The 41,050-nt window shown below is 55.9% G+C and carries 33 protein-coding genes and 1 pseudogene; 11 read left to right on the plus strand and 23 right to left on the minus strand.

What is annotated here, in order from left to right; all coding sequences use genetic code 11:
• The 15 genes from cpsG to GKAS_RS09405 form a co-directional block, all read right to left on the minus strand.
• A partial coding sequence (gene cpsG / locus GKAS_RS09335) for a phosphomannomutase CpsG (protein WP_035893729.1) occupies positions 1-1,205 on the minus strand: 1,205 nt, incomplete at its 3' end.
• 103 nt (positions 1,206-1,308) lie between these two features.
• Positions 1,309-2,745, minus strand: a complete 1,437-nt coding sequence (cpsB, locus tag GKAS_RS09340; RefSeq protein WP_035893730.1) for a mannose-1-phosphate guanyltransferase — start codon at positions 2,743-2,745, stop codon at positions 1,309-1,311.
• A 3-nt stretch (positions 2,746-2,748) separates the two neighbouring features.
• Complete coding sequence (gene wcaI / locus GKAS_RS09345; protein WP_035893732.1) at positions 2,749-3,972, minus strand: colanic acid biosynthesis fucosyltransferase WcaI; 1,224 nt, start codon at positions 3,970-3,972, stop codon at positions 2,749-2,751.
• Positions 3,969-4,448: a GDP-mannose mannosyl hydrolase gene (locus GKAS_RS09350; RefSeq protein ID WP_035893734.1), complete on the minus strand. Its 480-nt coding sequence runs from the start codon at positions 4,446-4,448 to the stop codon at positions 3,969-3,971. The genes wcaI and GKAS_RS09350 overlap by 4 nt, the downstream gene beginning before the upstream one ends.
• A gap of 3 nt (positions 4,449-4,451) precedes the next feature.
• Complete coding sequence (fcl, locus tag GKAS_RS09355) at positions 4,452-5,417, minus strand: GDP-L-fucose synthase (RefSeq protein ID WP_035893736.1); 966 nt, start codon at positions 5,415-5,417, stop codon at positions 4,452-4,454.
• Positions 5,418-5,419: 2 nt separating this feature from the next.
• Entirely contained in the window at positions 5,420-6,541 is a 1,122-nt protein-coding gene (gmd, locus tag GKAS_RS09360) for a GDP-mannose 4,6-dehydratase (protein WP_035893738.1), read from the minus strand.
• Positions 6,542-6,565: 24 nt separating this feature from the next.
• Positions 6,566-7,120, minus strand: coding sequence for a colanic acid biosynthesis acetyltransferase WcaF (gene wcaF / locus GKAS_RS09365; RefSeq protein ID WP_035893740.1), 555 nt, complete (start codon positions 7,118-7,120; stop codon positions 6,566-6,568).
• A 9-nt stretch (positions 7,121-7,129) separates the two neighbouring features.
• Positions 7,130-7,876 carry a colanic acid biosynthesis glycosyltransferase WcaE gene (gene wcaE, locus GKAS_RS09370; protein WP_035893742.1) on the minus strand — a complete coding sequence of 249 codons (747 nt, stop codon included), beginning with the start codon at positions 7,874-7,876 and terminating at the stop codon, positions 7,130-7,132.
• Between the two features lie 8 nt (positions 7,877-7,884).
• Positions 7,885-9,108 carry a colanic acid polymerase WcaD gene (gene wcaD, locus GKAS_RS09375; RefSeq protein WP_035893744.1) on the minus strand — a complete coding sequence of 408 codons (1,224 nt, stop codon included), beginning with the start codon at positions 9,106-9,108 and terminating at the stop codon, positions 7,885-7,887.
• The gene (wcaC, locus tag GKAS_RS09380; RefSeq protein WP_035893746.1) at positions 9,083-10,300 is read right to left on the minus strand and encodes a colanic acid biosynthesis glycosyltransferase WcaC; all 1,218 of its coding nucleotides are present in this window, start codon (positions 10,298-10,300) and stop codon (positions 9,083-9,085) included. Before wcaC ends, wcaD begins: the two co-directional genes overlap by 26 nt.
• On the minus strand, positions 10,297-10,788 hold the full coding sequence (gene wcaB, locus GKAS_RS09385; protein WP_035893749.1) for a colanic acid biosynthesis acetyltransferase WcaB: 492 nt from the start codon (positions 10,786-10,788) through the stop codon (positions 10,297-10,299). The genes wcaC and wcaB overlap by 4 nt, the downstream gene beginning before the upstream one ends.
• The gene (wcaA, locus tag GKAS_RS09390; RefSeq protein ID WP_035893751.1) at positions 10,788-11,630 is read right to left on the minus strand and encodes a colanic acid biosynthesis glycosyltransferase WcaA; all 843 of its coding nucleotides are present in this window, start codon (positions 11,628-11,630) and stop codon (positions 10,788-10,790) included. Before wcaA ends, wcaB begins: the two co-directional genes overlap by 1 nt.
• A gap of 103 nt (positions 11,631-11,733) precedes the next feature.
• Entirely contained in the window at positions 11,734-13,896 is a 2,163-nt protein-coding gene (wzc, locus tag GKAS_RS09395; RefSeq protein ID WP_035893753.1) for a tyrosine-protein kinase Wzc, read from the minus strand.
• A 2-nt stretch (positions 13,897-13,898) separates the two neighbouring features.
• On the minus strand, positions 13,899-14,342 hold the full coding sequence (wzb, locus tag GKAS_RS09400) for a low molecular weight protein-tyrosine-phosphatase Wzb (RefSeq protein ID WP_035893755.1): 444 nt from the start codon (positions 14,340-14,342) through the stop codon (positions 13,899-13,901).
• A 5-nt stretch (positions 14,343-14,347) separates the two neighbouring features.
• Entirely contained in the window at positions 14,348-15,481 is a 1,134-nt protein-coding gene (locus GKAS_RS09405; RefSeq protein WP_035893757.1) for a polysaccharide export protein, read from the minus strand.
• Positions 15,482-16,137: 656 nt separating this feature from the next.
• Here GKAS_RS09405 and GKAS_RS09410 point away from each other — a divergent pair.
• Positions 16,138-17,721 (plus strand): TerC family protein, encoded by a 1,584-nt coding sequence (locus GKAS_RS09410; RefSeq protein WP_035893760.1) that lies wholly within the window; start codon positions 16,138-16,140, stop codon positions 17,719-17,721.
• 129 nt (positions 17,722-17,850) lie between these two features.
• Here GKAS_RS09410 and asmA read toward each other — a convergent pair whose 3' ends face one another.
• The 3 genes from asmA to udk all read right to left on the minus strand — a co-directional run bounded on the left by asmA (position 17,851) and on the right by udk (position 21,029).
• Complete coding sequence (gene asmA / locus GKAS_RS09415) at positions 17,851-19,701, minus strand: outer membrane assembly protein AsmA (RefSeq protein WP_035893762.1); 1,851 nt, start codon at positions 19,699-19,701, stop codon at positions 17,851-17,853.
• A 26-nt stretch (positions 19,702-19,727) separates the two neighbouring features.
• Entirely contained in the window at positions 19,728-20,309 is a 582-nt protein-coding gene (dcd, locus tag GKAS_RS09420) for a dCTP deaminase (protein ID WP_035893765.1), read from the minus strand.
• A 78-nt stretch (positions 20,310-20,387) separates the two neighbouring features.
• Positions 20,388-21,029 carry a uridine kinase gene (gene udk / locus GKAS_RS09425; RefSeq protein WP_035893767.1) on the minus strand — a complete coding sequence of 214 codons (642 nt, stop codon included), beginning with the start codon at positions 21,027-21,029 and terminating at the stop codon, positions 20,388-20,390.
• A 352-nt stretch (positions 21,030-21,381) separates the two neighbouring features.
• Here udk and GKAS_RS09430 point away from each other — a divergent pair, with 352 nt between their 5' ends.
• The gene (locus GKAS_RS09430; protein WP_051910746.1) at positions 21,382-23,652 is read left to right on the plus strand and encodes a PAS domain S-box protein; all 2,271 of its coding nucleotides are present in this window, start codon (positions 21,382-21,384) and stop codon (positions 23,650-23,652) included.
• On the opposite strand, the gene alkA is transcribed toward GKAS_RS09430, so the two are convergent.
• The gene (gene alkA, locus GKAS_RS09435; RefSeq protein ID WP_035893769.1) at positions 23,604-24,446 is read right to left on the minus strand and encodes a DNA-3-methyladenine glycosylase 2; all 843 of its coding nucleotides are present in this window, start codon (positions 24,444-24,446) and stop codon (positions 23,604-23,606) included. The genes GKAS_RS09430 and alkA overlap by 49 nt on opposite strands.
• 149 nt (positions 24,447-24,595) lie before the next feature.
• Between alkA and yegD the strand changes: the two genes are divergently transcribed.
• On the plus strand, positions 24,596-25,948 hold the full coding sequence (gene yegD / locus GKAS_RS09440; RefSeq protein WP_035893794.1) for a molecular chaperone: 1,353 nt from the start codon (positions 24,596-24,598) through the stop codon (positions 25,946-25,948).
• An 83-nt stretch (positions 25,949-26,031) separates the two neighbouring features.
• Here yegD and GKAS_RS25540 read toward each other — a convergent pair whose 3' ends face one another.
• Positions 26,032-26,091: a type I toxin-antitoxin system Ibs family toxin gene (locus GKAS_RS25540; protein WP_115074421.1), complete on the minus strand. Its 60-nt coding sequence runs from the start codon at positions 26,089-26,091 to the stop codon at positions 26,032-26,034.
• A 253-nt stretch (positions 26,092-26,344) separates the two neighbouring features.
• Here GKAS_RS25540 and GKAS_RS09445 point away from each other — a divergent pair, with 253 nt between their 5' ends.
• The 7 genes from GKAS_RS09445 (at position 26,345) to trhP (ending at position 38,936) form a co-directional block, all read left to right on the plus strand.
• A complete protein-coding gene (locus GKAS_RS09445) occupies positions 26,345-27,607 on the plus strand; it encodes an MdtA/MuxA family multidrug efflux RND transporter periplasmic adaptor subunit (protein ID WP_035893770.1) in 1,263 nt (420 codons plus the stop codon).
• Complete coding sequence (locus GKAS_RS09450) at positions 27,607-30,729, plus strand: MdtB/MuxB family multidrug efflux RND transporter permease subunit (RefSeq protein ID WP_035893772.1); 3,123 nt, start codon at positions 27,607-27,609, stop codon at positions 30,727-30,729. The genes GKAS_RS09445 and GKAS_RS09450 overlap by 1 nt, the downstream gene beginning before the upstream one ends.
• Positions 30,730-33,807 (plus strand): multidrug efflux RND transporter permease subunit MdtC, encoded by a 3,078-nt coding sequence (gene mdtC / locus GKAS_RS09455; RefSeq protein WP_035893775.1) that lies wholly within the window; start codon positions 30,730-30,732, stop codon positions 33,805-33,807.
• Between the two features lie 2 nt (positions 33,808-33,809).
• On the plus strand, positions 33,810-35,222 hold the full coding sequence (gene mdtD / locus GKAS_RS09460; RefSeq protein WP_035893777.1) for an MFS transporter: 1,413 nt from the start codon (positions 33,810-33,812) through the stop codon (positions 35,220-35,222).
• Positions 35,223-35,225: 3 nt separating this feature from the next.
• A complete protein-coding gene (baeS, locus tag GKAS_RS09465) occupies positions 35,226-36,692 on the plus strand; it encodes an envelope stress sensor histidine kinase BaeS (protein WP_035893779.1) in 1,467 nt (488 codons plus the stop codon).
• Positions 36,689-37,411: an envelope stress response regulator BaeR gene (gene baeR, locus GKAS_RS09470; RefSeq protein ID WP_035893781.1), complete on the plus strand. Its 723-nt coding sequence runs from the start codon at positions 36,689-36,691 to the stop codon at positions 37,409-37,411. The genes baeS and baeR overlap by 4 nt, the downstream gene beginning before the upstream one ends.
• A gap of 163 nt (positions 37,412-37,574) precedes the next feature.
• A complete protein-coding gene (trhP, locus tag GKAS_RS09475; RefSeq protein WP_035893783.1) occupies positions 37,575-38,936 on the plus strand; it encodes a prephenate-dependent tRNA uridine(34) hydroxylase TrhP in 1,362 nt (453 codons plus the stop codon).
• A gap of 187 nt (positions 38,937-39,123) precedes the next feature.
• On the opposite strand, the gene GKAS_RS09480 is transcribed toward trhP, so the two are convergent.
• Together GKAS_RS09480 and GKAS_RS09485 are read right to left on the minus strand one after the other, a co-directional pair.
• Complete coding sequence (locus tag GKAS_RS09480; protein ID WP_035893785.1) at positions 39,124-39,465, minus strand: helix-turn-helix domain-containing transcriptional regulator; 342 nt, start codon at positions 39,463-39,465, stop codon at positions 39,124-39,126.
• The gene (locus GKAS_RS09485) at positions 39,462-39,791 is read right to left on the minus strand and encodes a type II toxin-antitoxin system RelE/ParE family toxin (RefSeq protein ID WP_035893787.1); all 330 of its coding nucleotides are present in this window, start codon (positions 39,789-39,791) and stop codon (positions 39,462-39,464) included. Before GKAS_RS09485 ends, GKAS_RS09480 begins: the two co-directional genes overlap by 4 nt.
• A gap of 145 nt (positions 39,792-39,936) precedes the next feature.
• Between GKAS_RS09485 and yegS the strand changes: the two genes are divergently transcribed.
• Positions 39,937-40,836: a lipid kinase YegS gene (gene yegS / locus GKAS_RS09490; RefSeq protein ID WP_035893789.1), complete on the plus strand. Its 900-nt coding sequence runs from the start codon at positions 39,937-39,939 to the stop codon at positions 40,834-40,836.
• On the opposite strand, the pseudogene GKAS_RS25090 reads toward yegS, so the two are convergent.
• Positions 40,833-41,050: pseudogene (locus GKAS_RS25090) on the minus strand (ABC transporter substrate-binding protein); the annotation flags it as partial. The gene yegS and the pseudogene GKAS_RS25090 overlap by 4 nt on opposite strands.

Raw genomic sequence — 41,050 nt, forward strand, 5'->3', positions numbered from 1 at the left:
AGCGCGCTGCTGGCGAAATGTGCTTCCACGCGGGCAATCGCTTCCGATGGCGCTTTCAACTGGCTGTTGATTTCGCCGCTAGCCGGGAACGCCGCCATGCGGTCGTGCACCAGTTGCCCCAGCGTTTTGCCCTTCAGGCACAGCAGCTCGCTCACCAGCAGCCACGGGATCATGCCGCTGTCGCAGTAGGCAAAATCGCGGAAGTAGTGGTGGGCGCTCATCTCGCCGCCGTATACCGCGTCGTCCTTACGCATGCGCTCTTTGATAAACGCGTGGCCGGTTTTCGACATCACCGGCGTGCCGCCTGCGGCAGTCACCACGTCAACGGTGTTCCAGGACAGACGCGGGTCGTGAATAATGCGCGCGCCCGGGTTTTTCTCGAGGAAGGCTTCCGCCAGCAGGCCGACGATGTAGTAGCCTTCGATAAACTGCCCTTGCTCGTCGAACAGGAAGCAGCGGTCGAAGTCGCCGTCAAAGGCGATGCCCATATCTGCACCGTACTTCAGCACCGCATCGCGGGTGTCATCGCGACACTCCGGCAGCAGCGGGTTAGGAATACCGTGCGGGAAGTTACCGTCCGGGTCGTTGTGTACCTTAATCAGGCTGACCGGCACGTTCAGTGCTTTAAAGCGGGCTTCCAGTGCGTCAACCACCGGGCCTGCCGCACCGTTACCGGAGTTGATAACCAGCTTAAGCGGCGTGAGATTTTTTACGTCGATATAGCCAAGCAGATGGTCAACGTAGGCATCGCGCAGGTTAATCTGCTGATAGCTACCGCGTTTAGCCTCATCAACCGGCGGGAAGAAGTTCTCTTCCGCCAGGCGCTGAATATCGCGAAGCCCGGTGTCACCGCTGATAGGGCGCGCGCCTTCGCGTACCAGCTTCATGCCGTTGTAGTCCATCGGGTTGTGGCTGGCGGTCACTTCAATCCCGCCGTCCACGCCTAAATGGAAGGTGGCAAAATAGATCTCTTCGGTACCGGCAAGGCCGATATCCAGCACGTCCACGCCCGCATCGCGCAGACCGCGCGCCAGCGCTAATTTCAGCGCTTCGCTGGTCAGGCGAACATCCCCGCCCAGCACCACGGTTTTGGGTTTCAGGTACTCGCCATAGGCGCGGCCAATGCGGCAGGCAATCTCTTCGTTGAGCTCTTCGCCCAGCTTGCCGCGGATGTCGTAGGCTTTAAAACAGGTCAGTTTTTTCATGTTTTTACCTTTCTTCAGGCAGCAGTTAGCCCTGACCGGTGAGGGTCATTATTTTCGTATCGTGAATTGCCGGATGGCGCCTCGCTCACCCGGCCTACAAGAGTTAGACGCGCCCGTAGCGGTCGGCGAATCGCACCACGTCGTCCTCTTCGAGATAGGCGCCAGAGCGCACTTCAATCAGGTCGAGCGGAATTTTCCCCGGGTTTTCCAGGCAGTGGGTGACGCCCAGCGGGATATAAATTGACTCGTTTTCACCCAGCAAGGTGATTTCATCATTGAGGGTTACTTTGGCGGTGCCAGCTACCACAATCCAGTGTTCAGCCCGGTGGTGATGCATCTGCAGAGAGAGTCCCTCGCCCGGCTTCACGGTGATGCGCTTCACCTGGTAGCGGTCGCCAGAGTCGATAGAGTCGTATTTGCCCCATGGGCGATAGACTTCGCGATGGATATGGTGTTCGTGACGGCCATCGGCCTTAATTTTCTCGACCACCTTTTTCACGTCCTGCACCGCGTTGCGATCGGCGATAAGCACCGCGTCTTTGGTCTGCACCACCACCAAATCCTTTACCCCGACGGTCGTCACCAGGCCAGATTCCGCGTACACATAGCTGTTTTCGGTTTTATGGCTTATCACATCACCGTGGTGCACGTTGCCTTCCGGCGTATGGTTGCTGATTTCCCACAGCGATGACCAGGAGCCCACGTCGCTCCAGCCTGCGTCCATCGGCACCACCACCGCGTCGTTGGTCCGCTCCATGACGGCATAGTCAATGGATTCGTCAGGGCAGCTCAGGAACGCCTCTTCATCAACGCGAATAAAATCGAGGTCCGGGTCGGTCACATCCATGGCTTTTTCACAGGCGCTGAGAATATCCGGGCGGTATTTGCCGAGCTCTTCCAGGTAACGCCCGGCACGGAACAGGAACATGCCGCTGTTCCAGTAATATTCACCGCAGGCAACGTAGGCCTGAGCGGTTTCAAGATTCGGTTTTTCGACAAACTGCGCGACTTCAAACGCCAGCGCGTCACCCTCGCCTGGGGTGACGTCACCGCGACGAATGTAGCCATAGCCGGTTTCCGGCACATTAGGGACAATACCGAAGGTCACCAGCTTGCCGCTTTCAGCATAAGGCGTGGCTTCACGTACTGCGGCACGAAAAGCGTCTTCATTCTGGATAACGTGGTCTGCCGCCAGCACCAGCATCAGCGGATCGTTTTCCGGTTCACGGCGCCTGGCTGCCAGCGCCGCCAGGGCAATGGCCGGCGCGGTATTACGCCCGGCCGGCTCGAGAATGATGTTCTCAGTCAGCTTGTTCAGTTGGCGCAGTTGTTCAGCCACAATAAAACGGTGCTGCTCGTTGCAGATAACCACCGGACTTGCGCACTTGACCCCATCCAGACGATTCACCGTGGCCTGCAGCATCGTCATGTCCCCTTTCAGGCACAGGAACTGCTTGGGATATAGCACTCGGGACAATGGCCACAGGCGGCTGCCCGAGCCACCGGCCATCACGACCGGGAAAAGCGTAGATTGACTCATCGTTTAACCCCGAATATCAGCAATAAATTGGTTAAGAACGTGCTCTTTTTCGAGCGAGCGTTCTGCCCAGGCGCGGGCAATCGCATTGCGTTTTGGCATGCTCAGCGCCTGTTGAATCCCTTCCACCAGCGACGGAACCGATTCAGGCATAACGCACACTGCGATGCCTGGATTGTCGAGACACAGCTGTCCGAGCTCGGTGTCCGCTTCTGCGGTAATCACCGCGTTGCCGCCCACCGCCAGAATATTGGTCAGTTTGGACGGCAGCACCGCATCCGCCGCGCCACGCTTCTGAATGACCAGATGGCAGTCGCCCATCGCCAGCAGGGCGGGTAAATCTTCATAGGATTGCAGCGGCAGGAACTTCACGTTGTCCAGCCCGCGTTCAGCGGCCATTTTTTCCAGCCGCGCTTTGCCGCCGCCCTGGCCGACAATCACAAACAGCAGCGGCTGTTCGCGAAGCTGAACAGCTGCGCTAATCACGCTTTCCAGCCCCTGTTTTTCGCCAATGTTGCCGGAATAAAGCACTATTTTGCGGTCATCGGGCAGCCCCAGGCGCTGACGCAGCGCGATAATCAGCGTCTCAGGTACCTCGCGAAAACGCGATACTTCTGACCAGTTAGGGAAGAAGATCACCTTCTCCGCCGGAACGCCCTTCTCGCAGGCTTTATTCATCATCGAACGCGAGATAGTCGACACGTTGTCGACGTTGTGCAGCCCGCTGCGTTCAAAGGCGCTGGCAAGCCTGGCCACTTTTCCGGATTTGCCGTTACCGGCCATGCCCAGCCCTAACATCGCGTCGACTTCGTAATCCTGAATATGCAGCAGCGTGCGCGCCCCGGAGAGTTTTGCCAGCAGGCGCATGCCCGGCGTACAGAACAGGGTCGGCACCACGCCGATAATGCGGTCCGGCTTCCAGCGACGCTGGGCCATCAGCGGGAAGAAGCTGCTGAGCGCGAAGCTGCCAAGATGCAGCAGGCGCTTGAGCGTCGAGGGCTGCTTTGGTACGTACAGCGGGCAGCGCCACACCGTGGCCTCACCCTCTTCCCGGCGGTAGCGCCAGCTTGAGTAGTTCACTCCAACCTGCCATTGCGGGTAGTACGGCGGTGCGGTAATCACCCGCACTTCGTGGCCCTGTCGCGCCATCCATTCCACCATTTCGCCGGTATATTTGCCGATGCCGGTCAATTCAGGCGAGTAGTTGATGCCATACACCAGAATCTTCATAAGCCCGGTACCTCGGCCATTTTGTCGACCCGGAAATAGGCACGGCTGTTTTCGTGGACGTTATCCGCCGCCAGTAGGGCCTTAGGGCTCATCCAGCGATAGTCGTTATGCTGAGCTTCTGGCAGCGTGAGCGCATCAGCGTCCACCTGCAGGCGGAACCCCAGCACGATGTAATGGGTGGAAAAATCCGTACCCGAAAAGTTGTCATCGTAGAAATGCTGCCAGACGCCGTAGAAGCGGCCTGCCGTCATCGGCAGGCTCAGTCCCAGTTCCGCCAGGGTGAGGCGGGCAAAGGCCTCGGCCAGCGGTTCATCTTTCTGTACCCGGCCGCCAGGGACAAACCAGAATCCCTGCGCTGGACGGTTGGTGCGTTTACCCAGCAGAAACTCGCCCTGCGCGTTCTCGACGATCAAATCGATAGAAATGAGCGGCGTAGACTGCACCACGGTGGCAAACGCCTCCTCGTTCAGAAACATGCGTTACCCCCGGAAGCGGTGCTGGTTTTCAAGGAACCACTGGTAGGTACTGGCAAGACCAGCCTCCAGCGAAATCTCGTGATACCAACCCAGTTGATGCAGACGCGATACGTCGAGCAGCTTGCGCGGCGTCCCATCCGGCTTGGTGGCGTCAAACACCACGCGGCCTTTAAAGCCCACCACTTTCGCCAGCGTCTGCGCCAGCTCGCGGATGGTACAGTCAACGCCGGTACCGACGTTGATGTGCGACAGCATTGGCTGCGTGTTTTCAAGCCACACGCTGCGGTCCAGCTCCATCACGTGAATGCTGGCAGCCGCCATATCATCGACATGAAGGAACTCGCGCATAGGGGTGCCGCTGCCCCACACCACCACGTCGGCATCGTTCTTCTGCACCGCCTCGTGGAAGCGGCGCAGCAGCGCCGGGATCACGTGGGAGTTGCTCGGGTGGAAGTTGTCGTTCGGCCCGTACAGGTTGGTCGGCATCACCGAGCGGTAGTCGCGGTTATGCTGACGGTTGTAGGATTCGCACAGCTTGATACCGGCGATTTTGGCAATCGCGTACGGTTCGTTAGTCGCTTCAAGCGTGCCCTGCAGCAGTTCGCTTTCGTGCATCGGCTGGTTGGCCATCTTCGGATAAATACAGGATGAACCGAGGAACAACAGCTTGTTCACGTTGTGCGTATGCGCTGCGTGAATGATGTTGCTTTCAATCATCATATTTTCGTAGATGAAGTCCGCCGGGAAGGTGTTGTTGGCGACAATACCGCCCACCTTCGCCGCCGCCAGATACACCTGAGTGATATTTTCGCGGGCGAAGAAATCGTTCACCTCGCGGCTATCCAGCAGATTGAGTTCGTCGCGGCTGCGCAGAACCAGATCCACGTCGCCGCGCTGCTCAAGCTGTCGGACGATGGCAGAGCCCACCATTCCCCGGTGGCCCGCCACAAAAATACGTTGTCTGGTCATACTCAAGACTCCAGCGCGATCGCCACTTCGTAACCGTGGGATTTGAGCAGGGAGTGTTTTTTCGCCGCTTCGAGGTCTTTGGCGACCATTTCAGAGACCATCTCCTGCAGGGTGATTTCTGGTTTCCAGCCCAGTTTTTCGTGCGCTTTGGTTGGGTCGCCGAGCAGGGTTTCCACTTCAGCAGGACGGAAGTAACGTGGGTCAACGGCTACCATCACATCGCCCGGCTTCACACCCGGCGCATCATGACCGGTCACGGAGACCACAATCCCCTTCTCTTCCACGCCTTTGCCTTCAAAGCGCAGTTTAATACCGAGCTGTGCTGCGGCCATTTCGACGAACTGACGCACGGAGTACTGCACGCCGGTGGCGATAACGAAATCGTCCGGCTGTTCCTGCTGCAGCATCATCCACTGCATTTTGACGTAGTCTTTGGCATGGCCCCAGTCACGCAGGGAGTCCATGTTGCCGAGGTACAGGCACTTCTCCAGACCCTGGGCAATGTTGGCAATCGCGCGGGTGATTTTGCGGGTCACGAAGGTTTCGCCGCGGCGCGGGGATTCGTGGTTGAACAGGATGCCGTTACAGGCGTACATACCATAGGACTCACGGTAGTTAACGGTGATCCAGTAGGCATACAGTTTGGCGACGGCATACGGCGAGCGCGGATAGAACGGGGTGGTTTCTTTCTGCGGGATCTCTTGTACCAGGCCGTACAGTTCAGAGGTAGACGCCTGATAGAAACGGGTTTTCTTCTCCAGGCCCAGGAAGCGAATGGCTTCCAGCAGGCGCAGCGTGCCCATCGCATCCACGTCAGCGGTATATTCCGGGGATTCAAAGGATACGGCCACGTGGCTCATCGCCCCCAGGTTATATACTTCATCCGGCTGCACTTCTTGCAGGATGCGCGTCAGGTTGGAGCTGTCGGTCAAATCGCCGTAGTGCAGGTGAAATTTCGGGTTGCTGCTGTGTGGATCCTGATAGATGTGATCGACACGTTCGGTGTTAAAAGAGGAAGCACGACGCTTGATCCCGTGAACTTCATACCCTTTTTCCAGCAGCAGTTCCGCCAGATAAGAACCATCCTGCCCGGTTACGCCGGTAATAAGTGCGACTTTCGACATTATATTTTCCTCAAATAGTCCCGTTTAGGGAGTAACTTTCTCAACGCGTTGACGCGTGACCACTGCGGGATTGCCACGGCAAATCACATTTGCCGGTAACGATTTAAAAACGCTGCTTCGCGCACCAACGATGGTGCCGTCGCCAATCGTTACACCGGGTGCAACAAACACATCCGTTGCCAGCCAGCATTTCTCACCGACCACAATAGGCGCGGCGTTAATATCAAAATACGCGCTCTGATAATCGTGGCTGCCGGTGCACAAATAACATTTCTGTGAAACGACTGAATTTGCCCCAAGGGTAATATCACCAAGGGTATATAACACTGCGTCATCGCCAACCCACGCATAATCACCGATGGTTAATTTCCACGGATAGGTGATTTTCACCGAGGGGCGAATCACTACGTTTTTTCCTATTTTCGCGCCAAACAAACGCAATAAAAACGCACGCCAGCGGTAGAGTATCTGTGGAGACCAGGCAAATAATGTTGCCTGCACCGCCCACCAAATTTGAACTTTAATGCCTCCGGCGCCGCGAAAACCTTTGGGTACCGTAAAGCCAGATAAATCCTGCATTCTGCTTCCTTATGCTTTGTGATATAAGGCTTTCGTTTTTCCGGTCGTCCGCAGGCGTAATAAATAAGATAATTCCGTCAGCACAGCTGGCATGCGTAATATTTCACGCTGAACTTTTTTAGCATCCTGACACAGTTGCAGATTATTAGTGGTTGACACACCGCCCATCGAAAATTCCGACACCAGTCCTTTAATTCGCTTAAAGGCATAGCCTGACTTATACATTCTGGCGGCAAGCGCATAATCTGACGAAACACGATACTGCACATCGTAAGGATAATTTTTCAGCCCACGCAGCGGGAAGAAAATAGCCTGATGGCTGGCCGGTAGACTGTGGTAAATATACCAGCCCTGCTTCGCACTGCGGCGAACCTGGGTGCCGTCACCGAAGTCGAGCATGGCATCGCCGAGGTACATGGCATCATCAGGCTTACCGCGCAACTGACGGACAAACTGCGAGACGTCAGGGTGAAAGCTGTCACCAGAATTGAGGAACAGAACAAACTTCCCCTGCGCCATGCGGATGCCTTTATTCATCGCGTCATACAGCCCTTTATCCGGCTCGCTGACATAGCGTAACTTGTACTGTCCATTACGTTTTTCGAGAAATTCCGCGGTGCCATCTTCAGAGCCGCCATCGACCACAATCCACTCAAAATCGAGGCTGGGATCGTTAGCCAGATGCGCCAGCGAGCGCCAGGTTTTCATCACACCATCGTAGTTGCGAAACGCCACGGTAATCACACTTAACAACATGTTTCACCTCATCTGCTGTCGGCAATATTCAGCGCTTTACGCAGAATAAAAGGACACACAATTAAAAATGCATATTCCGGGCTAAATATCGAACCGGTAAAAAATAATGACACCGGCGTAAAAAGATACAACTGCACGGCGAAATTGCGATTATTCCCAAAAGCGTTAATGAACATTTTGAAAACATAATACAGATAGCCAGCCGTTAATATTACGGCAAACCATGAAAAATAAATCATTAACAGGTACAGACCATTGTCTATTGTTTTTCCGACATCCGCACCGTTAAATATTCCGAATGATGCAACATATTCGTAAAGAGAACCGAATCGCACCACTCCATCAATGCTGGTCAATGAATAACCAACCATCACCAGCGGGCCGATAATACGATAATATGAGGATGACCCTTCCGTTCCCAGGTCGCCAAGACGTTCCGCAATATACGGACCGGCAAATATCAACCCGACAAAGAATGCGCCTAATGAAATAATTGCCAAGGGCAATTTCTTCTTGATCGCCTCTTTATTCAGATACTGAAATGCCCACTCCAGCAGGTAAAACAAGATAAATGTCATTACCCCGGAGAACGACCCTGAAAGAATTATCCCTGCGAGAATCATAGCATCAGATTTTGGGGTTTTGATACCAAACTGTTTGATGCAGAGCCAAATTGAGATTAATGCCAGAGCGAAGAATGCCGGTTCAAAATAGAGGGCCGTGGTACGCTTACCGCCGAACTTGATAAAGTTCAGAACATAGCTATTGCTGTATATAAGATATTTCGAAATCATCTCAATCAGGCTACTGCTGCCCGAGAGGATAATTTGCATCATTTCCAGCGCGGCAATCATCACCACGATGCCGATGACCACGTAAAAGAAGCGCAGGATCTTACGATGGTTATGCGGAGAAATCGTTTTAAAACGAATGCTCCACACCATGCCAATGATGATAACGATGTAAACAAACAGCATCGTCGAGGTGACGTATTTACTCGGGTCCAACGACTGGCCGAACACGTAGTTAAACAGCGTCAGCCCTACGCCCACCCCAAGGGCGATCATCAGCTTTTTCAGGTTAATGCGTTCAACGAACAGCAGCAGCAGGAGCGGGAGAAAGGTCACGATGGTGATGGGAAAACTCTCGCCAAGCTGCGCCAGTTTGACGTTTACCAGCAGGTAGATTAACGGTAGCAGCAAATAGCTACAGACTCTGATAGAACGAGACATATTCCTCCAGCATCTGTTGTCCGCTATAGGCCTTGCGGCTGCGGGCGCTAAATTCACCAAGCGTGGTGCCAAACACCGCCTGGGCTATCTCCGCTTTCGTTCGCTGCACCAGCGAAATGACCGCACTTTCATCCACCGTATGGCCGCCGGATTTTTCCAGCACCTCTTTTGCCGCATCGCTATGGGTAGCAATGACCGGGACACCAATCGACAGCGCTTCACAGAGAATGAGCGGATAGTTATCAACGCGGGAGCTAAACAGCAGCGCGTCAAGCTGGTTTAGCTCGCTCATCAGTTGGCGCTTATCGGTCAGAAAACCGTGGTTCACCACGTTGGTGCCTTCAAACGGAGAAAACTTACCGAAGGTATGAATTTCCACGTTATCGCCAAGCGCCATCATCTCGCGCACCAGGCGCTGGTTGGTTTTGCCGTCGTAGCGCAGGTCGTGCGCAACCACGGCAATTTTTGGTCGAGGCGTAGTCACCGTCATCGGCTTCAGATCCGCCAGAATTGCCTCCGTCGCCACATCAATACCGTTATTGATAATCAGGCAGCGCCCCGGGCCATAAAGGCTATTAAAGGCGTCTGCCACGTGCTGGCTGGGGGAGATAAACTGGCAGCCAAGTGCCAGCATGCGACGGAAGAGTTGGCGCTTTTCTTCCACCTGCTGATGCGCGCGGTCTACCTTTACCGGCGGATAGTTCTCCAGCGTCGGGCACTTCTGGCAGCCGCTTTTCCAGCCATCGCAGCCGTCGAGAAACGCACAGCGTCCGGTCACGCTCCAGTGGTCGTGCAGCGTCCAGACCAACGTGACGTCCGCTTTGTGCGCTTTGACGCGCTCGCAAAAATCAATCACCTCGGTGAGATTCAACCAGTAGCTGTGCATCACATGAAAATGCAGTACCACCGGACCCTCAGTGCGAGTCACCTGACGGTAGAGGTTATTCAGATTGCCAAACAGGTCGCGGTTAAACAGACGGAACAGCGCAAGATTCGCCATCGAGGTCAGGCGTGTGGTCTGCTTCATCACCTGCGGGTAGCTGTCGTGGCTGACGCTTTTTTTGCCACCTTTACCGTAGCCATAGACAAACTGCGATGACAATCCCTGACGCAGCGCACGCTGATGCAAGTCCAGCGCAACGCCCGCCGCGCCGCCTTCGGCCAGGCGCACGTTAAATTGCATAATATTCATTTAATGACCTTCACTCTCGCCTTCTCCCCCACGACAAGCGCGTGGTCGGGAATATCGTCCAGCACCACGCTGCCCGCGCCGATAGTCACATGGTTGCCGATGGTGATGCCGCCAATAATCACCACGTTCGCACCCAGTTCCACGCCGTTGCCAAGCGTTGGGCACGCCAGGCTATTCGGGCCGCGGTTGCCGAGCGTAATCCCGTGGCGGATGGTTAAATCATCCCCCGCGACGACGTTTTTATTGATGACCACCGCATAACCGTGGTGAATGGTGAAGCGTCGGCCAATGGTTGCCGCCGCCTGAATTTCATAGCCAAAGAAGCATTCGGTGATAATGCGATAGAGCACCAGCACCGGCGCGGCCCACAGATTATTGAGGACGTTTTTTTTGCGCCACACCGAGCAGAAATGAGCAATACGATAGGCCGTCACCATGCAGCACGGACGCAGGCTCCAGCTATTGGCACGTAAATCTTCCAGTAGCATTATTTGCTCCGTAATCCATCAACCCAACGCTTGCCGTTGCGCACTGACAGCAGGGTCAGAAACGTCTTCCAGGTCATGCGCTTATTGCGGATCTGGTACAGAGTGAACAGCTGGTACTTCTTGCTGGCACGGTCAAACTTCTCTTTATGCTTGCGATAGAAGCTGAAATAGCCGGAGAATTTTTTCGGCGAGGAGGTTATCTGCATTTCCCCGTGGTTGATGTGCAGGATTTGCGTCGCCGCCTCAATTTTCCACGGTTCACCGTAGGCCATCACCATACGCAGGAAGATGTCGTAGTCCTGCGCCGCCTTTAGTTCGGTATCAAACAGGCTCTCTTTAAAACGCCACGCCCAGCTAAAGACCTGGTTGCCAATGATGTTGCGTTTGTAGAACAGCTCGCGAGAGAACGGTGATTTCGGGTACAGCGGCAGGCTCGCTGGCTGCGAATACACCTCCCCTTCACAGACGTAGTCGTTGGCGTAGAGAAACGCGTGGCTAGTGAGCTGCTGTTTATCCGCCAAAAAGGTCGAGAGCCGCGTTGGCGTCCACTCGTCGTCGTCGTCGATGCCGGTAATAAACTCGCCTTTGGCCTGTAAAATCGCCTGATTGCGCACTGCACAGGCGCCGGAATTAAAATCGTTGCGGGTATACTGCACGCGGCTATCGTTCAGTTCGTCGATGTACTGCTGGAGCTGCTCGAAGCTGCTGGAACAATCATCGACGATAATCATTTCCCAATGGGGATAGTCCTGGCGCAGAACCGACTTGATGGCGCGAATCGCCAACTGCTGTCGGTTCCAGGTCGGCATATAGATGGAGATCAACGGGTAGTCTGTTGTCATACGATATCCCTTATGGAGTAGCCCGGCCGAGTGAAGCGACGCCGGGAATGCCCCGGAGTCGGCGCTCGCGCGCCTCGTCCGGGCTACAGGTGAGGTGTAAAAATTATTTTGAGTCCGACTGATACTCGTATTCGTAGTAGCCGTAATCCTGATAACCGGTAGCACGACGGAAGATAGAGTTGAGGATCACCCCTTTCACCGCGATGCCGTTCTGTTCGAAGCGGCTCAAGCTGGTCTCTACTTCTTTGAGCGTGTTCACCGCATAGCGTGTGACCATCAGCGTGGTACCGGCATGGCGTCCCACAATCGCGGCATCGGTCACCGCAAGAATTGGCGGCGTATCGATCAACACCAGGTCGTAGTTCGCACTCCCCCACTTCAGCAGTTCGCTAAAGCGCTCCCCCATCAGCAGTTCAGACGGGTTCGGCGGGATTTGTCCGCGAGGAACGAGGTCAAAGTTGGCAACCGACGTTTTCTTCGCACACTGTTCAATCGGCGTTTTGCCCACCAGCACATCCGACAGGCCGTTATCGTTGGTGGTGCCGAGCAGTTCGTGGGAGTAGCCCTTACGCATATCGCAGTCAATCATCAGCACGCGCTTGTTGGTCTGGCTAATCACCGCCGCGAGGTTGGCGCAGACGAAGGTTTTACCGATGGAAGGACTCACGCCGGTCATCATCAGCACGTTGTTTTGCGCCTGCATCATGGCGAAGTGCAGACTGGTGCGCAGGCTACGAATCGCCTCTATTGCGAGGTCAGTAGGGTTACCAACCGCCAGCAGCTGACTTTGCTTATAGCGCTTCACGCCGTTAACGCTCTTCACGCTATCGCGGGATTTCTGCCATTCAGAAAGTGGAATGCTGGCGTAAACGTTAATACCATGTTCTTCCAGCACCTGCGGGCTTTCGATACCGCGATTAAACAGCGAGCGCAGCAGTACGCCGACAATCGACAACATCAGGCCAAGAATAATGCTGCCAAGCACAATTAGCGCTTTCTTCGGTTTTACCACGCCCGGCTGGGTAATCGCCGGGTCAACGATACGCACGTCGCCCACGGTGCTCGCCTTGGTGATTTTCAGCTCCTGCTGTTTGTTCAGCAGCTGCATATACACCTGCTGGCCGGACTCCACGTCACGGGTCAGGCGCACAATTTCCTGCTGGGTTTTTGGCATCGCGGTGACGCGTTGGCTCAGCTTCGCCTTCTCTTCTTCCAGCGCACGACGTTTCTCCAGCAGCGTGCGGTACGCCGGGTGAATTTTGGTGTAGAGCTTGGAGATTTCAGCTTCGCGGAAGGTCAGTTCATTCAACTGGGCATCGATGTTCACCATAGAGTCGAGTACCGATTTTGCTTCCAGCGGCAGGTCGACGGAGTCTTTCTGTTGACGGTAGGCGTTCAGTTTGTTTTCAGCGATATCAAGCTGGCTACGTACCTGCGGGAGCTGAACTTCAAGAAACTCCAGGCTCTTTGCCGCCTCTTCGGATTTACGCGCCACGTTCTGCGCAACGTAGTTGCGGGCAATACTGTTGAGGATTTCGCGGATCTGATCTTTATCTTCCCCCACCATGGTCAGCGTCAGCACGCCGGAGTCTTTACCATCTTCGGTAACGCTCAGGCTATTTTGCAGGGTATTGATCATCCCCAGGGTCGAGTATTTGGTGACCGTAAAGCTGGCCCCTTCATCGGCGGCAATCCCCGCAACCATTAGCGATACGCCGCCTTTGTTGACAGGCTCACCCACTTTGCCATCAACGCTGAAACCGCTATCGTTGCTAAAGCGGAAGGTGGTTGGACTCAGGACATCAAGCGTAAAGGTGCTATCGGCCATCGAAGCCGGACGCTCGAAGGTGGTGACTTTGACGGTCTGGTTCTGACGCCCCATTAAGCGATCCCAGCCTGCCCCGAGGATCGGGAAGGTGTTTTTGCTGACCGCAATATCGAGGTCCAGGTCATCGACGGTTTTGCCCAGTACCAGACGCGAAGTGATCATCTGGATCTCTGCCTCAGAGGCAGGTGGCTTGCTGGTTAAAGCGTTACTGATGTCCTGCACCAGCGCACTGCCCTGATTCTGCTCAATACGTACCAGCGCATCGGCGCTATAAATCGGTGTAGCAAAGATGGCGTAGACAATCGCGGCGGCGGCGAACAGCGCGGTAATGCCAACCACCCACCACTTCGCTTCAATAACGGTCCCCACCAGGCGGCCAATATCAATCTCATCACCGCCCGAGGCCGCCGGGCTTATTTGTTTTACTTTATCAGTCATGGTTATCCCTGCTGAGCTTTCAATGCCTGCGCCCACTGGCTGGCAGACCTGTCGAGTAACTGGTACACCGCTTCAAATGCTTCGCGACTTTTGCGATACGGATCGGGGATTTCTCGTTCGTTATCCCAATGCCCAAAAAGCATCACTTTGCCGCGCATCTCCGGCGCCATTTCATGCAGGGTGGCAACGTGTCGCCTCTCCATCGCCAGAATGAGATCGTACTCCCGGCACATACGTCCGGAGATTTGCCGTGCGCAGTGCCCTTCAAGGGAAATGTCATGCACCGCTGCGACGCTGGCGGCGCGCTCATCCGCCGCTTTCCCGACCAACGCCCCCAGCCCTGCCGACTCGACGGTGACCGCCGGGAGATGACGGCGTAACAGACGCTCCGCCGTAGGGGAACGGCAGATGTTCCCCACGCATACCACGAGAATTTTGTTAAACATGTCGGTTACCAGTCGTGAATGTCTTTTGCCGTATCGGTCATGTAGCGAACGCCACTGATGGTCGGCAACAGTTGGTTGATCAGACGGTTCCAGCGGGCAACCGGTGCGGTAGTGACGTAAACCACGTCGTAAGGCTGCAGAACAAAGTTGGTCGCCATCACCAGCGAGGTCGCATCGGACATATCCAACTGGTAAATGTTAGCCATCTTGCCGTTGTTGCCCTCTTTGGTCGGACGAATCACGAAGATACCGCTCGCATCCGAGGTGGTCAGGTCGATACCTTCCGCCTGGCCGAGCGCTTCGGTCAGCGTCATGCCGCTGAAGTCCATTTTGAGCGTACTCTGTTTCTTCACTTCGCCCATCACGAACACTTTCAGGTCGTCGTTGCGCGGCACAAACAGAATGTCGCCCGGATAAAGCAGACGGTTCTGGCTCAGATCGCCGTTCTGCATCAACGCCTGAACGGAAATACGCTGTTCGCGGCCATCGTGCGTCAGCACCACGTTGCGCCAGTCGGCCAGTTCGCCCAGCCCACCGGCAGCGTTAATCGCATCCAGTACGGTCAGCGGTACGTTGGTGATCGCCTGCTGGCCAGATTTATTCACCTGGCCGGAGACATAGACTTTCTGCGAGCGGAAGGCGGCGACGTTCACGTCAACCTGCGGGTCGGTAATATAGGCTGCCAGCCGCTGGGTGATGGTCTGGCGGATTTCCGCCAGCGTGCGGCCTTTAACCTGCACTTTGCCGATGTAGGGATAAAAAATGGTGCCGTCAGGCTGGACCCAGTTGCCGGTATCGCTGGAGCTACGATATTGCCCCGCCGGAGTCGTCAGCTCCGGGTGGTCCCAGACGGTGACGTTCAGAACATCGCCCGAGCCCACGCGGTACTGGTAATTGCTTAACTCCTGATCCAGCGACATGTTGGGCTGCGCGACGTTAGGACGCGGGCGTAATTGTTCAATCAATCGCGGGGTCAGCGGATAAACATTCACCATTCGGCCAATGTCATAATCAGCATCCTGCTGCTTAATCACATCTTTTCCGTAGGTAGACATATTGCTGCCTGGAAGTATGGTGCAACCACTCATCAAGGTTACCGACACCAATAATGGCATCAATTTTAGTTTGGATTTCATCATTGATTATTTATCACTTTGGCAGAAAATTATCCTGTGCGAATTAAATTAATCCGTACCATTTGATTACCCTAACACTCACCATGCATTTATTTGCCGGTGAATATAACTGGCATATATCTGAAAAAAGTTTGGATTCGTCCGCAGGCTATTGACAGAATAATCGAGGCTTTGCTTCACGCTTTCAGGCACGCTACCGCCCTTGGCTCTCAGCTACCAATTCACCTAAAAATCATGTTGTTATGAGGAATCCAGCCACGCTAAAAATAAACGTAGAGAATATTCCTGGATATATAATGCAGGGATTTTCATTCCTGCATGACTATTTCATGACGTACCTCAATGGCTATTCCATTCAGTACCGGTAGAATTGTTGCAGCTAAGCGAATAGCAGGCAAGGTTAGCCCCGCTTAAAAAATAATTTTAAGAATAAGATTAAGATCAATATCGTATGACTTTTTAGGATTTTCTTTATATTGACAACTTTAGTACCGCGCCACTGAAAATATATTCTCAATAATAAACCCAAGGCCATTTCTCGCTATTATTTCCTGACGTACATTGGTTTTTTGCCGCGAGAAATCGCAGCCAAACGTTGCAATTTGCCGTCGCTTTATCCATGATCAATTCGTCAAGTAACATAAGGTTTTAACCAACGTATGGAATGGATTGCCGATCCGTCTATTTGGGCGGGACTCGTGACGCTGGTCGTCATCGAGCTGGTTCTCGGAATTGATAATCTGGTGTTTATCGCCATCCTCGCAGAAAAGCTGCCACCAGCCCAACGTGACCGCGCGCGCGTCACCGGCCTGATTCTGGCGATGCTTATGCGTCTACTTCTGCTGGCCTCTATCTCGTGGCTGGTCACCCTGACGAAACCGCTGTTCAGCATTCGTGATTTTACCTTCAGCGCTCGCGACCTGATTATGCTGGTCGGCGGCTTCTTCCTGCTGTTTAAAGCGACGGTAGAGCTCAACGAGCGATTAGAAGGAAAAGATAACGATAACCCGACACAACGGCGCGGCGCGCGTTTCTGGGGCGTTGTGGCGCAAATCGTGGTGCTGGATGCGGTCTTCTCGCTCGACTCGGTCATCACCGCGGTCGGCATGGTCGACCATCTGGCTGTCATGATGGCGGCGGTTATTATTGCCATCAGCCTGATGCTAATGGCCAGTCGGGCGCTCACCCGCTTTGTGAACAGTCACCCAACGATTGTCATTCTGTGTCTGAGCTTCCTGCTGATGATTGGCTTCAGCCTGGTGGCGGAAGGCTTTGGCCTCGTCATTCCGAAAGGTTATCTGTACGCCGCTATTGGCTTCTCGGTGATGATTGAGTTCCTGAACCAGCTGGCTATCTTCAACCGTCGTCGCTTCCTCACCGCTAATCAGTCGCTGCGAAGCCGTACCACCGAGGCGGTGATGCGCCTGCTGAGCGGTAAAAAAGAGGATGCAGAACTTGATGCCGGCACAGCTTCATTGCTGGTAGACCAGGACAGTCAGCAAATCTTCGACCCGCAGGAACGGCGGATGATCGAGCGCGTGCTGAATCTCAATCAGCGTACGGTAAGCAGCATCATGACTTCCCGTCATGATATTGAACACATCGATCTCAGCGCGCCGGAAAGCGAAGTGCGCGCGCTGCTGGAGAAAAACCAGCATACCCGCCTGGTGGTAACCGGCGGTAATGATGAAGAGGATTTACTCGGCGTCGTACACGTTATCGACCTGCTGCAGCAGTCGCTGCGCGGTGAGCCGCTGGATCTGCGCGTGTTAATCCGCCAGCCATTGGTCTTCCCGGAAGCGCTGCCGCTGTTGTCGGCGCTGGAACAGTTCCGCAACGCACGTACCCACTTCGCGTTCGTGGTGGATGAGTTTGGTTCGGTTGAGGGGATTGTGACGCTGAGTGACGTGACGGAGACCATCGCCGGTAACCTGCCTAATGAAGCAGAAGAGATTGATGCGCGCCACGACATTCAGAAGAATGCCGACGGTACGTGGACCGCGAATGGGCATATGCCGCTGGAAGATTTGGTACAGTACATCCCGCTGCCGCTGGACGAGAAGCGCGAATATCACACCATCGCCGGGCTGTTGATGGAACATCTGCAGCGTATTCCTAAAGCCGGTGAGGAAGTGCAGATTGGTTTGTGGACACTCAAAACGCTGCAGGTAGAAAGTCACCGCGTGCAGAAAGTGCAGATCATTCCGCCGCCGCAGAATGATGAGTGGGATTACGAGGTGTAGTAAGGAATCTGTCCCGGCGGCGCTTTGCTTGGCCGGGCTACTGAATATCATGAATAAATAAAACCCGGCAGAGCTTCGCAATGCCGGGTTTTGTTTGTCTGCCGGATGGCGGCTACCGTCTTATCCGACCTACTGTTTATCCAGCAGCTTCTGCACTTCCTTACCGGACTGCGTCCCTTTATTCCGCTCAGCCCAGTCATTCAACCGGCGCTTAGCTTCATTTTGTAGCTGACGTCGCAGGATTTGATCCACCTGCAAACTGTAATTCAGCGCGGACCATTTACCGTATACGCGCAGCGGAATGGCCGTTTGCTTCAGCATATCAATCAGTTTCCCCTGCCCTTGCCAGCCGTCAATCACCTGAACGGCAAACTGTAAATCGCCCTCTTCTTTCAGCAGATTCAGCGTCCCTTTACCGTTCAACGTCATCAGGGATGAGGAACCGCGGATATTACTGAGCGTCAGAATACCGCTATCAAGGTCAATATCCGTCGTCATCTCATCCAGCTGCGTGGCGCTATCGTAGTTTTCCTGGGCACGCACATCGGTACTGCGTTCAACGGCCTGCTGGACCAGCTGTTGGAAGTTGAGCCCCTCGGTACGGGTATTTTGCATCTCAATAGACGCCTGTCCCTGCCAGTCACGACGGAAATGGTTTGCATCAATCACGGTGCCGGAGAAATCCCCTGCCAGCGACATTTTGCCGGTCATATTGATAGGGTAATTAAAGGCTTTGAGCAGGCTGCCAATCTGGATGTTATCGAGCTTCGGCTGGAATTCTGCCTGCGGCGTGCCGTCACGCGCATCGAGCGTACCTGGCAGGGAAAGCGTCCCGCCATCGAGCGAGCCTTCCAGTTGGGTTATTTGCAAAAGACCGCGCTGGTTGCTGGCCGCAATACTGACGTTGGTGAACGGCATCCCTCGCCAGCTAATCTGTTTTGCCGTCATTGCCAGCGTCCCTTCAAAGCCGCTCAGTCCACTGTAAGGGACAACCCTAACCCCATTGGCAATAATCGGACGTGGCTGCTTAGGCGTTGCCTGCGCCTTCTGGACACCATTGCCGCCGTTAGGCAGGATATCCGAATGCAGCAGCAGGTTATCCAGATTGAGCTTATCGGATTGCAGATTCAGCACCCAGACCGGGGAATCCCCCAGAATGACGCTGCCAGAACCCGCCAACGTACTGTCATTGGCCGTCAGGCTAAGATTGCTAAAGCTCAGCTTTTTCGCGGCATCCTGCCAGCTGGCGTTAAGACTTCCATTACCGCTAATTCCCTGCGGCGGAAGGTCTGCGCCCTGAAGCTGCCAGCTGAGTTGAGATAGCTGGGCATCAAGGCGTTGAGGATAGTCACCCGCCTGAACCTGCGCGGAGAAGCTAAGAGTTAAATCGCGCTGATCGCGGTTGAGGCGGCCGGAAAAATCAACTTCAGCCTGATGATTGGCATCCTGCTCCATCTGCAGGCGAATATCGCGTACCGTGACCTGTTCATCATCTTCATGCTGGAAAACCAGCACGCTGTCGACAACCTGCAGCGCACCGATATCAAACGACCAGCCGCGATCACCGGGCTCCTGCGGCAGCGATGTGCCTTTCGGGGCGACCGGGGCATTTTGCGCGCATTCAGCTTCCGTTTGCGGCGTGAGTTGAATAACCGCCCCTTTCAGCATCACCTGCTTCACCTGAAGCTGATGAGAAAGCAGCGGCAAAAGCGCCACATCAAGGCGCATATTGTCAGCCCGTACCAGCGGCGCGGTAGCGCCCGGCGCGGTGAGGGTCATTCGCCCCGCGAGGATGCTTAAGCGCGGCCAGACGTGCCAGCGCAGAGAACCATCGAGCTGAAGCTGGTAGCCGCTACGCGCTTCTACCTGCTTCACCATATAGCTGCGGAAATCGTTAGGATTCACCAGCAGCACCAGCGATGACAGGCCGGCAACCAGCACCACCAGCAGGATCATCAGCGTCGTCAATATTCGTCTCATGGCACCCTCATCAGGTTCGCGATGGTTCAGTCTTTATCGATACGACTGGCGACCGCACCCTGCTGGTCGCGGTACTTAGCATCTTCGCGACGGTTATATGGACGAGCGGCCGGGCCGGACAGCGGCTCAAAGCTCAGCGCACCAATCAGCATGCCGGGACGCAGCGCCAGCGGCAGTTTGCCTGAGTTGTAGAACTCCAGCACGATGCAGCCAGACCAGCCTGGATCGATACGGTGCGCGGTCACGTGTACCATCAGCCCCAGACGCGCCAGCGATGAACGACCATCAAGCCAGCCCACCAGGTCCGCCGGCAGCGTGACCGACTCCAGCGTGACCGCCAGGGCCAGTTCGCCCGGGTGCAGATAGAATGCATCGCCTTCAGGCAGCACAATCTCTTCGCTCATCACGCGATCCAGCGCCGCGCTGACTTCCGCCTTCGGGCCGCTTAAATCAATATAGGCCGCCGTATGACCGCTGAAGGTCCGAAACTTATTGCCCAAACGTACGTCAACCGTCGCGCCATTGATACGCTCAATCGGGGGACGCGGGTTAATCGACAGTCGGCCGTCATCCAGCCAGGCTTCTATATCTCGGTCACACAAACGCATATCACTCTCCTTAATGTACTACTGCCCTCTTCCGGCATGGTTGAGGGCTATTAATGCACGTTACACAATTCGCGTGAGTTATTCAAAAAACTGACTAATTTTCGCTTTCAGAATATCGATGGCGATGCGGTTTTTGCCTCCGCGTGGCACGATGATGTCAGCGTACTGCTTGGAAGGTTCAATAAACTGCAGGAACATTGGACGCACGGTTTTCTGATACTGCGCCATCACGGAGTCCATTGAACGCCCGCGCTCGTTAACGTCACGCTTGATACGACGCATCAGGCAGATGTCCAACGGAGTATCGACGAAAATAGAGAAGTTCATCTCTTCGCGCAGACGCGCATCCGTCAGCAGCAGGATCCCTTCAAGAATGATCACTTTTTTCGGTTCGATGTGGATCGTTTCCTGAGTACGGGTGTGCTCGACGTAGCTATAAACCGGCAGCTCAATAGCGGTGCCGCGTTTTAAGGTCTGCAAATGCTGGAACAGAAGACTGTGGTCCATCGCGTTAGGATGGTCGTAATTGGTTTTAACCCGCTCTTCCATGGACAGGTGACTTTGGTCTTTATAATAGCTATCTTCAGGGATAACACCGATATGCTCATCACCAACCTGCTCGCGTAACTCGCGATACAGCGTACTAGCAATAAGACTTTTACCTGAAGCCGATGCGCCGGCGATGCCTACAATGACGCACTGATGAGACTTATCAGTCATAAATTTTGCGACCCGATTAACCTGGATGATAGGAAGGACGGCACGGACAGACAATATTATTCAAGAGGTGAAGTTCTGAATAATCACATGTACCAGCGCCAAACGCGGCAATTATAGGGATTTCATAGCGACGATACCAGTCGTATGCATCGATCGGCGGCGACAATCGGTGAAACGCCGCCGAGGCTCGTTGCAGCGCAAATCGTTATTCATGAAGAAAATATTACACTTGTGATCAATTGCCGATTATTGTCAATAAATGTCATCGAACCGATAAATGGCGCGTAAGTTGGTGCATACTCGACGGTAATGTCAGCAAGGCCGGACCGTGTTGTTCCGGATAATCGTGGTAATGAAGAAAGAAAAACAGTACATCCCCATTGTTCTGACCTCACCGTTTCGCACGGCGCAACTCCTGTTCAGCCTTGGGCTCCTGACGTTCCTGTTCACGCTTTACTCCTTCGCGCTAATGCATCATCCGAGTGACCTTTCGCCGGTGTGGCTTCCAACGGCAGTCATGATGGCGGGATTCTATCGTTTTAAACGTTCCCTATGGCCCGGTATTGCGTTGGCGGGAGCATTGGGCGTTATTGCTGCAACCAGCCTGTACTCACCGTCGGCGGTCACGCTCACCTACCCGGCGATTAACATTCTGGAGGCGCTGGTCGGTGCACTGCTGCTGCGACGCTGGCTAGTGCTCGATAACCCACTGCAAAACCTGGTGGACTGGACCCGCATGGCGATCGCCTGCGCGCTGGTGCCAGCGTTGCTGGGCGGCATTCTGGTCGCCAGCCTCTATCCCGGCACTAACGCATTGCAAACGCTGATAGTGTGGGCGATCGCTGAAGCCACCGGTGCGTTAGCGCTGGTTCCGATTGGCCTGCTGCTAAAAGCCCGGTTTGCCACACGTTATCAAAATACCTCACTGTTGTTCTCTACGCTGCTGACCACCGTGATTACCCTGGCGCTAAGCATTACAGCCATGCTCTATCTGCCGTGGCCGTTCACCTTCATCATGGTGTTGCTGATGTGGAGCGCCGTACGCCTGCCGCGTTTAGAGGCGTTTATCATTTCCCTGCTGACCATTATGGTTGTGCTGATGCTGACCTCACTGCACCCGCTGGTTCAGCACATGATTGAGAACACCCTGAATAGCTATCGACTGCACAATATGCCGGGACTGCCGTTCCTGATGGTACTACTACCAACCGGCGTAATGAGTATCGCCATGTACGCCGTGCACAACGAACGCCGACATATTGCCGAGAGCGAAACCCGCTTTCGCAACGCAATGGAGTATTCCGCCATTGGCATGGGGCTGGTGGACACTTACGGGCAGTGGATGCAGGTCAACAAAGCGCTGAGCGCCTTCCTCGGATACAGCCAGGAGGAACTTCACCGGATGACCTTCCAGCAGGTGACCTGGCCTGAAGACTTAGCCACGGACCTGGAACAACTCGATCGCTTAAACCGCGGTGAGATTGACAGTTATTCACTGGAAAAACGCTACTGCACTAAGCATGGAGACGTAGTCTGGGCACTGCTCGCCGTCTCTCTGGTGCGCAATAACGACGGTACGCCGCTCTACTTTATTAAGCAGGTCGAAGACATCAACTCGCTGAAAAAGAGCCGTGAAGCGAATAAAGCGTTGATGGCGGGGATAACCCAGGCCAACGAAGCGTTGTTCCAGGAAAAAGAGCGCCTGCATATCACCCTCGACTCCATTCATGATGCGGTGATCAGCACCGACAATAAGCAAAACATTATTTTCATGAACCCGGTCGCTGAAAAGATGAGCGGCTGGAAACAATCGGAAGCTCAGGGCAAGCCGTTGCTTAGCGTGTTGCGTATTACCGAAGGGCCGGATGGAGAGAAGCTGGAGGCACTCAGCGCACAAGCGGGCCCCGAGAGCGATGCCGCGTACGACAACACCCTAAAAAACCGCTTCGGCGGCAGCTATGATATTCACTACAGCATGACGCCGCTGAAAACCCTTGATGGCGAACGCATCGGGTTCGTACTGGTTATTCAGGACGTGACCGAGTCGCGTAAGCTGTTGCGCCAGCTCAGCTACAGCGCATCCCACGATGCGTTGACCGGGCTGCCGAACCGCGCCAGTTTTGAAAGCCAGCTGAAAGGCCTGCTGAAAGCGCTGCCCGGTACCCACCAGTCGCACGCGCTGATTATGCTCGACCTTGATTTCTTTAAGGCGGTTAACGACAGCGCTGGCCATGCGGCAGGCGATGCGCTACTGCACGAAATCGCCTCGCTGATGCGCTCAGTGCTGCGTCCCAGCGACATTCTGGCGCGTCTGGGCGGCGACGAATTCGGTTTTATTCTGCGCCACTGCTCCACAGAGCAAGCGGTAAATGTTACCGAGCGCGTCGTCGATGCGATTAATCACTACGAATTTATATGGGCAGGCCGCCTGCACCGGGTAGGTGCCAGCGCCGGGTTAACGCTGGTACATGAGCACAATGCTAAACTGGCAGAACTGTTGGTACAGGCCGATGCCGCCTGCTACGACTCAAAAAACAACGGTCGCGGTAGAGTCACGGTCTACACGCCGGTGGTTCATACCGGCGACCAGTCGTCCGTATGCCAGATATGCAATAACGCGTAGGAGCGCCAGGGCTGCCAGCGCGCGGCATAATCGCGAATCTGTGCGGGCGTCATCCCTGGAAACCGCTGTTTAATCAGGTAATCATCTGGCAGAAAAATATCCTGTGCCTGCCAGGCGCGCAGCGCAAAGTAGTTTGCCGTCCAGCGGCCAATGCCGGGGAACTGCTGCAGCATTTTTAGCGCCTGCGGGACATCTGCGGGTAGCGTCTGCGGCAGCGCCCCGTTGACCGTTGCCTGAGCGAAATAGATAAGCGCCTCCGCGCGTTTTAGCGGCATCCCCAGCGCTTTTAATGCCAGCGGATCGCCCGCTGCCATACGCTCAGCGGTAGGAAACAGGAAAAATCCCTCTTCTTCAGCCAGCGGCTCACCATAGAGCGCCACCACTTTCCCGGTCAACGTCGCGGCCATCTTCACGCTAACTAGCTGGCCGAGAATCGCCCTTATCCCCTGTTCAAATGCTTCAAGCGCCCCCGGCAGGCGCAGCCCCGGTCTGGCGGCAGCAAGACTCCCCAGCGAGCGTTGAATCTGCTGCGGGTCGCAGTGCAAATCCAATAATCTGGCCACGCCGTCCAGCGCCTGGTCGGCAACCGGCATAAGCCCGGCTGTGAGCGTGATGCAAAGTCGGTTATGCGCCACGTCGGGCGACATGGTGATAAGCCCGTGATGTTCGCCACAGCGCCAACTGCGGGTGTAACTACCGTCCTGAAAGCGTTCAATGCCGCTGACGGCACGCGCCTGTAGAAAGCCAAACATCCATTGCCAGTCGTACGGCGGTAACCACGGCAGTTCAAACATCGTTGCTCCTTAAACACATAACGGTAGGCCCGACGTCATAGCATAGCGGGTAATCACCTCGATAACCTTGCTTTCATATTCCTGTTGCCGCCTTCGCGACATTCCGCTAAAGTCGCCCCCCTTTCTTCACTGGCATGGGGATGATTGACGTGTTTATTGGTTTTGATTACGGTACGGCGAACTGTTCTATCGCCGTGATGCAGGATGGCGCTCCGCGCATGCTGACGATGGAAAACGGCAGTACGCTGCTGCCTTCTATGCTTTCTGCTCCTACGCGTGAAGCGGTGAGTGAATGGCTCTATCGCCATCATCAGGTTCCCGCCACCGGCGATGAAGCGCAGGCACTGCTGCGTCGGGCGATGAACTTCAACCGCGAAGAAGATATCGATGTGCTGAGCAACAGCGTGCAGTTTGGCCTCGCCTCACTCAAACAGTACATCACGGACCCGGAAGAGGTCTATTTTGTTAAATCACCAAAATCCTTTCTTGGCGCGAGCGGTCTGAAACCGCAGCAGGTTGCGGTATTTGAAGACCTGGTCTGCTCGATGATGCTGCATATTCGCCAGCAGGCACAGTCACAGCTGACGGAAAGCCTGGATCAAGCGGTGATCGGCCGCCCGATAAACTTCCAGGGGCTTGGCGGCGAAGAAGCCAACGCCCAGGCCGTCGGCATCCTTGAACGTGCGGCAAAGCGCGCGGGCTTTCGTGACGTGGTGTTCCAGTATGAGCCGGTCGCGGCAGGACTGGAATTCGAAGCCACCCTCAGCGAAGAAAAACGCGTGCTGGTCGTCGATATCGGCGGCGGTACCACCGACTGCTCGGTGCTGCTGATGGGGCCACAATGGCGCACCCGTCACGACCGTGAACAGAGCCTGCTGGGCCACAGTGGTTGCCGCGTAGGCGGTAACGACCTCGATATCGCGCTGGCCTTCAAGAGCCTGATGCCGCTGCTCGGCATGGGCGGCGACACCGAAAAAGGCATCGCTCTGCCGATTCTGCCATGGTGGAACGCGGTGGCTATCAACGACGTTCCGGCGCAGACCGACTTCTACAGCGCGGCTAATGGCCGGCTGCTGCGCGACCTGGCGCGCGATGCCCGAGATGCAGAGAAAGTCTCTCTGCTCTATAAAGTCTGGCAGCAGCGCCTGAGCTACCGCCTGGTGCGCAGCGCCGAAGAGAGCAAAATCGCGCTGTCCGAAACCACCCAGATTGACACCTCGCTGCCGTTTATCAGCGATGAACTGGCGACCGCCATCAGCCAGGACGGTCTTGAAGCGGCGCTGAACCAGCCGCTGACGCGCATCCTCGAGCAGGTGCAGTTGGCGCTGGAAAACAGCAGCGAAAAGCCGGACGTCATCTACTTAACCGGCGGCAGCGCACGCTCGCCGCTGATTAAGAAAGCGTTGGCCCAACAGCTTCCCGGCATTCCAATTGCCGGCGGCGATGATTTTGGCTCGGTAACCGCCGGTCTGTCCCGCTGGGCGCAGGTGGTTTTCGCCTGATATATCGTCGTTGACTTCGCTGTTTTTTCGACCTATCGTAAAGGAGTTAGGGTAAGGGAGGATTTAGTCCTCCCCCTGGTGTCTTAGTAAGCCGGTAAGCTAAACACTAAGAGTATCACCAGCATGATGACCAACTTCATCATAACCCTTTCCTTATATAAGGCCCCTTCGTCAGGAGGGGCTTTCCTGTTTTAGCGCCCTGCTAAACGCCGCTGACGGTAGCACGCGTCGGCATTCCACGCAGTTTCGTCCCCAGAGTTTGCGAGCCTACTCGTAAAGCCGTACAGGATTCGGACGATTCCTTCCGTCTTTCATATTTCCTCCATTTTTTCTGAGCGTTCCGTTACTAAACTAGTATCATTTCGTGAAATGATTCAGGGCGAGAAACGAATAACAATGAAAGGCATTTTTAACTATCGCTGGCGCATTGCGCTGGCCGTGCTGGTGGCGATCGCAGTTGCGTTTGGTGTCTGGCACTTCAGCAGCAATTCTGATACCTCCGGTTCCACCGCAGCGAAGCCGGCGGGCGCGCCTGCCGCCGGTGGGCGTCACGGCGGGCGCTTTGGCGGCACCCTGGCGCCAGTTCAGGCAGCCACCGCCACCAGCGAATCTGTGCCTCGCTATCTGAGCGGGCTCGGAACCATTACCGCCGCCAATACCGTGACCGTTCGCAGCCGCGTTGACGGCCAGCTGATGGCGATTCACTTCCAGGAAGGGCAGCAGGTCAAAGCCGGTGATCTACTGGCAGAAATCGACCCTAGCCAGTTCAAAGTTGCCCTTGCCCAGGCGCAGGGTCAACTCGCAAAAGACAAAGCCACGCTCGCCAACGCGCGTCGCGATTTATCCCGCTATCAGCAACTGGTAAAAACCAATCTGGTCTCTCGCCAGGAACTGGACACCCAACAATCGCTGGTTAGCGAAACCGAAGGCACGATCAAAGCCGATGAAGCCGCCGTTGCCAGCGCGCAGCTGCAGCTCGACTGGAGCCGTATTACCGCACCTATCGATGGCCGCGTAGGCTTAAAACAGGTTGATATCGGTAACCAAATCTCCAGCGGAGACACTACCGGTATCGTCGTTCTGACCCAAACGCACCCGATCGATCTGGTTTTCACCCTGCCTGAAAACGACATTGCTACCGTGGTTGCCGCGCAAAAAGCGGGTAAAAGCCTGGTGGTTGAAGCCTGGGATCGCACCAACAAGCAGAAGCTGAGCAACGGCACGCTGCTGAGCCTCGACAACCAGATTGATGCCACTACCGGCACCATCAAACTCAAAGCACGTTTTGATAACCAGGACGATGCGCTGTTCCCGAATCAGTTCGTCAACGCACGCATGCTGGTAGACACTCAGCAAAATGCAGTGGTTATCCCGACTGCCGCGCTGCAAATGGGTAACGACGGGCACTTTGTCTGGGTGCTGAACAGCGACAACAAAGTCAGCAAACACACCGTAGTGCCGGGCATTCAGGACAGCCAGAAAGTGGTAATCGACGCCGGGCTCTCCGCGGGTGACCGCGTGGTCACAGACGGTATTGACCGCTTAACCGAAGGCGCCAAAGTGGAAGTCGTCACCGCCCACGACGCCACGGCAACCGCCACGGAAAAACCAGCGGCGGCGGAAGGCCATGCCGCCGGTCATAAAGGAGCGCGCGGCTGATGCAAGTTTTACCGCCGAGCAACACGGGCGGCCCATCCCGCCTGTTTATCATGCGCCCTGTCGCCACCACGCTTTTGATGGTGGCAATTCTGCTGGCCGGGATTATCGGCTACCGTTTTCTGCCTGTTTCCGCACTGCCAGAGGTCGACTACCCGACCATTCAGGTGGTCACGCTCTATCCGGGTGCCAGTCCGGACGTGGTGACCTCAGCAATTACCGCGCCGCTTGAGCGTCAGTTCGGGCAGATGTCCGGGCTCAAACAGATGTCGTCGCAAAGCTCCGGCGGCGCATCGGTCGTCACCCTCCAGTTCCAGCTCACGCTGCCGCTGGACGTCGCCGAGCAGGAAGTACAGGCCGCGATTAACGCCGCCACCAACCTGCTGCCGAGCGACCTGCCTAACCCGCCGGTTTACAGCAAAGTTAACCCGGCGGATCCGCCGATCATGACCCTCGCCGTCACCTCCACCGCTACGCCAATGACCGAAGTAGAAGATATGGTCGAGACGCGCGTGGCGCAGAAAATCTCCCAGGTCTCCGGCGTTGGTCTGGTGACGCTCGCGGGCGGCCAGCGCCCAGCCGTGCGCGTGAAGCTCAACGCTCAGGCCATTGCCGCGCTCGGGCTGACCAGCGAAGATATCCGCACCGCCATTACCAACGCCAACGTCAACTCGGCGAAAGGGAGCCTTGACGGCCCAGCGCGCGCGGTGACGCTCTCAGCGAACGACCAGATGCAGTCGGCGCAGGAGTACCGGGCGCTGATTATCGCCTACAAAAATGGTGCGCCAATTCGCTTAGGCGACGTGGCAACCGTGGAACAAGGGGCCGAGAACACCTGGCTTGGCGCATGGGCCAATAAAAAACAGGCCATCGTCATGAACGTGCAGCGCCAGCCGGGCGCGAACATTATTTCCACGGCGGACAGCATCCGCCAGATGCTGCCACAGCTCACCGAAAGCCTGCCGAAATCGGTTAAGGTTGAGGTACTTTCCGACCGCACAACCAACATCCGTGCTTCCGTTTCTGACACCCAGTTCGAACTGATGCTGGCGATTGCGCTGGTGGTCATGATCATCTACCTGTTCCTGCGTAACGTCCCGGCGACCATTATTCCTGGCGTCGCCGTTCCGCTCTCGCTGGTGGGTACGTTCGCGGTGATGGTGTTTCTTGATTTCTCTATCAACAACCTAACGCTGATGGCGCTCACCATCGCCACCGGTTTTGTGGTCGATGACGCCATCGTGGTGATTGAGAACATCTCGCGCTATATCGAGAAAGGCGAAAAGCCGATGACGGCGGCACTGAAGGGTGCAGGCGAAATTGGCTTCACCATCATCTCACTGACCTTCTCGCTGATTGCGGTGCTGATCCCGCTGCTGTTTATGGGCGATATCGTCGGCCGTCTGTTCCGCGAGTTCGCCGTCACCCTGGCGGTGACAATCCTGATATCCGCCGTGGTCTCACTCACGCTGACGCCGATGATGTGCGCACGCATGCTGAGCCACGAATCGCTGCGCAAGCAGAACCGTTTCTCGCGCGCCAGCGAGCGCTTCTTTGACCGGGTGATTGCCGGTTACGGACACCTGCTGGCACGCGTGCTGAACCACCCTTGGTTAACCCTGAGCGTGGCGCTCGGCACGCTGGCGCTGTCGATTATTCTGTGGGTGACCATTCCGAAAGGCTTCTTCCCGATTCAGGATAACGGCATTATTCAGGGCACCTTGCAGGCGCCGCAGTCGGTGTCGTTCGCCAGCATGGCTCAGCGCCAGCAGACGGTGGCCGATGCCATTCTGAAAGACCCGGCAGTTGAAAGTTTGACCTCCTTTGTCGGTGTGGACGGCACTAACCCAGCGCTCAACAGCGCCCGCTTACAAATTAACCTTAAGCCACTGAGCGAGCGTGATGACCGCGTGCAGACCGTTATCAGCCGCCTTCAGCAGTCGGTCGACCGCATTCCCGGTATCCAGCTCTATCTGCAACCGACGCAGGATTTGACTATCGATACCACCGTGAGCCGCACGCAGTATCAGTTCACGCTACAGGCCAACTCACTCGACGCATTAAGCCAGTGGGTGCCGCAGCTGATGGAGCAGCTTCAGGCGCTGCCGCAGCTTTCTGACGTCAGCAGCGACTGGCAGGATCAAGGTCTGGTCGCCTACGTTAACGTCGACCGCGATAGCGCTAGCCGTCTCGGCATTTCGATGGCGGACGTTGATAACGCACTCTACAACGCCTTTGGTCAGCGCCTTATCTCCACCATTTACACTCAGGCTAACCAGTATCGCGTGGTGCTGGAACACGACACCCGCGAAACGCCGGGGCTTTCGGCGCTCGATAACATTCGTCTGACCAGCAGCGACGGCGGCATTGTGCCGTTAACCGCGATTGCCAAAGTGGAGCAGCGTTTTGCGCCGCTGTCGATAAACCACCTCGACCAGTTCCCGGTGACCACGATTTCGTTCAACGTGCCGGATAAGTACTCGCTTGGTGATGCGGTGCAGTCGATCCTGGATACCGAAAAAACGCTGAATCTGCCGTCGGATATTCGTACCGAATTTCAGGGCAGCACCCTCGCCTTCCAGTCGGCGTTGAGCAGCACCATCTGGCTGGTGGTCGCAGCGGTGGTAGCGATGTATATCGTGCTCGGCGTGCTGTATGAAAGCTTCATCCACCCAATCACCATTCTGTCGACCCTGCCGACCGCTGGCGTCGGCGCGCTGCTGGCGCTGATGATTGCGGGGAACGAGCTGGACGTTATCGCCATCATTGGGATAATTCTGTTGATTGGTATCGTGAAGAAGAACGCGATCATGATGATCGACTTTGCGCTCGCCGCAGAGCGCGAACAGGGCATGGCGCCGCGCGAGGCGATTTATCAGGCCTGTCTGCTGCGTTTCCGCCCGATTCTGATGACGACGCTGGCGGCCCTGCTGGGCGCGCTGCCGCTGATGCTCAGTACCGGCGTTGGCGCCGAGCTGCGTCGTCCGCTGGGGATCGGCATGGTCGGCGGCCTGCTGGTAAGCCAGGTGCTGACGCTGTTCACCACGCCGGTTATCTACCTGTTGTTTGACCGACTGTCGCTGTACCTGAAAAGCCGGTTCCCGCGTCGTGAAGAGGAAGCGTAAGTGAAATTTTTTGCGCTTTTTATCTATCGTCCGGTAGCGACGATTTTAATTTCGCTCGCCATTACGCTGTGCGGGGTCCTCGGATTCCGCCTGCTGCCGGTGGCCCCGTTGCCGCAGGTCGACTTCCCGGTAATTATGATCAGCGCCTCGCTGCCGGGGGCGTCTCCGGAGACAATGGCGTCCTCCGTTGCCACACCGCTGGAACGCTCTTTGGGGCGTATCGCGGGTGTCAACGAGATGACATCGAGCAGTTCGCTCGGCAGTACGCGCATCATCCTCGAATTTAACTTCGACCGCGATATCAACGGCGCGGCGCGTGACGTGCAGGCGGCCATCAACGCCGCGCAAAACCTGCTGCCAAGCGGTATGCCAAGCCGTCCGACCTACCGTAAAGCTAACCCGTCAGACGCGCCTATCATGATCCTGACACTCACCTCGGATACCTATTCGCAGGGTGAGCTGTACGACTTCGCGTCAACTCAGCTTGCGCAGAGCATTTCGCAGATTGACGGCGTGGGCGACGTCGACGTTGGCGGCAGCTCCCTGCCCGCCGTGCGCGTTGACCTTAACCCGCAGGCGCTGTTTAACCAGGGCGTGTCGCTGGACGCCGTGCGCACCGCCATCAGCAATGCCAACGTGCGTAAACCGCAGGGGGCGATTGAGGATACCAGCCACCGCTGGCAGCTACAGACTAACGACGAGCTGAAGAAAGCGGCGGAGTACCAGCCGCTGATTGTCCACTACAACAACGGCGGCGCGGTGCATCTTGGCGATGTCGCCACCGTGACTGACTCGGTGCAGGACGTCCGCAACGCCGGGATGACCAACGCCAAACCGGCCATTTTGCTGATGATCCGCAAGCTGCCGGAAGCTAACATTATCGACACCGTTGACCGCATCCGGGCAGAATTGCCGGGCTTGCAGCAGACCATTCCGGCGGCTATCGACCTGCAAATTGCCCAGGACCGCTCGCCAACCATCCGCGCGTCGCTGGAAGAAGTTGAGCAGACGCTGGTGATTTCGGTCGCACTGGTGATTCTGGTCGTGTTCCTGTTCCTGCGTTCCGGTCGCGCGACGCTTATTCCCGCTGTCGCGGTGCCGGTGTCGCTGATTGGTACCTTTGCCGCCATGTATCTGTGCGGGTTTAGCCTCAATAACCTGTCGCTGATGGCGTTAACCATCGCTACCGGGTTTGTGGTCGATGATGCCATCGTGGTGCTGGAAAACATCTCACGCCATATTGAGGCCGGAATGAAACCTATGCAGGCGGCGCTTCAGGGTAGCCGCGAGGTGGGTTTCACCGTGCTGTCGATGAGCGTCTCACTGGTGGCGGTATTCCTGCCGCTGCTGCTGATGGGCGGCCTGCCGGGCAGGTTGCTGCGAGAGTTTGCCGTCACGCTGTCGGTAGCTATCGGTATTTCGCTCGCCGTTTCGCTCACCCTCACGCCGATGATGTGCGGCTGGATGCTCAAATCCAGCCGTCGACATTCGCCAACCCGCAACAAGGGATTTGGCCGCGTGCTGGTTGCCATGCAGCAGGGCTATGGTAAGTCGCTGAAATGGGTGCTGGCGCATGCCAGATTAGTCGGCGTCGTCTTCCTCGCGACCATTGCGCTGAATATCTGGCTCTATATCAGCATTCCTAAAACCTTCTTCCCGGAACAGGATACCGGCGTGCTGATGGGTGGCATTCAGGCTGACCAGAGCATTTCGTTCCAGGCGATGCGCGGCAAGCTGCAGGACTTTATGAAAATCATCCGTGAAGACCCGGCGGTGGACAACGTCACCGGCTTTACCGGTGGTTCACGCGTCAACAGCGGTATGATGTTTATCACCCTGAAATCTCGCGATGAGCGCCATGAAACGGCGCAGCAGATTATCGACCGGCTGCGTAAAAAGCTCGCTAAAGAGCCTGGGGCAAACCTGTTCTTAATGGCGGTGCAGGACATCCGCGTCGGCGGCCGTCAGGCCAATGCCAGCTATCAGTACACCCTGCTCTCCGACGACCTTAGCGCACTGCGGGAATGGGAGCCGAAAATCCGTAAAGCGCTGGCCGCACTGCCAGAGCTTGCCGACGTCAACTCAGACCAGCAGGATAACGGCGCGGAAATGGATCTTATCTACGACCGTGAAACCATGTCTCGTCTGGGGATCAGCGTTGAAGCAGCCAACAGCCTGCTGAATAACGCCTTTGGTCAGCGCCAGATCTCCACCATTTACCAACCGCTGAACCAGTATAAGGTGGTGATGGAGGTGGACCCGGTTTACACCCAGGACGTCAGTGCGCTGGACAAGATGTTTGTGATTAATAGCGAAGGCAAGGCCATTCCGCTGTCCTACTTTGCCAAATGGCAGCCCGCGAACGCGCCGCTGTCGGTTAACCATCAGGGGCTGTCGGCGGCATCGACCATCTCCTTCAACCTGCCAACCGGCAAATCACTGTCGGAAGCAAGCGATGCCATCAACCGCACCATGACGCAGCTCGGCGTACCCAACACGGTGCGCGGTTCTTTTGCCGGGACCGCGCAGGTGTTCCAGGACACGATGAATTCACAGGTGATTTTAATCATCGCCGCGATTGCTACGGTCTATATCGTGCTGGGGATCTTGTATGAGAGCTACGTTCACCCGCTGACCATTCTCTCCACGCTGCCGTCTGCGGGCGTCGGGGCGCTGCTGGCACTGGAGTTGTTCAATGCCCCATTCAGCCTAATCGCCCTTATCGGGATCATGCTATTAATTGGCATTGTGAAGAAAAACGCCATTATGATGGTCGACTTCGCCCTGGAAGCGCAGCGTAACGGTAATCTGGCCCCAGAAGAGGCAATCTTCCAGGCCTGCCTGCTGCGTTTCCGCCCGATTATGATGACCACGCTGGCGGCGCTTTTTGGCGCGCTGCCGCTGGTTCTCTCCGGGGGCGATGGCTCGGAGCTGCGTCAACCGCTGGGGATTACGATTGTAGGGGGTCTGGTGATGAGCCAGTTGCTGACGCTCTACACCACCCCGGTGGTTTATCTGTTCTTCGATCGTCTGCGTCTGCGTTTTTCGCGTCAATCCCGACAATCGGTAACTGAATAACGATGACTGAGCTACCTGCCAACGTTCGCTGGCAACTCTGGATTGTGGCGTTCGGCTTTTTTATGCAAGCGCTGGACACCACAATCGTCAACACCGCCCTCCCCTCTATGGCGCTGAGCCTGGGGGAGAGTCCGCTGCATATGCACATGGTGGTGGTTTCCTATGTGCTAACCGTCGCCGTCATGCTGCCCGCAAGCGGCTGGCTGGCTGACCGAGTTGGCGTGCGCAATATCTTTTTCACCGCCATTGTGCTTTTCACCGTCGGTTCGCTGTTTTGCGCGCTATCCAGCACGCTCAACGAGCTGGTCATGGCGCGCGTCCTGCAAGGTATTGGCGGGGCGATGATGGTGCCGGTAGGCAGGCTGACGGTGATGAAAATCGTGCCGCGCGACCAGTACATGGCGGCGATGACGTTTGTCACCATCCCCGGCCAGATTGGCCCACTGCTCGGCCCGGCCCTCGGTGGGATTCTGGTCGAGTACGCCTCCTGGCACTGGATCTTCCTGATTAACATCCCGGTCGGCATTATCGGCTGTATCGCCACCCTCGCCCTGATGCCCAACTACACCGTGCAAACGCGGCGTTTCGATATCTCCGGCTTTATCGTGCTGGCGCTGGGGATGGCTACGCTCACCCTGGCGCTGGATGGACAAAAAGGCCTGGGTATCTCGCCGCTGATGGTGGGCGCGCTGGTGGCGATTGGTATCGCCGCTATCGTTATCTATCTGTGGCATGCTCGCGGCAACGACAGCGCGCTATTCAGCCTGAAGCTGTTCCGCACCCCGACCTTTTCGCTTGGCCTGGCCGGCAGCTTTAGCGGGCGCATCGGCAGCGGCATGCTGCCGTTTATGACGCCGGTATTCCTGCAAATTGGAATGGGCTTCACGCCGTTTCATGCGGGTCTGATGATGATCCCAATGGTGCTCGGCAGCATGGGAATGAAGCGTATCGTGGTACAGGTGGTTAACCGCTTTGGCTATCGCCGCGTGCTGGTGTTCAGCACCGTCAGCCTGGCGATTATCAGCCTGCTGTTTATGTTTACCGCGCTGGCAGGCTGGTACTACGCCCTGCCGGTGGTGCTGTTCGTGCAGGGGATGGTGAACTCCAGCCGCTTCTCGTCGATGAACACTTTGACTCTGAAAGACCTGCCCGATGACTATGCCAGCAGCGGCAATAGCCTGCTGTCGATGATCATGCAGCTGTCGATGAGTATCGGCGTCACCATCGCTGGTATTCTGCTCGGCACCTTCGGTCAGCAGCATATTACCGTTGGTAGTGAAGCGACCCACCACGTCTTTATGTATACCTATCTCTGCATGGCCGTGATTATTGCGCTCCCGGCGCTGGTCTTTGCCCGCGTACCGGACGACACCACCAAAAACGCGGTGATCGCCCGACACAAAATCAAGGAATAAACCGTGAAATTATGGCGTCCGGGTATCTCCGGTAAACTGTTTCTGGTCATTTTAACCACCTGTATTGTGCTGCTTATTAGCATGCACTGGGCCGTACGCATCAGCTTTGAGCGTGGCTTTATTGACTACATCAAGCGCGGTAATGAGCAGCGATTACAGTTACTCAGCGACGCGCTGGCAGAACAGTATGCGCAGCACGGAAACTGGCGCTTTTTACGCAATAACGACCGTTTTATTTTCCAGATCCTGCGCTCTTTTGAGCATGACAATAACGAAGACCGCCAACCGCCGGGCCCACCGGGGCCAGACGGCGAGCCCGGACGAGAACCTGACCGCGGACCGGATCGCGGCGGTATGCCGCCTCACGGCTGGCGCACGCAGTTCTGGGTTGTCGATCAGAACGCTCGCGTGCTGGTTGGCCCTCGCGAAGCGGTACCGCACGACGGCTCACGCCGTGGAATTATCGTAAACGGCATGGAAGTTGGCGCGGTTATCGCCTCACCGGTTGAGCGCCTGACGCGTAACACCGATATCAATTTTGACCAGCAGCAGCGCCGCACCAGTTGGCTTATCGTTGGCTTGGCCACACTGCTTGCGGCATTAGCCACTTTCCCGCTGGCCCGCGGTCTGCTGGCACCGGTCAGGCGGCTGGTTGATGGCACCCACAAGCTAGCGGCGGGTGATTTCTCGACCCGCGTTCCGGCTAACAGCAGCGATGAACTTGGCCGTCTGGCAAAAGATTTTAACCAGCTCGCCAGTACGCTTGAGAAAAACCAGCAGATGCGCCGGGATTTAATGGCCGATATCTCCCATGAGCTGCGCACCCCGCTGGCGGTACTACGTGGCGAGCTGGAAGCGATACAGGACGGGGTGCGCAAATTCACCCCTGAGTCGGTGACTTCGCTACAGGCCGAAGTCGCCACACTGACCAAGCTGGTCGATGACCTGCATCAGCTATCGATGTCCGATGAAGGCGCGCTGGCCTATCAGAAATCCGCCGTCGATATCATCTCCCTGGTGGAGATTGCCGCTGATGCCTTCCGCGAACGCCTTGCCAGCCGAGGCCTAACGCTTAACCTTGCGCTGTCAGCGGAAAACGCCACCGTGTTTGGCGACCCGGACCGCTTAATGCAGCTGTTCAACAACCTGCTGGAAAACAGCCTACGCTACACCGACAGCGGCGGTCAGGTGCTGATTCGCACCGCGCTCGACGCCCAGAATATCGTGCTGGAATTTGCCGACAGCGGCCCCGGCGTCACCGACGAACAGCTGGCAAGACTGTGCGAACGCTTCTACCGCACCGAGGGTTCACGCAACCGCGCCAGCGGCGGCTCCGGGCTGGGGCTGGCGATTTGCGCCAACATCGTCACCGCCCACGGCGGGAAGCTTAACGTCGGACATTCGCCTTTTGGTGGGGTTAGCATTAAAGTAGAATTACCGCTGGAACGTGCAATATCGAGAGAAATATGACCGAGTTACCGATTGATGAAAGCGCCCCACGCATCTTGATTGTTGAAGATGAACCCAAACTGGGACAACTGCTCATCGACTATTTACTGGCAGCCCACTATGCCCCGACGCTGATTAGCCACGGCGACAAGGTGCTGCCGTACGTTCATCAGACCCCGCCGGATCTTATCCTGCTGGATCTGATGTTGCCGGGTACCGATGGTCTGACGCTATGCCGTGAAATCCGCCGCTTTTCCGATGTGCCTATCGTGATGGTCACCGCCAAAATCGAAGAGATCGACCGCCTACTGGGCTTAGAAATTGGTGCCGATGACTATATCTGTAAGCCCTACAGCCCGCGCGAAGTGGTCGCGCGCGTAAAAACCATTTTACGTCGCTGCAAACCACGCACCGAACTGCAGGCCATGGACGAGCAAAGCCCGCTTATCGTGGACGAGAACCGTTTTCAGGCCTCGTGGCGCGATCGCCTGCTCGACCTGACGCCCGCCGAGTTCCGCCTGCTGAAGACGCTGTCGCAGGAGCCCGGAAAAGTCTTCTCCCGCGAGCAGCTGCTGAACCATCTTTATGATGATTATCGCGTGGTGACCGACCGCACCATCGACAGCCACATTAAAAACCTGCGCCGTAAGCTGGAGTCGCTGGACGCCGAACAGTCGTTTATTCGCGCCGTTTACGGCGTAGGCTACCGTTGGGAAGCCGACGCCTGCCGCATGGCGTAATGTGACGAGTTGCCGGATGGCGCTGCGCTTATCCGGCACAATGAGGACAAAGGTTTACTCCCCTCCCCCACAGCGCTACAATGCCCGCCCTTAATGTGGGGGCACTCCCCAACTCGCCGCATCAGCTGCGACGAATCTGACCTGTCATCAGAACGAGATAATCATGTTTAAACCGGAACTCCTTTCCCCGGCGGGAACGCTGAAAAATATGCGTTACGCTTTCGCTTACGGTGCCGATGCAGTATACGCTGGCCAGCCACGCTACTCTCTGCGCGTCCGTAACAACGAATTCAATCACGAAAATCTGCAGCTCGGCATCAACGAAGCCCATGCGCTCGGTAAAAAATTCTATGTGGTAGTGAACATCGCTCCGCATAACGCCAAGCTGAAGACCTTTATTCGTGACCTGAAGCCGGTAGTGGATATGGGGCCGGATGCGCTGATTATGTCTGATCCAGGCCTGATTATGCTGGTACGCGAAAACTTCCCGGAGATGGACATCCACCTGTCCGTTCAGGCAAATGCCGTAAACTGGGCAACGGTGAAGTTCTGGAAACAGATGGGGCTGACCCGCGTGATTCTCTCCCGCGAACTGTCGCTGGAAGAGATTGAAGAAGTCCGCACTCAGGTGCCGGATATGGAGATTGAGATCTTCGTTCACGGCGCGCTGTGTATGGCCTACTCTGGCCGCTGCCTGCTGTCTGGCTACATCAATAAACGCGACCCGAACCAGGGCACCTGCACCAACGCCTGCCGCTGGGAATACAACGTTCAGGAAGGCAAAGAAGACGACGTGGGCAACATCGTCCACAAATTCGAGCCGATTCCAGTGCAGAACGTTGAGCCAACATTAGGCATCGGCGCGCCAACCGATAAAGTCTTTATGATTGAAGAAGCCAAACGTCCGGGCGAGTACATGACCGCCTTCGAAGACGAACACGGCACCTACATCATGAACTCCAAAGATCTGCGCGCCATCGCTCACGTTGAGCGACTGACCCAGATGGGCGTGCACTCGCTGAAAATCGAAGGCCGTACCAAATCGCATTACTACTGCGCCCGTACCGCGCAGGTTTACCGCAAGGCCATTGATGACGCCGCCGCGGGCAAACCGTTCGATGCCTCCCTGCTGGAAACGCTGGAAAACCTCGCGCACCGCGGCTACACCGAAGGCTTCCTGCGTCGCCACACCCACGACGACTACCAGAACTACGAGCACGGTTACTCCGTCTCCGAGCGCCAGCAGTTTGTCGGCGAATTTACCGGCGAGCGTAAAGGCAACCTGGCCGCCGTCGCGGTCAAAAACAAATTCACCGTCGGCGACAGCCTGGAAATGATGACCCCGCAGGGTAACGTCAACTTCACCCTTGAGCACATGGAAAACCTCAAAGGCGAAGCCACTTCCGTCGCACCTGGCGATGGCCACACCGTATGGTTACCCGTACCGGAAGACGTGGCGCTGGAGTATGGCCTGCTGATGCGTAACTTCGCAGGAGAATCGACTCGGAATCCGCATACCAGCTAGTACATTTATATTGTTTTTCAATAGCAAAGATTCTTAGAAATGGATCACAGACGTAATAATCGATTGTAGATATCATTCGCTTCGCTGAAAAACATAATCCATAAATGCTAGCTGTACCTAGGAACCACCTCCTTAGCCTGTGTAATCTCCCTTACACGGGCTTATTTTTTTGTCTGGCAGCAAAAGTTCAGTGTTGTGCTTTGCTTAACGTAAGCTGTAAACCCGCTACCGCAGCAAGCCGAGCAAGCGTTGTGACCGTCGGGTTTCCCTTCTCAGATAAAGCACGATAAATGCTCTGACGCGCCAGTCCCGTCTTTTTCGCCGCCTCGGCGATACCACCACGCGCTTCTAGCACGCGGCGTAATGCAATAAGGAACCCCCCTAAACCGCCTTCTTCATTAATATCTTCAAGCGCGGTTTTGAGATAAAGGTCCGCATACTCAGGATCGGCTCGAAATGCTTCAATCATGAGCTTGTCACGATCCACCGCTGGGGCAATGGTTTCCGCTTTTTTAGTCGCTATTGTCATTTAGCCCTCGCTTTAAAATCTCTAAGATATTCAATTGCCTTATCGATATCCGCGGCCTGCGTTTTCTTCGTACCGCCGATATGCAAAAGGATAATCTCGCCATCTTCTAAGGAATAGTACACTCGATAGCCGGGGCCATAATCAATACGTAACGCCCAGACGCCATCTCTTTCAAACTTGTGATCGCCAAAGTTTCCTGATTCAGCCCGGTCTAGTCTGGTATCAATCTTTACGGCGGCTAGGAGGTCCTTCTTTTTTAGCCGGGCCAGCCACTCACAAAAAGGCTTATCACCGTTTTTATCCTGATAAAATTGAGATTTGTACATCCCTTTACCCTCATTCCTTTTCCTGAGTTCAATTGTCACTTATAAGAGACAAGCTGGCAAGATGTTTGTCACCTATAAGAGACAACAGGCATATCTGCGTATCATTTGTTACACTCTTTGCATACCCCACAAAGAGGTACCACGGATGTCCGATTTTCCTGCAAGCTTATTGATTTTAAACGGCAAGGGTGCCAATACCCCCCAGCTCCGCGAGGCGGTTGAACTGCTGCGCGATGAGGGGGTGACCATTTATGTTCGCGTCACCTGGGAGAAAGGCGATGCGGTGCGTTATGTGGAAGAGGCCATTCGCCTGAACGTCGAGACGGTGATCGCGGGCGGCGGCGACGGGACGATTAACGAAGTCGCGACGGTGCTGATCCACAGTGAAAGCCGCGAGGTACCGGCGCTCGGCATTTTGCCGCTCGGTACCGCCAACGATTTTGCTACCAGCGTCAATATTCCAGCGGATCTGGCTAATGCGCTGAAACTCGCCATTGCCGGTCGCGACGTGCCGGTCGATATCGCCCAGGTGAACCACAAAACCTGCTTTATCAATATGGCCACCGGCGGCTTCGGCACGCGCATCACCACCGAAACGCCAGAAAAACTCAAAGCCGCGCTGGGCGGCGTGTCGTACCTGATTCATGGGCTGATGCGGATGGATACGCTGAAGCCAGACCGCTGCGAGATTCGCGGCGAGAATTTTAGCTGGCAGGGCGATGCGCTGGTTATCGGTATTGGTAACGGCCGTCAGGCGGGCGGCGGGCAGCAGCTGTGTCCGGACGCATTGATTAACGACGGTTTGCTGCACCTGCGTATTTTCACCGGAGAGGAACTCATTCCGGCGCTATTTAATACGCTCGCCAGCAACGATGGCACGGAGAATCTGGTGGATAGCGTCTCGCCGTGGTTTGAAGTCACCGCGTCACACGAGATGACCTTTAACCTCGACGGCGAGCCGCTCAGCGGCAAAACTTTCCGTATGGAGATTTTACCGGCGGCGCTGCGCTGTCGCCTGCCGCCGGACTGTCCGCTGTTACGTTAACGCATTGCGCGTTTCAGGATACGCTCCGACTGGCGTTTGAAATCCGTTGCCGCTTCGGCGACGGTTTTCTTGCCGTAATCGATGGACTGCAACGCGCTATCAAACTCCTGCACCAGCTGCGGGTCTTCCAGATATGGCGAAACGGAAAGTGTGGTCGGCAGCGCAAGCGCCTGTTTGATACCGGCAACCGACGGGTCTTTATCGTTAATCACCC

Origin of the sequence: Kluyvera ascorbata ATCC 33433, from assembly GCF_000735365.1 — a bacterium.
Classification (GTDB): Bacteria; Pseudomonadota; Gammaproteobacteria; order Enterobacterales; family Enterobacteriaceae; genus Kluyvera; species Kluyvera ascorbata.

Coding starts and splice junctions, on each gene's coding strand:
- cpsB (WP_035893730.1), bottom strand. CDS start 2,745: ATGAGTCAATCTACGCTTTTCCCGGTCGTGATGGCCGGTGGCTCGGGC.
- wcaI (WP_035893732.1), bottom strand. CDS start 3,972: ATGAAGATTCTGGTGTATGGCATCAACTACTCGCCTGAATTGACCGGC.
- GKAS_RS09350 (WP_035893734.1), bottom strand. CDS start 4,448: ATGTTTCTGAACGAGGAGGCGTTTGCCACCGTGGTGCAGTCTACGCCG.
- fcl (WP_035893736.1), bottom strand. CDS start 5,417: ATGACCAGACAACGTATTTTTGTGGCGGGCCACCGGGGAATGGTGGGC.
- gmd (WP_035893738.1), bottom strand. CDS start 6,541: ATGTCGAAAGTCGCACTTATTACCGGCGTAACCGGGCAGGATGGTTCT.
- wcaF (WP_035893740.1), bottom strand. CDS start 7,120: ATGCAGGATTTATCTGGCTTTACGGTACCCAAAGGTTTTCGCGGCGCC.
- wcaE (WP_035893742.1), bottom strand. CDS start 7,876: ATGTTGTTAAGTGTGATTACCGTGGCGTTTCGCAACTACGATGGTGTG.
- wcaD (WP_035893744.1), bottom strand. CDS start 9,108: ATGTCTCGTTCTATCAGAGTCTGTAGCTATTTGCTGCTACCGTTAATC.
- wcaC (WP_035893746.1), bottom strand. CDS start 10,300: ATGAATATTATGCAATTTAACGTGCGCCTGGCCGAAGGCGGCGCGGCG.
- wcaB (WP_035893749.1), bottom strand. CDS start 10,788: ATGCTACTGGAAGATTTACGTGCCAATAGCTGGAGCCTGCGTCCGTGC.
- wcaA (WP_035893751.1), bottom strand. CDS start 11,630: ATGACAACAGACTACCCGTTGATCTCCATCTATATGCCGACCTGGAAC.
- wzc (WP_035893753.1), bottom strand. CDS start 13,896: ATGACTGATAAAGTAAAACAAATAAGCCCGGCGGCCTCGGGCGGTGAT.
- wzb (WP_035893755.1), bottom strand. CDS start 14,342: ATGTTTAACAAAATTCTCGTGGTATGCGTGGGGAACATCTGCCGTTCC.
- GKAS_RS09405 (WP_035893757.1), bottom strand. CDS start 15,481: ATGATGAAATCCAAACTAAAATTGATGCCATTATTGGTGTCGGTAACC.
- GKAS_RS09410 (WP_035893760.1), top strand. CDS start 16,138: ATGGAATGGATTGCCGATCCGTCTATTTGGGCGGGACTCGTGACGCTG.
- asmA (WP_035893762.1), bottom strand. CDS start 19,701: ATGAGACGAATATTGACGACGCTGATGATCCTGCTGGTGGTGCTGGTT.
- dcd (WP_035893765.1), bottom strand. CDS start 20,309: ATGCGTTTGTGTGACCGAGATATAGAAGCCTGGCTGGATGACGGCCGA.
- udk (WP_035893767.1), bottom strand. CDS start 21,029: ATGACTGATAAGTCTCATCAGTGCGTCATTGTAGGCATCGCCGGCGCA.
- GKAS_RS09430 (WP_051910746.1), top strand. CDS start 21,382: ATGAAGAAAGAAAAACAGTACATCCCCATTGTTCTGACCTCACCGTTT.
- alkA (WP_035893769.1), bottom strand. CDS start 24,446: ATGTTTGAACTGCCGTGGTTACCGCCGTACGACTGGCAATGGATGTTT.
- GKAS_RS09445 (WP_035893770.1), top strand. CDS start 26,345: ATGAAAGGCATTTTTAACTATCGCTGGCGCATTGCGCTGGCCGTGCTG.
- GKAS_RS09450 (WP_035893772.1), top strand. CDS start 27,607: ATGCAAGTTTTACCGCCGAGCAACACGGGCGGCCCATCCCGCCTGTTT.
- mdtD (WP_035893777.1), top strand. CDS start 33,810: ATGACTGAGCTACCTGCCAACGTTCGCTGGCAACTCTGGATTGTGGCG.
- baeR (WP_035893781.1), top strand. CDS start 36,689: ATGACCGAGTTACCGATTGATGAAAGCGCCCCACGCATCTTGATTGTT.
- trhP (WP_035893783.1), top strand. CDS start 37,575: ATGTTTAAACCGGAACTCCTTTCCCCGGCGGGAACGCTGAAAAATATG.
- GKAS_RS09480 (WP_035893785.1), bottom strand. CDS start 39,465: ATGACAATAGCGACTAAAAAAGCGGAAACCATTGCCCCAGCGGTGGAT.
- GKAS_RS09485 (WP_035893787.1), bottom strand. CDS start 39,791: ATGTACAAATCTCAATTTTATCAGGATAAAAACGGTGATAAGCCTTTT.
- yegS (WP_035893789.1), top strand. CDS start 39,937: ATGTCCGATTTTCCTGCAAGCTTATTGATTTTAAACGGCAAGGGTGCC.